General features: G+C 39.7%; 45 protein-coding genes and 1 pseudogene. 25 read left to right on the forward strand and 21 right to left on the reverse strand.

Translation table 11 applies throughout. The features are described 5' to 3' along the window. The 3 genes and pseudogenes from M23134_RS11590 to M23134_RS37935 form a co-directional block, all read left to right on the forward strand. Positions 1-481, forward strand: a pseudogene (locus tag M23134_RS11590) (DUF4097 family beta strand repeat-containing protein); the annotation flags it as partial. 97 nt (positions 482-578) lie between these two features. Continuing rightward, positions 579-1,361, forward strand: a complete 783-nt coding sequence (locus M23134_RS11595) for a DUF4097 family beta strand repeat-containing protein (RefSeq protein ID WP_002696201.1) — start codon at positions 579-581, stop codon at positions 1,359-1,361. Between the two features lie 55 nt (positions 1,362-1,416). Continuing rightward, positions 1,417-2,208 (forward strand): DUF4097 family beta strand repeat-containing protein, encoded by a 792-nt coding sequence (locus M23134_RS37935; protein WP_053337294.1) that lies wholly within the window; start codon positions 1,417-1,419, stop codon positions 2,206-2,208. 456 nt (positions 2,209-2,664) lie between these two features. Here the strand turns inward: M23134_RS37935 and M23134_RS11605 are convergent, their stop codons facing one another. Together M23134_RS11605 and M23134_RS11610 are read right to left on the reverse strand one after the other, a co-directional pair. Next, positions 2,665-3,309 carry a hypothetical protein gene (locus tag M23134_RS11605; protein WP_002696205.1) on the reverse strand — a complete coding sequence of 215 codons (645 nt, stop codon included), beginning with the start codon at positions 3,307-3,309 and terminating at the stop codon, positions 2,665-2,667. 272 nt (positions 3,310-3,581) lie between these two features. Continuing rightward, entirely contained in the window at positions 3,582-4,922 is a 1,341-nt protein-coding gene (locus tag M23134_RS11610; protein WP_002696207.1) for an alpha/beta hydrolase, read from the reverse strand. Positions 4,923-5,101: 179 nt separating this feature from the next. Between M23134_RS11610 and M23134_RS11615 the strand changes: the two genes are divergently transcribed. After that, positions 5,102-5,803 carry an outer membrane lipoprotein-sorting protein gene (locus M23134_RS11615; RefSeq protein WP_002696209.1) on the forward strand — a complete coding sequence of 234 codons (702 nt, stop codon included), beginning with the start codon at positions 5,102-5,104 and terminating at the stop codon, positions 5,801-5,803. A 46-nt stretch (positions 5,804-5,849) separates the two neighbouring features. Here the strand turns inward: M23134_RS11615 and M23134_RS11620 are convergent, their stop codons facing one another. The 5 genes from M23134_RS11620 to M23134_RS11640 all read right to left on the reverse strand — a co-directional run bounded on the left by M23134_RS11620 (position 5,850) and on the right by M23134_RS11640 (position 11,357). Then, positions 5,850-6,269 (reverse strand): hypothetical protein, encoded by a 420-nt coding sequence (locus M23134_RS11620; protein WP_002696211.1) that lies wholly within the window; start codon positions 6,267-6,269, stop codon positions 5,850-5,852. Positions 6,270-6,272: 3 nt separating this feature from the next. Then, the gene (locus M23134_RS11625; RefSeq protein WP_002696212.1) at positions 6,273-6,686 is read right to left on the reverse strand and encodes a hypothetical protein; all 414 of its coding nucleotides are present in this window, start codon (positions 6,684-6,686) and stop codon (positions 6,273-6,275) included. Between the two features lie 6 nt (positions 6,687-6,692). Then, on the reverse strand, positions 6,693-7,268 hold the full coding sequence (locus tag M23134_RS11630; protein WP_002696213.1) for an RNA polymerase sigma factor: 576 nt from the start codon (positions 7,266-7,268) through the stop codon (positions 6,693-6,695). Between the two features lie 328 nt (positions 7,269-7,596). After that, the gene (locus tag M23134_RS11635; RefSeq protein ID WP_082226552.1) at positions 7,597-8,379 is read right to left on the reverse strand and encodes an OmpA family protein; all 783 of its coding nucleotides are present in this window, start codon (positions 8,377-8,379) and stop codon (positions 7,597-7,599) included. Positions 8,380-8,636: 257 nt separating this feature from the next. Continuing rightward, positions 8,637-11,357: a CHAT domain-containing tetratricopeptide repeat protein gene (locus M23134_RS11640; RefSeq protein ID WP_002696216.1), complete on the reverse strand. Its 2,721-nt coding sequence runs from the start codon at positions 11,355-11,357 to the stop codon at positions 8,637-8,639. Between the two features lie 560 nt (positions 11,358-11,917). On the opposite strand from M23134_RS11640, the gene M23134_RS37940 reads away from it, so the two are divergent. Continuing rightward, complete coding sequence (locus M23134_RS37940; protein ID WP_002696218.1) at positions 11,918-14,809, forward strand: leucine-rich repeat domain-containing protein; 2,892 nt, start codon at positions 11,918-11,920, stop codon at positions 14,807-14,809. A gap of 58 nt (positions 14,810-14,867) precedes the next feature. Here the strand turns inward: M23134_RS37940 and M23134_RS11650 are convergent, their stop codons facing one another. Further along, the gene (locus M23134_RS11650; RefSeq protein ID WP_002696220.1) at positions 14,868-15,419 is read right to left on the reverse strand and encodes a hypothetical protein; all 552 of its coding nucleotides are present in this window, start codon (positions 15,417-15,419) and stop codon (positions 14,868-14,870) included. 655 nt (positions 15,420-16,074) lie between these two features. Between M23134_RS11650 and rpsT the strand changes: the two genes are divergently transcribed. From rpsT to M23134_RS11665, 3 genes are all read left to right on the forward strand, one after another. After that, positions 16,075-16,329, forward strand: coding sequence for a 30S ribosomal protein S20 (rpsT, locus tag M23134_RS11655; RefSeq protein ID WP_002696222.1), 255 nt, complete (start codon positions 16,075-16,077; stop codon positions 16,327-16,329). Positions 16,330-16,445: 116 nt separating this feature from the next. Continuing rightward, positions 16,446-17,219, forward strand: a complete 774-nt coding sequence (radC, locus tag M23134_RS11660) for a RadC family protein (RefSeq protein WP_082226553.1) — start codon at positions 16,446-16,448, stop codon at positions 17,217-17,219. Between the two features lie 20 nt (positions 17,220-17,239). After that, positions 17,240-17,851 (forward strand): DUF1684 domain-containing protein, encoded by a 612-nt coding sequence (locus M23134_RS11665; RefSeq protein WP_002696226.1) that lies wholly within the window; start codon positions 17,240-17,242, stop codon positions 17,849-17,851. A gap of 92 nt (positions 17,852-17,943) precedes the next feature. On the opposite strand, the gene M23134_RS11670 is transcribed toward M23134_RS11665, so the two are convergent. From M23134_RS11670 to M23134_RS11685, 4 genes are all read right to left on the reverse strand, one after another. Then, positions 17,944-18,228: an energy transducer TonB gene (locus M23134_RS11670; RefSeq protein ID WP_157558452.1), complete on the reverse strand. Its 285-nt coding sequence runs from the start codon at positions 18,226-18,228 to the stop codon at positions 17,944-17,946. A 247-nt stretch (positions 18,229-18,475) separates the two neighbouring features. After that, positions 18,476-19,435 carry a polymorphic toxin type 23 domain-containing protein gene (locus M23134_RS11675; protein WP_002696230.1) on the reverse strand — a complete coding sequence of 320 codons (960 nt, stop codon included), beginning with the start codon at positions 19,433-19,435 and terminating at the stop codon, positions 18,476-18,478. 369 nt (positions 19,436-19,804) lie between these two features. Further along, positions 19,805-20,488 carry a retron system putative HNH endonuclease gene (locus M23134_RS37945; RefSeq protein WP_002696232.1) on the reverse strand — a complete coding sequence of 228 codons (684 nt, stop codon included), beginning with the start codon at positions 20,486-20,488 and terminating at the stop codon, positions 19,805-19,807. 118 nt (positions 20,489-20,606) lie between these two features. Further along, positions 20,607-21,845: an AAA family ATPase gene (locus tag M23134_RS11685; protein WP_002696233.1), complete on the reverse strand. Its 1,239-nt coding sequence runs from the start codon at positions 21,843-21,845 to the stop codon at positions 20,607-20,609. A gap of 756 nt (positions 21,846-22,601) precedes the next feature. Here M23134_RS11685 and M23134_RS37950 point away from each other — a divergent pair. Then, on the forward strand, positions 22,602-23,360 hold the full coding sequence (locus M23134_RS37950; protein ID WP_002696238.1) for an MbnP family protein: 759 nt from the start codon (positions 22,602-22,604) through the stop codon (positions 23,358-23,360). 47 nt (positions 23,361-23,407) lie between these two features. Here M23134_RS37950 and M23134_RS11695 read toward each other — a convergent pair whose 3' ends face one another. Then, the gene (locus M23134_RS11695) at positions 23,408-25,909 is read right to left on the reverse strand and encodes a bifunctional UDP-N-acetylmuramoyl-tripeptide:D-alanyl-D-alanine ligase/alanine racemase (protein WP_002696240.1); all 2,502 of its coding nucleotides are present in this window, start codon (positions 25,907-25,909) and stop codon (positions 23,408-23,410) included. Between the two features lie 216 nt (positions 25,910-26,125). Further along, positions 26,126-27,403 (reverse strand): Kelch repeat-containing protein, encoded by a 1,278-nt coding sequence (locus tag M23134_RS37955; protein ID WP_082226555.1) that lies wholly within the window; start codon positions 27,401-27,403, stop codon positions 26,126-26,128. A gap of 1,028 nt (positions 27,404-28,431) precedes the next feature. Between M23134_RS37955 and M23134_RS11705 the strand changes: the two genes are divergently transcribed. Beyond that, positions 28,432-28,878, forward strand: coding sequence for a CYTH domain-containing protein (locus M23134_RS11705; protein WP_002696243.1), 447 nt, complete (start codon positions 28,432-28,434; stop codon positions 28,876-28,878). Between the two features lie 163 nt (positions 28,879-29,041). Here the strand turns inward: M23134_RS11705 and M23134_RS11710 are convergent, their stop codons facing one another. Both M23134_RS11710 and M23134_RS11715 read right to left on the reverse strand, forming a co-directional pair. Beyond that, a complete protein-coding gene (locus M23134_RS11710; protein WP_002696244.1) occupies positions 29,042-30,202 on the reverse strand; it encodes an iron-containing alcohol dehydrogenase in 1,161 nt (386 codons plus the stop codon). A 230-nt stretch (positions 30,203-30,432) separates the two neighbouring features. Next, entirely contained in the window at positions 30,433-31,737 is a 1,305-nt protein-coding gene (locus M23134_RS11715) for a hypothetical protein (RefSeq protein ID WP_002696245.1), read from the reverse strand. Positions 31,738-31,918: 181 nt separating this feature from the next. Between M23134_RS11715 and M23134_RS11720 the strand changes: the two genes are divergently transcribed. From M23134_RS11720 to M23134_RS11750, 7 genes are all read left to right on the forward strand, one after another. Next, a complete protein-coding gene (locus tag M23134_RS11720) occupies positions 31,919-32,290 on the forward strand; it encodes a helix-turn-helix domain-containing protein (protein ID WP_002696247.1) in 372 nt (123 codons plus the stop codon). 30 nt (positions 32,291-32,320) lie between these two features. Continuing rightward, positions 32,321-32,743, forward strand: a complete 423-nt coding sequence (locus tag M23134_RS37960) for a leucine-rich repeat domain-containing protein (protein ID WP_002696250.1) — start codon at positions 32,321-32,323, stop codon at positions 32,741-32,743. 159 nt (positions 32,744-32,902) lie between these two features. Further along, positions 32,903-33,199 carry a leucine-rich repeat domain-containing protein gene (locus tag M23134_RS11730; protein WP_045113435.1) on the forward strand — a complete coding sequence of 99 codons (297 nt, stop codon included), beginning with the start codon at positions 32,903-32,905 and terminating at the stop codon, positions 33,197-33,199. Between the two features lie 49 nt (positions 33,200-33,248). Further along, entirely contained in the window at positions 33,249-34,898 is a 1,650-nt protein-coding gene (locus M23134_RS11735) for an IS1634 family transposase (RefSeq protein WP_002695583.1), read from the forward strand. Positions 34,899-35,542: 644 nt separating this feature from the next. After that, the gene (locus M23134_RS11740; protein WP_002696253.1) at positions 35,543-39,133 is read left to right on the forward strand and encodes a SpoIIE family protein phosphatase; all 3,591 of its coding nucleotides are present in this window, start codon (positions 35,543-35,545) and stop codon (positions 39,131-39,133) included. Between the two features lie 149 nt (positions 39,134-39,282). Continuing rightward, the gene (locus M23134_RS11745; protein ID WP_002696255.1) at positions 39,283-41,826 is read left to right on the forward strand and encodes a SpoIIE family protein phosphatase; all 2,544 of its coding nucleotides are present in this window, start codon (positions 39,283-39,285) and stop codon (positions 41,824-41,826) included. A 317-nt stretch (positions 41,827-42,143) separates the two neighbouring features. Then, a complete protein-coding gene (locus M23134_RS11750) occupies positions 42,144-45,446 on the forward strand; it encodes a SpoIIE family protein phosphatase (protein ID WP_045113437.1) in 3,303 nt (1,100 codons plus the stop codon). Between the two features lie 128 nt (positions 45,447-45,574). Here the strand turns inward: M23134_RS11750 and M23134_RS11755 are convergent, their stop codons facing one another. From M23134_RS11755 to M23134_RS11765, 3 genes are all read right to left on the reverse strand, one after another. Continuing rightward, positions 45,575-47,317, reverse strand: coding sequence for an asparagine synthetase B family protein (locus M23134_RS11755; RefSeq protein WP_045113438.1), 1,743 nt, complete (start codon positions 47,315-47,317; stop codon positions 45,575-45,577). A gap of 79 nt (positions 47,318-47,396) precedes the next feature. Beyond that, complete coding sequence (locus M23134_RS11760) at positions 47,397-48,395, reverse strand: hypothetical protein (protein ID WP_002696263.1); 999 nt, start codon at positions 48,393-48,395, stop codon at positions 47,397-47,399. A gap of 7 nt (positions 48,396-48,402) precedes the next feature. Further along, positions 48,403-49,077 carry a cupin domain-containing protein gene (locus M23134_RS11765; RefSeq protein WP_002696264.1) on the reverse strand — a complete coding sequence of 225 codons (675 nt, stop codon included), beginning with the start codon at positions 49,075-49,077 and terminating at the stop codon, positions 48,403-48,405. A gap of 495 nt (positions 49,078-49,572) precedes the next feature. On the opposite strand from M23134_RS11765, the gene M23134_RS11775 reads away from it, so the two are divergent. From M23134_RS11775 to M23134_RS11805, 7 genes are all read left to right on the forward strand, one after another. Further along, complete coding sequence (locus M23134_RS11775) at positions 49,573-50,010, forward strand: lipocalin family protein (protein WP_002696266.1); 438 nt, start codon at positions 49,573-49,575, stop codon at positions 50,008-50,010. Between the two features lie 27 nt (positions 50,011-50,037). Then, the gene (locus tag M23134_RS11780; protein WP_157558453.1) at positions 50,038-50,496 is read left to right on the forward strand and encodes a lipocalin family protein; all 459 of its coding nucleotides are present in this window, start codon (positions 50,038-50,040) and stop codon (positions 50,494-50,496) included. A 341-nt stretch (positions 50,497-50,837) separates the two neighbouring features. Then, positions 50,838-51,887: a sensor histidine kinase gene (locus M23134_RS11785; RefSeq protein WP_082226557.1), complete on the forward strand. Its 1,050-nt coding sequence runs from the start codon at positions 50,838-50,840 to the stop codon at positions 51,885-51,887. After that, on the forward strand, positions 51,884-52,906 hold the full coding sequence (locus M23134_RS37965; RefSeq protein ID WP_053337296.1) for a histidine kinase: 1,023 nt from the start codon (positions 51,884-51,886) through the stop codon (positions 52,904-52,906). The genes M23134_RS11785 and M23134_RS37965 overlap by 4 nt, the downstream gene beginning before the upstream one ends. Positions 52,907-53,043: 137 nt before the next feature. After that, entirely contained in the window at positions 53,044-53,460 is a 417-nt protein-coding gene (locus tag M23134_RS11795; protein ID WP_002696270.1) for a hypothetical protein, read from the forward strand. 123 nt (positions 53,461-53,583) lie between these two features. Then, positions 53,584-54,111 carry a hypothetical protein gene (locus tag M23134_RS11800; protein WP_002696271.1) on the forward strand — a complete coding sequence of 176 codons (528 nt, stop codon included), beginning with the start codon at positions 53,584-53,586 and terminating at the stop codon, positions 54,109-54,111. A gap of 151 nt (positions 54,112-54,262) precedes the next feature. Next, positions 54,263-54,688, forward strand: coding sequence for a hypothetical protein (locus M23134_RS11805; RefSeq protein ID WP_157558454.1), 426 nt, complete (start codon positions 54,263-54,265; stop codon positions 54,686-54,688). Between the two features lie 7 nt (positions 54,689-54,695). On the opposite strand, the gene M23134_RS11810 is transcribed toward M23134_RS11805, so the two are convergent. Together M23134_RS11810 and M23134_RS11815 are read right to left on the reverse strand one after the other, a co-directional pair. Then, complete coding sequence (locus tag M23134_RS11810; protein WP_002696275.1) at positions 54,696-55,808, reverse strand: alkane 1-monooxygenase; 1,113 nt, start codon at positions 55,806-55,808, stop codon at positions 54,696-54,698. 124 nt (positions 55,809-55,932) lie between these two features. Further along, the gene (locus M23134_RS11815) at positions 55,933-56,565 is read right to left on the reverse strand and encodes a TetR/AcrR family transcriptional regulator (RefSeq protein ID WP_002696276.1); all 633 of its coding nucleotides are present in this window, start codon (positions 56,563-56,565) and stop codon (positions 55,933-55,935) included. Between the two features lie 376 nt (positions 56,566-56,941). Between M23134_RS11815 and trmB the strand changes: the two genes are divergently transcribed. Beyond that, a complete protein-coding gene (gene trmB, locus M23134_RS11820) occupies positions 56,942-57,616 on the forward strand; it encodes a tRNA (guanosine(46)-N7)-methyltransferase TrmB (protein ID WP_002696279.1) in 675 nt (224 codons plus the stop codon). Positions 57,617-57,671: the final 55 nt, after the last annotated feature.

Below are 57,671 nucleotides of genomic sequence, written 5' to 3' on the forward strand. Positions count from 1 at the left end.
ATTGACATTGAGAGGCATACGAAGAAAAAAAGTGAATTATTATATCAAGGTACCCAAGGGGGTGGCGTTGGCAGTAAAACTAAGAAGTGTACACGCAGGACGCCTGGAGGTGAAAGATTTTGACGGAGAAATAGAAGTAAATGTGACGTACGCAAAGGTGTTGCTCCACAATGTATCGGGACCCGTATTGGTGAATGCTACCTACAAAGGAGCAAAAGTGGTATTTAGCAAGGTAAACCAAAGCAAACCTTCTTCTATAGTGTCGCCTTATGGCGATGTAGATGTAACTCTGCCCGGTAATACCAAAGCCAACATAGTGGCAGAGTCGTCTTATGGCGACATATTTACCAACCTGGACATTAAGCTGGGCAGTGGTAAAGGGTTGCAACGAAAAGCCAAAGTAAAAGGTACACTCAATGGTGGCGGAGTAGACATAGAAGTTCGTTCACCTTACAAAAATGTGTATATCCGCAAGAAATAATTCAGACTACCATATATACTATAACCATACAGGGGCAGACATAAACGCTGCCCTTGTAATTTATTACACCATTAAAAAGATATAAAACCAAAATTCCATGAAAAATTTATTGAATCTACAGCAGTGGGCATTTGCGCTTGCTTTGGTATCATTGACTGTTTTTGCTCAAGCCCAAACATTTAAAATTCCGGTAAAATCGGGTACGCTACAGATTGGCGAAATGACGGGAAAACTCTTGTTGGAAGCCTACAATGGTTCAGAGATTTTGATAGAAGGTGGGCAAAGACATCGCCACTCTGACAATGAAAGAGCCAAAGGACTGAAGCCGATTACAGGAGGAAATGACAATACCCAAATAGGGCTCAATTATAAAACCGAAGGAGAGGTAACTACCATCAAGGCGGTGCGTAAGGTCAGCTCTAGGCAGTATACCATCAAAGTACCCCAGGCAATGAAGCTCAGGGTAGATATTTCAAATAACTGGTTTAATAAGTTGATAGTCAAAGGGTTTGGTACTGATGTAAACATTGATATACGCTATGGCAAAGTTTGGGTAGAGCAACTCAGCGGGAGTGTACAGATAGAGGCACGCTATGGGCTGGTAACGGCAGACTTTGCCAGTATGAGCAATAATGTGAGCATAGACGCCCGCTATGGAGGCATGGACATTAGCTTGCCGGCGAAAACAAAGGCCGACCTGAGAGCCAGTAGTCGCTATGGCGAAATATTTACCAACATGGACATTCAAACAGATAAGGCTCAAGAGAGTAGTTTGAAAAGCCTGACGGCTACCACCGAGGTGACTGCTAAACTCAATGGAGGGGGCAAAGCACTGGTATTAGAAGCCAGACATGCCAATATTTATCTACGCAAAAAATAAATTATATAAGGTATGTGCAGCGCCTGCACATACTCATCACCAACTACATATTTCCATGAAAACTAAAGTAAAGACCCTGGGTATCATATGTTTGACACTGTTGCTGAGCCTGCAGGCGTGGAGTCAAAAGACTCCAGTAACTACCTCAAAAACGGCTAAAAAAATAGACAAAACCTTTGACTTTGATCAAAGCAAAGAGTTGTTTCTAAACTTGAAATATGCCAACAATATCAAGGTGAAAACCTGGAACCAAAATAAAGTACAAGTAACGGTATGGGTAGATATTAATGGGGGCAAACACAATGATAAATTTGAACTGAATACAGACAAAAGTTCAAGCGATTTTGAAATTCGTTCGCGGATTAAAGACTTATCGAAAATTACCAAGACCCTCATTGTTACTGGCGACGAGCATAATAATTATCAATCGTATGGTAACTTGACAGTGTACAACGACGAAGATGGAAAACATCACGTCAATGGGCGTTTTTTATTGGCAAACATTCGCTATGAGGTAAATGTGCCTGCCAGTACTAAACAGCTTAAAATAAAAACCATTAGTGGCAACATAGAAATGCAACACCCAAAAAACTGCCAGCTCAATCTAAAAAGTATCAGTGGTTTTATAGATGTAAGCATTGCTTCGGGGCAAAAAGCCAACCTTGATATGCGCTCTTATTCGGGCGATGTTTTTTCAGACCTACCCATCAAAATAAAGCCCCCTATGGATAAGTCGTATCGCAAAATAGGTGGACGAGCTCGTCTGAAGGGCAAACTGAATGGTGGAGGTACCGAACTCCGACTCAAATCGTTTCAAGGCAATATATATTTGCGTAAAGCAAAGTAGGGGCATAGTTTGGGCCCTGACAAGGTTCTAGGGACTCTAGGTGCCCCGCAAGCGGGATGTCGGCATAGCCTCCACTAGCAACTAACAAGTTGATAAGTTATTTAATTTTAAGTGTTTATCAACTTGTTAGTTGGGAACCTTGGCTAACCTGCCAACTCCAGGCTAAAAAACTAATAACTGATGTTACGCAGTAATTTCCAAGTCTGCTTATTTACTCAAGTTACGCAGTTTTCTGAAGGTCACCTGTTTCTATTGTTGAATGGCTTTATTGCGCAATGCGTAGCCAAACCATTGAGCCATAAAGCCATATAACCATCAAAATAAGTAGGTCTGCGTAACTTCAGTTATTTATATTGTTTGATAGCTTTATTGTTTTATGGTTGCGCGATGCGTAGCCCAATCATTTAGCAATACAGCCATATAACCATTAAAATAAGTAGGTCTGCGTAACTTCAGCTAATAATATTCCACTTCTACCTCTTCTTCGGTAATGTCGTATACCACCAGTCCCATTTGCCCATACAAGCGTAAATCGTTGAGGAGGATAGACTTAGGAATTGCCAATTCAGTAAAAAAATTGGTATGCTCGCGCCCTTTCCAGCTATGGTTTTTAAGCACTTCTTTATGTTGCACCAAATAGTCATAGAGATAATCGGCTTGTTTTTGGGTGTTAAACTGAGTTTCAAACGGAAATACTGCCTCACATTGTCCCAATCCTAAGTCGTTGTACCATAGGTTGCTATACAAGTTAGGGTCTTTGTCGTGAATGGTAAGCGACGACACATACACAAAATCTTTTTGAGGCTCAAGCACCAAATACCAAACATTGGGTGTGCCAATGACTGCCGGGCGCAAAATGGCATCTTCTCCCCGCATCAGGCGTTGGTATACATCTCTAAACTGAAGTCCCATCATTTCTACGTGGCAACAGTTAAACTGGTGATAGCTTTGCTCATCGATATTAATGAGCAAGTAAGAACTTTTTAGGTTTACCTGAGATTTTTCGATCCATCCCCTTTTAAAAAGCTCTATGTAGTCTATCAAAGAAACAACGTGGTCTTTGGCATACCAAACACCAATCTGAAATCTTGCTTGTGGCATAAAATTCTACTTTCTGGTCTTAAACATCGTACAATAAAAATACAAGACTTATTGAGCAATAGTCCATAGTATTTAGTCGATAGTCCATAGCTGATTCGAATAAATGTTCACCTTGTTAAATGCTGTAAGCCAGTATTTTATATTAAGATTGCTTACTCATTTTATTTTTAAAAGCGTTTCGGTTTTACGCCTAAACACCCCATTAAATAGTTTTTAAATTCATCAATAACTGATCACCAGCAACCGATTTTGACTAAAATTACTGCTCAATATTAATTCTTTTTTTTCAGAGTAAGCAAAGCGTAAAATATAAAATCAGGATCGCCCCGTTGTAACAGGGTCTCTATCATCGTTTGCAAGTTGGGCAACAATGTCCGCTTTTCGCTATATCCATCCTTTGTAAGGTAGATTGGTCGTTTAAAATCAACCATAGCAGGCCGAAGGTATATAGTGATGTCCTGCCGCCATTTTTTTACTTCTATTAGGTTTTTTATCCGGTCTATGGTCACCTCTACTTGTTCATTTTCGAGTGGTTTATTGTCGGCTTTGAGCCAATAAAATAGTGCACCATTTTGCGAACGACTGGAGGCAACAGTGTTTCTGTGCCATACAAGGTGGTTGGGCAAAGGTTGGCGCGTATATTGGCTGAGCCACGCAATGGCGTTGGTAGTTGCCCTGCCCGGTTTTTTTCTTGAGGGGTTTTGCTGCCATTCATAAGGGTTGGCAATCACTACCGATTTTCTGTTTCTGGGGCAGTCGGCTACACTACTATGCCGTTTGCCCCAGTGTACAAACACCTGATGTTTGAATTGTGATGGATACTTTTGTTGCAAACGCTTTAGCTTTTGGGCAAAACCCACTGTAGCCTTATTGCGTTGATAGGCATTGTCCAGTTCGCCTACCTGAAGCAAAAAGGGAACTTGCCCCAGATTCAAAGGAGATATATTGTTATGGTGACCAGCCGACATATTGGCGGCAGCCCAACGATCGGGCATGCGTGGCACCACCTGATATACTCCATCGCCCCCTGCCGAATACCCCAACAAATACACCCGATTAGGATCTACACCTCCAAACAATACCATATTTTCAATCAGGCGGTCATACAAAGGGTAAGACTCTGCTACAAAGTGTAGGTTCCAGGTATTGGTTACCCCACGCGGCGCTACATAAATACCATTTTGTACACACCTTAAATAATAGCTTTGCATTGCCCGCCACTGACTGTCATTGAGGCGGGCGGGTGCACCACCCCCTCCGTGCAACGCAATATACAGTGGGTAGCCCTTGGCGGGTTTACGCCCTTTGGTAGTAGCAGTATAACGCATGGTTTTGTTACCAAAGCTAATGCTACGTTTGGTATATTCACGTTGACGTGCTGGGTTTTGGGTTTGTTCTTGTACATATTTTTGCCACAGTATGCTTTTTATTTTGTCGAGGTCAAGCCCCGATAGGTCATAGTTTTGAGACTTGACTAAAGCCTGGAGACTAGAGATTGACTGGTTTTTGATCAATTGAATGACTTCTTGGATATTTGACGGCTTTTGCATCTTTTGTGCCTGCAAATTGGTAAGTGTACTCAACCACAAGGCTGTAATTAGCAGTATTTTCATAAGTGGGCAATAACGTATTTACAAATAGTTTGCAGAAGTGACAATATACGCCAAACTATTGGATGGCAGGCATTTATTGTGTTAAGTATTCTTAGATGACTGTAATAAACTTTTTGTTGGAGCTACCAATCAGGTGAAGCCTTTTTGCAACTAAAAAAAACTTAGACCTAAAAAATACAATGACTAAACTAATATCGAGTGTATTACTTTGCCTTGGCTTTGTGATTGGGCAGGCGCAAAACGCAGATAAAATTGTGAGTACCCACATTGAAAAACTAGGAGGCATTGACCAGCTCAGGGCAATGAGGGCGCGTGTTCAAAAAATGACAGTGCGATCGCAAGGGCAAAACATCCCAATGATAGAGTATCACAAGCGCCCCAACAGGTTGAAAATAGTGGTACAAATACAGGGAATGGACTTTGTAACCAGTGCTTATGATGGCAGGCAAGGCTGGAAAATGAACCCGTTAGGTATGCCAGAGAGGATGAGTGGCTACAACACCCGCAAAATGGGTGGCCGGGAGTTTGACAGGTTATGGGTAGATTACAAAAAAAGAGGGCATAAAATAGCCTTCAAAGGCAAACAAAGGGTCAAGGGACAAGACTGTTATAAATTATTAGTTACCAAAAAAGACGGGCAACAAGTGGCCTTTTGTATAGCTACCCAAAGCTATATGATCTTAAAAGTAGAAAGTATCAGAGAAGAAACCGGAACTAAAGTAACTCGTTATTATACGGACTATAAAAAGGTAGGAGGGGTTATGTTTGCCCACAAAATTACGGGTGTCACAGAAGGAACCAAGTTTGATATTACCATCAAATCAATAAAAATTAATGAGCCGATCAACGACAAATTGTTTGCCTATCCGGGAGACAATTGATAATGCCAACACCCACAAATACAGGTTTGTGGGTGTAAGCACTTGCTTATTCAGGTTTGTGGTGTTCTTTGCGATGGTGTCGGCGGGGTTTGCCTCTACCTCGTCGTTCAAACCTCCGTTTCAAACGTTCCAGTCTTCTTCTCAAATACTCCATCTGATCATCTTCTAAATGAACCGAAACCTTTTTCTGAAAATCCTCCTCCATTTTTATCAAGTCATTAAAATGTTGTTTTCTTAATCCGTGCCGTTGCTTAAAGTGTGCTTCTATCATAGGCTCTATAATGACTTGTTGGTCTTCACTTACATTGAGGCGTTCTATCAAGTGATGTTTAAATCGGTCAGGCTCACGAAACCGCCTCGATATGTTTTTCACTTTTTTGCGCACAAAATACCCTGTACCCAATGAGCCAAGCACAATGCCTATGAGCAAAGTAGCGATTAATATAACAGTTGTTTTTATTTTCATAACTTAGAAATTCTCCATTAAAAAATAGTCAGCATCTTCGGCAGCCACTTCCGAAATACCCAATAAGGTGTCGAGCGAAAAACTTCCCTCCATAAAATAAGTGTTGATAATGAGCAACACAATCACTGCCATTCCTGACAAGGCCACCTTAGGAAACATTTTGGTGAGCCACTTGGCAAGGGCAGGTTCCTTGGGTTGTGTTTGTAGCGTGTCTATTTTATGCATGACCCTTCCGGCAAAAAATGGAGCAAATTCAGGCGATTGGGCAGCCGTCAACTTTCTCAGGTTTTGCAACGCTATCTTTTCCCGGCGTAAATCTTCTGATCTTTCCAGCCCTTGGTTCAAAGCGGTCTGCTCTTCGTCAGACAAATCGCGGTCAAACGATGCTACCAATAAATTATACAATGTTTGATCCATCTGGAGTTAGTTTAAATCTTTTAAAATTACTTTCAATTTTTCCTGGGCTCTTTTTAAGCGGGAAAGGACAGTGCCCAGTGGAATATTTAAAATTTCGGCGGTTTCTTTGGTAGAGTATCCGTCTATCATTCTTAGTACTACCACACTCCTAAAGGCAGGCTCCAGGGTTTGTACTGCCCGTTGTACTACCTCTTGGGTATCTTTATGGTGCTCTTTATTTTCGTCGGCAATTTCTCTTACATAGTCTTCCTGTTGTTTGTTAGACGAGAACAGAGAAAAAATACCCTTACGTTTACGTTTTTTCAGTTCGTTGAGCGATAAGTTAATAGCAATGCGGGTGAGATAAGTACCTACGTCAGCCTCTCCTCTGAATTTTGCCAGTGCTTTGTAGAACCTAATAAAAGTCTCCTGCCCCACGTCGTCAGCTTCGGGTGTATTGCCTAGCATACCTATTACAGTAGCGGCTACCTGAGCCTCATACTGTTTTATTAACGCCGTAAAAGCGGCCTGGTCGCCCGCTTGTGCCTGTTGCACCAATGCCCATGCTTCTTCACGCGAAACTCTCTGGTCGGTTTTATTCATTATGTATGTTGCATGTATTTGCAATGGTCAAACTGCTTTGTTCAATACTTAGGAACATGTTCAAAATAAGTGTCGAGATTGAGGTCATAAACTCAAGGCTGACTGAGGCACTTTTTGCGGGCGTAGCAGCGCTACGGACAATAAAAGTAACGAAAGTCAGGAAAGAGGATATGTTCTAAACCGGACAGTTATTGCGATCACGTTCCTTAATTTACAGTTTAGACAAACACAAGCAATACTTTATTCCCGAAAGGGGAGAAAAAATAAAAAAAGCCTTGTCGAAGTGTTAGACAAGGCTTTTTTTGTTACTATGACAGCTCTGCCCAAACTACTCTATCAAACGAACCTCAATTCTACGATTTTTGCTCCTTCCAACGGCGGTATCGTTGCTGGCTATAGGTGTCGTAGCCCCTTTGCCTATTACTTTTAGACGGTGTGCCGCAATGCCCTGGCGGACAAAATAGGCCTGAACAAAACTGGCCCTTTTGAGTGACAACGCCTTGTTTTTTTGTGTATTTCCTACGCTGTCAGTATGACCTTCTATCAAGAGGCGTGCTTTGGGGTATTTCTTTAGCAACTTTACAATGGCATTGAGCTGGGTATAAGTGCCAGAGTTGATTTGAGGGCTACCAGATGGAAACAATAAACCCTTGGTATACTTTGCCAGTGCTTGGCTGAGGCTGTTTTTCAGGACAGGAGGGGTACTATTTTCCGGGCAGCCTTTGTTGGCATAACTTCCTTTCTTTTTTGGGCATTTGTCCTCAAAATTGGGAACCCCATCCGCGTCATCGTCCAAAATAACAATACTTACAGTATCTCTCTTTATTTCTTTGCCCTCCTTTTCGGTAATAGCAATGGTGTATATATGGGTAGCGGTTTTACTCACTATCTTTGTGGTTTTCAACAAGTCTACTGTATTGATGGTATCACGGGCAAAAGTATAAATACGGTTTTTTTTCGTTTCTACAATAGTATGTCGGTGCGACTCCGTCACCACTACCACAGTGTCTTTAGTAATTTTAGCAGCTCCTTTCAAAAACTTGGCTTTTTTGGTACAACTTGCCCAAAGCAATGAGCATATACAACAAGTGATTAACACAGATTTTTTCATTGACTTATCAAGATTTATTGAGGATATATTACTTATCGTTTATTTTATATAAGTACCGAGGCAGAATTAAATATACCTAATGAGTAGGAGTAACAACCATATTATGAATGAGTTACCCTTACTTGTAGCTAACTACTTGCTGCTACTTCGTCACTGCTCAAATGTAGCAGATTATCATCATTACAGTCAAAGCCAAATAAAGCTTATCTGAGTAAAATAATAAAGCCTTTTTTAGTAATCTAGTAAATATCATCGTCTTATTTCCCAATTAATACAAAAGGAGCCCAGTAAAAAGGTGGAATAGGATTGCCTTGGTAGTCCTTCCCTTCACTAATTAGTCGTAGCTTTGCTTGACGCAATGCCTCGTGCTTAGTTTTGCCGGCCAGTAAATAATCATAAAAATTGATCATCAATTGTGAGGTAGACTCGTCAGCTACCGACCAAAGCGATACCAGTACACTCTTAGCTCCTGCATACAGCAATGCTCGACTCAACCCTATAATTCCTTCTCCTTTAGAAAGTTTACCCAGCCCGGTTTCGCAAGCTGATAGGGTTACCAGGTTTGCACTGAGTTCCAGGTTAAATATTTCGCCAAAATAGAGTGCACCATCGTCTTTATTCCCCTTAGACAACAACACCCTGGAGAGCTCCGGATATTGTTCGTTTACTACTCCGTGGGTAGCCAGGTGCACATAGCGGTAGTTTTTCAACTCAGATGATTTTATTTGTTCCTCTCGTGCCTCTGTTTTAAGGTATAATCGTGTTTTTCCATTTTTTTTGGCAAAAAGCGCTTGTATTTGATTTACTTCCCGCTCGGTAGCGGGTAAATTACTCTGTTTTTTGAAACTGACGGGTGCCATCAACAAAATGTCTTTAGAAGTAGCTGACGCACTTATGGGGTCTTTACTTTGCAAAAACAAGGTAGCAGAATAACTATAGCTAACCCCTACCTTTTTGATCAAATAAGGGTAGTTGCGCAATGAGGTTTCCGGAGTTACCTTCGAGGTAATCAGTGCCTCAAAGGGAAGCGTACTCATGAAACCATCAGGAATAAGAATAAGCTTTTTGATTTTGCGTGAAATCTTTTGGGGAAACAACTGCTTGTACAGCTTGAGCCCTGTTTTGTCAATCCTTCGTTTAAAGTACAATCTGTTACGCATTGAAATAATGTGCTTGTCAAACCTCTCCATGAGCGGTAAATCCAGTGCTTTAAACTTGCGCTTGCTTATGTAAAAGTAGTACAGGCGTTGGGTTTTTTGCCCTATAAAGTAAAGTATCATTGCCGATTCATTGTCTAGGGTTAGTTGTATTTGTGGCACCGACACGGTCAAAGTATTAAATTTTAGGTTGTAATAATCAGGGTAATTGGTTTCTAACTGTTTGGTAAAAACATCATATTGGCGATTGAATGCAAATAGTTTTTCTCTAAAAACCTTCTCTTTAGCAGTCTCCAGCCCTGCAGCAAGCTGCTGTTCATAATAAGATATGTCGGCTTTGAGTTGTTTCTCCTGAGCAAGTAGCTTGGGAGGAATGCCAGCAAACTGTTTGGCGTCAGTATCTGTAATAGCGTCAAGTAATACTGCCGACTTGCTTTTTTCGGCAAAATAAAACGCCTTTTGAAAGTAATGTTTTTTACGCAATGACACTTCACTCATTGCCATACTGATGCGAATGCCATCTTCATAAATTTCGCTGCCAATTTTCCCCAAGGCAATCTTATCACTTTGGTTGGTACGCAACCTCCTTACTTTCTCTAACAAGTCGTCGCACAGCTCCAGGGTTTGCAATGCCATTTTTAAATCTCTAAACCTCAGGCTTTTGCCAAAATGGAGTGCTTCAAAAGTTTGTGCTTTGAGCAACAGCGAGTTTATCAGTATATCTGCATTATAATATTGGTTAATCTCAGGGTTGGTCAGTACATCGGCACTGTTAAAATCTGGTACATTAGCCCTGAGTGCTTTTTGATAGGTATTGAGTGCAGTGCGGTAGTTGCTTTGCTTGGTGTGTATGGCACCCATCAGGTTGTAAACACTGGCGAGTTCGGGGTGCTTTTCGCCAAAGTTTTTTTTGTAAATGTCCAACGCTTTTTGCTGATATTCCAGTGCTTTAGGCAAGTTCTCCTGATCGGCGTATACCTGCCCTATATTGGTATACACAAAAGCCACATTAGGGTGTTGGTCATTGTACACCTTTTTGCGAATCGCGAGTACCTCATCGAAGAAATCAAGGGCTTCTAAAAAGTTTCTCTCCCGTTGCTTGATAATGGCCATATTGTTATAAGTATTGGCAACCTTTATAGGCTGTTTTTCTTTCTTGTAAATATCAAGGGCTTTTTCATAATATTGGTAGGCCTCTTTGGGTTTGTTTTGGCTGTAAATCAATCCTATATTATTGTAAGATGCCGCTACCTCGCTGTGTTGGGCACTATAAAGCGACTTGCGTAGTGTCAAGGCTTTTTGATGGTATTCAAGCGCAAGTGCCCGGTTGCCCGTGTTCCAATATACCAACCCCAGGTTATTATAGCAGTGTGCTTTACCTGCGTCAAACTGCTGGCGGGTATAAATATTCAAGGCTTTTTGAAAGCTTTCAAGTGCCTGGTCATTTTGCCCTTTGTTCAGGTATATTTCCCCGATCACATTGAGTACTCCACCTTGTTGTGTCAGTGCTTGAGCCGATTGATTTTTAAGGTATATTTGGGTGCTGCTACATACCTTCAGGGCTTCGTCAAGCTGCCCCTGGCGTACCAGATATTCACCTATTTTATTTTGGCAATCAATGTATAATTTCCAGTGTTTTGTTTTATTAAAATTTACACCCGCTTTTTTTAAGTAAATGATGGCCTGGTTATATTTTGCCTTATTCGCTAGTTGTCGGGCTTGCTTTACCAATAGCAATGCGCTGGCATTTTGTGCCCCAAGGCGTTCAACATTGCTAAACACAGCAATGATCAAGAGTAAAAGAATAGAAAGTTTTCTCATAAATAGTGTTTAAAAAGGGTAGTCAATATGCCTTTGTCAGATTACTTTGCACTGAGTTCTATACAAAAATATTAAAAAATAGCAGGCTGCCTATGCTGTGGCATAACAAAAAATAACTTTTCAATTATATTCTTTGTCAAACTTTTGATGCTATGTATATAGCACAAAACCATAATAGATGGGTAATGGTTGCCTGTGTGCTACGAAAAATCGTGCGTGGTACGGTATTTCGTTATTTTTCCACAGCGCTGAAAATTATTTGTTAATAATGTTAACTGATAATCTGCGTTTTATTGTGCTGATAATCAATGGGTTAATGTTTTTGTTTTATAAAAATTACGATCGTGGCATTTGTTTTGAATAAATGTGAGTACAAGTCAATGACAATTGGCTAAAAGATATTTAATAAGCTTTGTGGTTAGGAAAGAGAAAAAGAGGTTGTTTTGCAGCCTCTTTTTTTATGCCCTTTGCTCAACGACTTATTCGACCTTTTTTGGCAAAATGCCACTAGATATCTATACATTTTTTATATTTGATTGAACCCACACCCAAGTGTTTAAATGGAACAATCAAATCTGGTATACCAACAATTAACCGAGAAACAAGGTGCAGCAGTACATACCGCTTTGGCTTTTCTGAAAAACAAGCCTTGTGCAATCAATAAAGAAATAGGCACTGCTTTGTTTGGCTGGAGCTGTAGGGTTGAATATCCTGCTCTTTCTAAAGCTGCCTATTTGCTTTGGATAGATTTGGTAGAAGGTGCGGCTCAAGTGGCAGCATTAGACATTTATAAAAATCATCAGAAACAACCTAATAATTTTTATCGCTTATGTCAACATGTGGTAGACTTGCCCAACTATGATGTACCAACACTCCAGTTGTTTTTTGATTGGAGGTATGATTCTAAAATAAACTTGTCAGGCAAAACAGACCAACCCTTAAAGAAAATTCCCCCTTTGTTTAGTAAGGCTAATTTTTGTATCAACATCAAAGAAATAAGCATTGAATACCATTACATAACCAACATTCCTACTGATTTTTTTAACCTTACCCAACTCAAAAAACTAAGTTTTGCCAACGGTCAATTACTGAGTATGCCCAAAGCTATCCAACAGCTGAAACACTTAGCAGTGTTAGACTTGTCACACAATGATCTGTCTACCTTGCCTAAAGCCCTCAGTTCACTATCAACTCTGGTGCAGTTAAACATCGATGGTAACCCCCTCAAAAGATTGCCATTATTTTTAGAGAAATTTGGTGTTTTCACTCGTTTTTTTGATGCTTATCAGTGTGGAGTTCCCAAAGGACAAGAGGATATATTTGTAGAAACGTTTAAAGGCTTACCAGACCATTTAAGCCATCAACAAATGACCACATTATTTTGTGCCGGGGGTTTACACCCAGATAAAACAGTACGGAGCGAGGCAAAACAGCAGTGGTTACAACGTTTGCCTGACGGAGTAGCAGAAAACTTATCTTATTGGGTGTATAGAGTCAAGCTCGACTACATAAAATTTTTGCTGTACTTTAATGAGGTGCAAGCGTTGGTTCCCTTGTTTGACAATGACATAGTAACAGGTTGGTTGAAAAGTATTGGCTTTCGTACCCGTAAAAAGGCAGCATTGATAGACCTGAACCTGGAAGCCATCCCTGATTTCTACTTTAAACCCTGGTCTACCTCCAGAGTTGACCTATCGGGCAATTTGTTTACACAGGTTCCAATGCAGGCTTTGTTGGGTATTCATAAGTTAGTAATGCTTGATATGAGCCATAACCTCTTAGAGAGTTTGTCTGGGCAAGCTTTACAACAATTGAAAGAATTAAGAGAGTTGAACCTTGGGCATAATTTTTTTAGTGCAGTTCCGGTACACCTGACAGAGTTAAACAAACTTGAGAGTCTTGACTTGAGTCATAACTTATTGACAGAGTTATCAAGTGAGTTGCCAGTATTGCCCAAGCTCCAAAAACTCAATTTATCGTTCAATGAATTGGCAAAAATTCCCGCCGAAATTACCCAGTTTACCAATCTACAGGAGCTGGATTTGTCTTATAACTTTTTGGGTGCTATCCAAAATAGTGACTATACCTATAGCTACGCCTTGCCTTTAGAAATAAGTTACCTTGATGCGCTTACCCATTTATATTTGAGCCATAACCAACTTACCCAATTACCACCAGGCATTGGCTTGATAGAAATGCTCAAAGTGCTGGACTGTAGTCATAACCAATTTGTAGAAATTCCGTGCGAAGTATTTGAGGCAGAAACTTTAGAAGTACTTGATTTTTCTTACAATAAGCTTGAAGCAATCCCCGAAGATATTGCGCTCCTCCCTCAACTCAAAAAAGTAATACTTACCGGTAATCCACTTACTACAGGAGCAGTGAAAAAAGCCCGTCATTGGCGTAAAGATGTAGAATGGGTGTATAACCAAGAGCCGTTAGAGGTAAATGTTCCCGCATCGGTACGTCGCAAACCAGGCGAAGCCTTGTTATTGAGTCAAGGCAAAAGCTTTTATAAAGAAGAAAAATATGACGAAGCAACTATTTGCTATGTTCAGGCAGCTGCTTTAGGTGGCTACGAAGGGCTCAATGCACTGGGCGAAATTAATCTGTACAAAAAAAAAGACTACCAACAAGCGTTGCATTGGTGTAGCAAGGCAGCCAGGCTCCAAAGCCCGGAAGCAATGCTGTATTTGGGATGGATGTATTACAAGGGGCTGGGAGTAGCCGTCAATCTTACTAAAGCAACGCATTGGTTTGAGCAATCGGGAGCACTTGGGCTGATTTCTGGGCAGTACAATGCTGCGCTGATGTATCATCATGGACGTGGAGTAAAAGTAAACTTTAGCAAAGCCGTGTTTTGGTATCATCAAGCAGCAGAACAAGGACATGCCAGCGCAGCGGCTAACCTGGGGTGGATGTATGCTGATGGCAAAGGAGTGACAATAAACAAAAGTTTGGCTGCCGATTACTACCGCAAAGCGGCGCTTAAGGGGCAACAAGATGCACAACGAAACCTGGCCCATCTGTTAAGAGACGGTGATGGAGTGGACAAAAATGAAGCAGAAGCGTTTAATTGGTACGAGAAAGCAGCCAGTAAAGGTGATGCCTCGGCATTGGTTAACTTGGGGTGGATGTATCAAAAAGGCAAGGGGTGTAGGCAAGATTACATAAAAGCACTCAAGTATTATACAGAAGCCGCCAACAAGGGGCACTCAAGGGCTCAGTATAATACTGGGGTAATGTACCAGTTGGGGAAAGGAACGTTTAGGAATCTTTCCGAAGCTTTTGCCTGGTACAAACTGGCGGCCGAACAGGGGTATGCCAATGCTCAACAAAGAGTTGCCAAAATGTATGCTACTGGGTTGGGGGTAAAGCGAAACAAAAAGCTGGCAGAGAAATGGCGGGACGCCTACCTAAAAAGTGTCACCGATGCAAAGCAAAAAAAATAGGTGAAGGCTTCATTGCCTCCACCCATGATAATGAATGTCTGTGAGCTTTAATAATGGCTTAGTTCAAAGAGTAGATAGGTTTCCACATTTCTACCATTTTCTTTACAGCATCTTCAGGAATGAACTTCATTTCGCTGAAAGGCTTACCAAATTGCTCAGTCATATGATTGTACATAGACTCAAAGTTGTCATATACCTTGTTCATGTTCACTTTGTATAGTTCGATGAAGTCAGTATTAGCTACTTTGTCAGAAGAAGAACGCATATACTCATATACTTTCTGCGCAAATTTTTCTTGAGAATCAACCCACTCTTTCAAAAAGTCAGGAGCATCATCTAATTTCAATTGACCTTTAGCAGTGTCAACCATAGAATCTACAATTGATTTTTGCTTTTCAGACCAATCTTTGTACAATTCGTTCGCTTTTTGTGCAGCGTCAGTTCCTTCAACAGTTTTCTGAACTTTTTTAGCAGCTTCAACAAAGTTAGTCATTAACTGAGTCTGAGCGTTTACAAAAGTTTCGAAAACCTCACGGGTACGAGTTTGTGCAGCTTCTTGAGTAGCTTCAACTTTTGAAGACTTTTGAGATTTTGTTTTTGTATTATTCATAGCAAAATACCTTTTTTAACTTCTTTGTACAAATGTATAAAGCTTGATGTGTTTTGTGAAATTTTTAAGTATATTTTTTTGTTTATAGTCCTTTATTTGCACATAACTAAGAAAATAGGGGGTGTTGATTGTATTTTTCTAATAAATGCAATGTCGGAGTAATATGAGGAAGGTGTTTTGTACTTTGCAAATAAGCTTTTTGTTTTTAGATAGATTGATGGCTAAACTAAAAAACAAAATACTATAGCCTGGTAATATTATATGATAATTTGATAATATTAACATTTAAATAATACAACTAAGTGAGTATAATATGAAAATTCGAATTTTTTTTATGAAAATTGCTATTTGTTGTTCATATATTACATCAGGGACTGATAAGCCTTCACACGTTTTTTGGGAAATCTAATTGAAATCAATAGTAGGGCAAGAGATCAGTAAAAGATGAAAGTTGAAGGTGGGAGTGTTTTGGGGCAGATACATTAAACCTTAAATACATACTACTCCTGTGAATAGTGATAAATGAGTGCTGGTCTAAAAAATTACTATTAAAATTGTAGCACAACCTTGAATAACTCAATATTTACTTATAAATTTGCGTCTCTTTTTTTGAAAAGCAGAACCATAGATATAAACGAAAAGAATTTAGTGAAGTATGGCAAATCATAAATCAGCTCTTAAGAGAATTAGAGCAAACGAAAAAAAACGATTAAGAAATCGTTACCAAGTAAAGCAATTACGTGCTACTTTAAAGCAGTTGAACGCTACTAAAGAGAAATCTGAAGCTGAAACTCTTTTAAAAACAGCTAGTTCTCAATTAGACAAACTAGCCCGTAAAAACGTAATTCACAAAAATAAAGCTGCTAACCAAAAATCTAAACTTACCAAACAAGTAAGTGCTTTGGGTTAATATGAATTAGTAGCAAATTACTTCCCAAAAGATGAGGTGGAGCCGTATATTTTGTAATGTATGGCTTTTTTTATGCCTAATTCTGTAACTTGCCTCAAACAAAGGCTTTACATACTATGCAAGATATTGTTTCGTCTCAGGCAAACAACAATGATGATCAAACGGTTGATAAAACAGCCAATAGCGAAGAGTCGTTTTTGGAGCCAGGTCGTTTACAGATCACCCGTTGGGCAGAAGAAGACCGTCCACGAGAAAAGTTATTGCTTAAAGGTAAACACTCACTTTCCGACGCTGAACTTATCGCAATATTGATTGGTTCAGGTACGGTGTCGGTAAGTGCAGTAGACCTTGCCAAACAAATACTCAACAGTGTAGGCAATAACCTGAACGACCTTGCCAAACTTAGTATCAAAGACCTGAAGAAGTTTAAGGGAATAGGAGAGGCCAAAGCTATTTCTATTATAAGTGCGTTGGAACTAGGACGCAGACGCAAAGAAAGTGAGCCGAGCCGCAAACCACGCATTACTTCATCAAAAAACGTGTACGACCTCATAGCTCCTCATTTGATGGACTTGGGACACGAAGAGTTTTGGGCAGTGATGCTTAATAAATCCAATGTAGTAATAAAAAAAGAACAGATAAGCTCTGGTGGAGTGTCGGGTACCATTGCTGACCCTAAGGTTATTTTTAAAAAAGCAATAGAGGCATTGGCTTCGTCTATCATTGTGGTACACAACCATCCTTCGGGTAACCTGCAGCCTAGTCAGGCAGACATAGGGCTTACCCGTAAGCTGGCCGAAGCAGGTAAAATGCTTGATATACCTGTATTAGATCATATGATTTTTACCGATTACAATTATTACAGTTTTGCCGATGAGGGCATGATGTAAATTTGAAATAAGAAAAAACAATGAGAAAAATATATTGGATTGTAAGTGTTGTTGTGGTGATTAGCCTGGTGTATTCTTTTTCAAGTACTGACAAAAAGAAAGTGTCTAAAGATTATGTAACCAGAATCATGGAGGCACGACAGGCAAAAGATGAGTATTTTGAAAGTGGTAAAGATTCACCAATCAAAGATAAAAAGGCTTTTCATGGCTTACATTATTATATACCTGATGCAGGGTATCGGGTACGTGCTACTTTAGAAGTAAGCCCTAAACCTGAAATGTTGGAAATGCCTACCAGCAATGGTAAAAACGAAAGTTATATAAAGTATGGCTATGTTGAGTTTAATTTATTAGGCAAAAAACATCGCTTGTTGGTGATGAAAAAAGAGCCCAAAGATAAAATACTATTTATAGCATTTACCGACCAAACCACCGGTGAAGAAACTTATGGGGCGGGCAGGTACTTGGATGTACCCTTGGTAAACGGCAACGAGGCCAACGTGATTTTGGACTTTAACCAGGCATATAATCCTTATTGTGCTTATAATGAATCTTATGTATGCCCCATGCCGCCTCAGGAAAATCACATGGAAGTAGCGGTGAGAGCAGGCGAAAAGGCCGAAAAGCATTAGAGAGCAGGCTTAAGAAAGCTATAGTAAAAAAGCCTGAAGTTGTTTTCTAACAGCTTCAGGCTTTTTTTGGCTAATGATGTATGGTCTCTAAACTAGATTTTTACTGCAAGTATTTTTTTCACTCTCACTGGCTTACCATTTTGTTTGCCTGGGTACCAGCGAGGGGCTTCTTGCAATACTTTGATGACAGCATTGTTACAGGCTGCACCTCCTAATCCTTTTAATACTTTGATATTACTTAACTTTCCGTCTTTTTCGACTACAAACTGTACAAACACATTTCCTGTAACTCCTTTTTTATGCCTTTGCACATTTTTGCTCACATAGTCATGAAAGGCCTCTAGCCCAGTGCGGGGTTTGGGAGCTTTTTGAGCCATTTTATATATTTTGTCTTGGCCTATACCTTGGTATGAGATGAAGGTAAACATTAGAAGGGGTAATACGAAAAGATACTTTTTAAAGTTCATATAGGGTTGTTTAGAGTAATTAATACAAAATAACATCATTTATTTGCACAAAAATAAACATTTTGGTAACTAAATACGTAGTCATCTGGGGATTTTTTTGATTTTCAACCTTTAAAATTACAATTTTATCTGATTTATAGCTTATTTCGAGAAGATATCAATAGAATAGGTAAGGATTAAGGGTAAGGTGCAATACGCCCTGGCTTGGTTTAATGCGTTGGTTGGGTTGGTAGGTATAGGGCAACCCGTCAGCATCTATCATGGGTACATGAGGATTTTTAGAAGGGTTCCACTTACTGGGCACAAAATATAAGTCATGTATCAGTTTATTCTGAAGAAAATGTCTGATTATTTCTGCATCCAGCCCAACTTCAGCCCCTATTATTTGTCTATAAGGTAAAGCCTGCAACACTTGCATGGTTAAAATACCATGCGAAAACCTGCCATACATAGCATTTGACATATCCCGGTAGCCATATTGTGCAGGGTAGTTGGCATTTTCAATGACTGGGGTTCGCCCTGAATTACCTGTCCAAAACCGGGTATTGAGTGCTATCATTGTATTTTGAACCTGGTAAGCGATCCAAACCCCTCCCGTTCTAAACTTATCTACTGCCATATCACCCAAAGCATCATTCTCTGTCACGAGCCAAAACCGATTTGCTTGAAAAGCAATGGTTCCGGTGGTTTGCGAAGTTTTAATTTTGTCGTGATATACATTAAATACATACCCCAAAGCATTCAGACGTTTCATTTGGTTGCCAAAAGGCAGTAAAAAAGCGTACGCTTGTACTTCTGTTTGTTTGCCCCAGCCAAACATTAGCCCATAGTTGGTTTGTACCTCGATGCCAGGCAGCAAACGGGGAGGGCCATAAGTAGTTACGTTGTATTGCCATCGGGTTTGGAAGTTGAACTGTACCTGTTCAAAAAAGTAATAGGCTTTGAACACCACACCCAGTGAGTTTTGGTGCGAGCCCAGCGAAAGCGAAATACCTATAGTGCCACCAACACCTTCGTTGAGGTTAGGTTGGGCTTGAGTAGATTTGGATAAGACGAGGTTGAAGAGTAAGCAAAATACAATGAAATAATGCCAGTAGAACAGTTTTTTTTGCTTCATTTTTCTAAATAATTGTCAAGTGATATTTATCTGTCCAATACCTGTTTGATTTGTGGAATCTTTGGTTTGGTCATAAAGTCCTTGTCTAACCAGGGTTTTCTTATAAAAGGCTCTTTAGGAGAATATACCCCAAAAAAAACGTATTCCCGCCTCGGGCAGTGTCTCCACGCCCGATCGAAACCTCGTACTTTGCAAGCTTCAGAGAGGCTTCTCAAGAATAGTTTTGAGAGGGTATAGCTTCAGTATAATATTAAGCGTGTATACACTCAAATTCGGAAAAAGAGTATATCAGAAAGGAAATAACAAGGGGTTAGTAGGTACTTGCTGGCAGTTTATCACCCCATCAATGTCTAAAAACAACAAGTGTATTTATAAACTACTCAAGTAAGACAAAACTACCCCGGCAAAGCGTGGGTAACGCCCGTTTTTGTCGCGTTTTTGGTACACTGTCATCGCGTGTTTGATTTTTTCTTTGTCTTTTACCTTACGCAGTACCTTGGCAAGTTCAGTAATAATGGCTTTGCGTTGTTCTTTAAGTTTACTGGCGTTTAGGTTGAGTACTTCTATAGTATTGAGCACAGTTTTTTCGCTGGGTGACAACTTGTTCATATTGAGCTGAATTTGTTTGATGGTGCGTAGCCCGTAAGCGTTTATTGGCACTACTTCGCCCAAAGTGTTATACTTAAAATAAGCATTGCAACGAGTGTCGTCCATAAATTTAGGAATGATGGCTTCATCTTTATGCGCAGCACAATGTTGGTATTGAGGAGGCATGCCTTCAGATGTACTGCATGATAAAAACAAGTTTTCGTAATTGAGTTCCTCTTTTTTAAAGTATTGTTGAGAGTGAAAATGCACCAGTCGTGAGGTTTGTTGGTTGATTTCTACCTGACAATAGCAACAAAGCCCACCCTGATAGTATAACAAAGAGTTGATGATGTCTTTGATGACCTCGTCTGGCAATACATCATAAGAAGGTTTCCAGTTTTTGTGCTTTAAACCTTTGAAGTTTGTAAGTGACTCAGGTTCAGGTCCTTTTTGAATGTATCTCATACAGTTTGATACAGAAAAATTGTAAGTCCTACACCTGCTAATTGGCTCAACCAATCACCTGGGAGGTGGACGTAAAATAGTTAAATATAATTAGGCTGCAAGTTCAAATATACGAATATTATTCGTCTTCATAAAATGCCAGCAATACGTCGGCTCTTGCCAACTCCGGGTCATCGTTTCCAATGGCTTCTTCGAGTTGTTTACGCAGGTTCATCGCATTTTCGCTCAAGCCTTCGCCCACTTCAATCAGCTCAAAATATAAGTCTAGCTTGTCTTGTACATCTTCTATGCGTTCGGGGGTAGCCATTACATTACGCAACACATCATTGGCAGTGCGCCCATAAGTATTTACACTATAGTAAGCTTTGCCATCTACCATTGTTACAATACGGTCTTGTACCGTACTCAAAATCAAGGGAGAGTGGGTAGTGACAATGAATTGAATTTTAGGGAACGAGGTTTTCAGGTTATTCACAATTTCTTTTTGCCAGGAGGGGTGCAGGTGTAAGTCCAGTTCGTCAATCAATACCAACCCTTCGGTCAATTGAGCCGCATCTTCGCCCAGGTGAGGGTTTAGCATTGCACAACGAAAAGCAATATCAGCCACTGTAGCAAGTGTGTTACGTACCCCATCACTCAAATATTTAAATGGCAATTTTCGCCCATCGTTGTACTCCATAATCAACTCGCGGCGGTTAAAATCGAAGTATACATTTTCGCAGCCATCCACACAATTACTTACTGTTTTGCGTACTACCTGAAGCCCTACCGATTCTTTGCGTTGTTGCAAAACCACCATTTCCTCTTTTTCAAACCACTTGGTAAAAAACTTGTTGTTTGAGGTCGCTTTCAAGCCATTGTAGTAGCCATCTTTGAGGCGCGAACCACTGATTTTGGTCGTATCAGAGCGTTCTTTCCAAAGGCGTTCGGTAGAGTAGTAAGCAACCATTGGCAAGTTTACGTTTTCGCCTGCCCGTACCCGGCTCTGAATCTCTTTGGCAAGTTCTTTTATTTTAAGGGCTTTTACGTAAGTTGTCTTGTTTTTGGGGCCAGTCAACTCTCTGAGCCAACTGATTTCCTGCCCATTAATCACTCCCCAGGTTTCTACTTCTACCGGAAACTGTTCGTTAATGTCAAACTCGGTGCTTAATACTCTGATATCTTCGGGACGAATGTGGCGGTTTTCGGCGTAATCGATGCCCAAAAAAAACGACCCTGCAGCTACTGTCAATGCTTCCAGTACAGCGGTTTTTCCGGTACCATTGATACCAATGACAATGTTGAAGTTAGGGTGAAACTCGATTTCGGTTTCCTCATAACATCTAAAGTTTTTGAGGCGAATTTTATCAATTCTCATATATTCAAGGGGTACACTTGCTAATTTCTAACTAAATTTTGTTCCCTAATGGATAGATATTAGGTGGTATAATACTGACTATCAGACATTTTAATGTAAAATAGGTTTAAAAAATATTTTACCGAATGAATGGTAAGAAAGTACAAACGCATCTTCACAAATATATGTGAAATGCCTAAAGCTTTGCAAATAAAGCTACCCAAAAGTTATTGATAATTAAATAATTACCGAAGCTTTTGGGTGTTTTTTAGAGCAGTTTTTTTAGTAAACCCCTCTCTGTAACAAAAAAATAAGCCAAGTCAGGGTAGTTAGAAACTATAAATAGGTAATTGTGTGATTTTTTCATAATGTTCTATTATTTTTATCAACCAAGACAGATTATTTTGTAAGTTTATTTATATAAATATAAACGTTTTGAATGATATTTTGATCTTGTTTGGTTAGTTTAGATTTATTGTTTTTTTTGTTTTTATTCTATGTAATGCTCATATTTTTAACACCTGGATAATATACGGTTAAGTTGTTTTTAGTCAGTAATTTATGGACTAGTTGAACGACTCTGGAATAGTAAGTTAAACAACTTGATATTTTAGTATTATTTCCATAAAAAAGTGTTTCTAAAATAGTGTTTAATTATAAATAACTCATCCTGGGTGCATTTTAAACTTTCCTACAACGTATAATGTTATAGGGGCAAAGATCAAGCGCAGAGTCTGATATATACCCTGGTTTTTTGAATATAATTATTTAATTAATATGCGTCACCACATTCAATTATTTACGCTGATTTGTTTCAGTTTGATTACAACAAGTTGTATTAAACAAGACACGTCAGCACCTAAAACAACACTTAACTTGAGGTTTACCAATGAGTTTGCCGGGCAGCCTTTACAATTAAACAAAACCTATACTACACTATTAAACGATGAGGTGGAGTTTACTACTTTCAATTATTATATAAGTAATATTCAGCTTAAAAAAGCCGATGGTTCTGTTTGGGTACAACCAGAGAGTTATCATTTATTGAAAGTAACAGATGCCAACGCTGGAGTAGTGCCCATTAGTCTTACAGATGTTCCTCAGGGGCAGTATGCTGAACTGATTTTTTCGGTAGGAGTAGACGCTGTACGCAATAGTAGTGGGGCGCAAGAGGGGGCTTTAGACCCTATCAATGGAATGTTTTGGACTTGGAAAACTGGTTATATGTTTTTGAGAAGCGAGGGATTTTATATACAAAACGAGCAAAAACAAGGGGCTTTTGTCTACCACACCGGAGACAACACTGCTTATCAAACGGTTACTTTGGCGCTTAACAATGTAACCCTAAACACTACCAATAGTGAGTGGAAACTAAAGGCTGATGCTCAACAGCTTTTTGGTGGATTTACCGGGGCAGCCATTGACCTTGCAATGCCCGCAGGAGGCAATTCGGTCACTATTAAAGGAGGAGCAAAAGGTGCTTTGATTGCTAACAATTATAAGCAAATGTTTAGCCTTGGAGATTTTCAAAAATAATAATAGGGGAGGGTAGTCTACACTTGTATAGGTTACCCTTTTCAACCTTATTCAAGGTAAAAGACCCGCTTTACCCGTTGACTAATGTTGGTCAGTATTTCATAGGGAATAGTGTCAATGCTTTGGGCTAAATCAAGGATAGAAAGCTCTTCATTAAAAATAATTACCTCATCACCTTCAGTGGCTTCTACTCCTGTAACATCTATCATACACATATCCATACACACATTACCAATGACTGGTACTTTTGCCCCGTTGACCATTACTTTGCCTACCCCATTGCTAAATGCCCTACTAAAACCATCGGCATAACCAATGGCAACAGTGGCAGTTTTGGTAGTATGGCTTGCCACCCCTTTGCGGCTATAGCCTACCGTTTCGCCGGGTTGTAAATATTTAATCTGTGAAATAGTTGTAGTCAACCGGCTGATAGACTGAAGTTGACTTTGCGCAATTTGGTTGGCTTCTATTCCGTATAGTCCAATACCCAGCCGTACCATGTCAAAACTTGCTTCCGGAAAACGCACAATACCGGGTGAGTTAAGAATATGTTTGATGACCTCATAACCCAAGGCTGTTTCTATTTGCTTGGTAGCTGCCTCAAAGAGCGTAATTTGCTGTTGAGAGTAAGCGTTGTGAGTAGCCTCATCAGAGCCTGCCAAATGGCTAAATACCGATGCAATGCTGAGGTAATCCAAGGGGGCTTTTTGTTGTGTGTCGGGTTGTTGTAATACCTGAAGCAAACGGGGTACTTCTTCGACAACAAAGCCCAATCGGTGCATTCCAGTGTCTATTTTTAGGTGTACTTTGGCAGTGGTTTGTTGCTCTTTCAAGAAGTGAATAAATTCGTCTAAAACCTTAAAACTATACATCTCAGGCTCCAGATCATACTGTAGCAGCTTGTCAAAAGTATCTTCGCTGGGGTTCATGACCATAATGGGCAAATCGATGCCACTTTCACGTAAAAATACCCCTTCATCGGCGTAAGCCACCCCCAGGTAATCTACCCGGTGAAACTGTAGCAAATGAGCAATTTCGGCGCTACCGCTTCCATAGGCAAACGCCTTTACCATGACCATCATTTTGGTGTGAGAGGGCAACTGTTCGCGGTAAAAGTTTAAATTGTGTACCAAGGCTCCTAAGTTAATTTCAAGCACAGTGCCGTGTACTTTTTGCTGAAGCTGATGTACGAGGTGTTCAAACCTAAAGCGACGGGCTCCCTTCACCAATATGACAGCATTGGCAAGCCTTGCAAGTTCTACCTGGCTCTCTAACAAGTCTTTAGTTTGGTCAAAAAATACCACATCCAATACATTGAAACTCGCCTGGTGTTTCTTTATCTCTTCGCCTACCGCTATTACTCGGTCTATAGCTTTGCTTTGCAGCAATTGGGCAATGGCTTGGTATAGTTTTTCGGGGGGCAAACCCGACTGCAACATATCTGACAACACCACTATTTTTTGCAGGTTTACATCTTGTGTGCTCATAAAGTCGAGCGCGATTTTTAGCCCTGCCAAGTCGTTGTTATAACTGTCATCTATCAGGTAAGTATTGCGCATGCCGCGTTTGAGTTCCAGGCGCATAGACACAGGACGCAACCGGGCAATACGACGTTGTATTTTGTCGAACGACAAACCCAACAAACACATAGTGGCAACACAGTGCAAGATGTTCTCTACAGAGGCTTCGTCTATAAAAGGAGCTTGAATGAAATGGTTTTCACCTTGGTATTGTACTTTTAGTTGGGTTTGTTGCTGAGTCAGGTGTGTTTGCTTGTCCAGCAACCGTAGTTGGGCTTGTTCGTTTTTGCCCCACGTAAAGGGTTGTCCACTAAAAGAGGTCTTTGTGACAATATCGTGGTATGTTTGTAAATGTTCTGCACAGCAAACTACAGCTTTGCAATGTTCAAAAAGCTTCCACTTTTCAGCAAATTTTTGGGTGCGATTGTCAAAACCCTCATCATGAGCAGTACCCAGGTTAGTAAATATGCCTATGCTGGGTTGAATGACCTTTTGTAGGGCTGTCATTTCGTTTTTGGCAGAAATGCCCGCCTCAAAAATACCCATTGTATGGCGTTTGTTCATTTGCCACACCGACAAAGGAACACCTGTTTGTGAGTTGTAGCTTTTGGGGCTTTTTACTACCTTAAAATCTTCTGCCAGTAGTTTGGCAAGCCATTCTTTCACCATTGTTTTACCATTGCTCCCGGTTACCCCAATGACTGGTATTTGATATTGGTTACGGTGAGCTGCGGCTACTTGCTGTAGGGCATTTACTGCACTTGTTACCTTTAGTATGTTAGCGTTGGGTAATTTAACATGGGCAGGCAAATTTTCTTCTATTACAAAGTTACGCACGCCCCTGGCGTATAGCTCTGCCACAAACTCATGCCCATTGTGGTGTTCGCCATTGATGGCAAAATACAAAGCTTGCGAGGGGTTGTAAAGCTTGCGACTGTCGAGCAATAAATGATATACAGCTTGATCTGACTGGGTTTGCTGAACAAGTGTTGCCTGAATGATGGGGACTATTTGCTTAATAACTAACATGCGTTAAGGGTTTATTTGCTGACTTTTGTGTGGGCAAAGTTAGTAAGGTTTTGCTTTTATGAAAGCGCTGTGTTGAGTACAGGGTGGGGGAGTAAGTGCAACAGAATAAACGGAACAGTAAGTGTTGTTGCTAAAAAAACCTTCCAAAACCGTCAGTTGTTTTGGAAGGTGCATGGTATCAAGCCCAGGAAGGGGAACTTGATTGATAAGGAGAACTTAATTTATGATCACTTGCTTTACTGTGTTGCCCCTATCAGTAGTGATTTTGACAAAATACAAACCCTTAGGCTGGAGGCTTAGGTCTACTAAAAAAGTTTGGGTTTTTTCGTGGTTATTTTCCAACGTCTCTACCACTTCACCTTTTACGTTAAATATTGCCACACTTAGGTACTTTGTCGGAGCAGGAAGTACCACATTTATTTTGTCGTGGCTAGGGTTAGGGTATAGCTGTACATTTGGAGCTGTTGCCAACGCTTTTTTACTTTGTATATAGGCAGAGGTTCTCCCACCTTTGTTCTTGCAGGGAATGTATGCCCAAAAATTATTTCTAAAATAATTGATGGCAATACCAAGTCCTACATAGGCAGTGGTACCAATTACAAAACTTCGCGGGCTTATTCTGGCAGTACCAGCATAATCGGCCACTTGTGTCCAGGTATCTTTAGAGGGCGAATATTCCCACATTTTTCGCGATCCAGTATTATTTTCAGGATTTACCCCTCCACAAACATATCCTTTGTCATTTACGGCAAAAGCAGCGGCTTTTTTTGCTGGATTTTCCCCGAATTTATTCTTTTGCTCCCAACTATTATCCTTAGGGTCATACGCCCATACATCTTTTAAAGCTGTACCACTAGTATCAGCTTCTCCCAAAGCTATAAAGCCTTTACCATTAAGGGCAAACGACACCGCTTCTGAGCGTGCTTTGCCAGGTAGATCCGCTACTTTTGTCCAAGTGTCTTCGTCCTGATCATACCTCCATAAGTCATTGAAAGTGTTGGTTTTATCAAACGTGTCTCCTGTACCTATATAAGCTGTGTTGCCTATAGTAAAGCTTCGGGCGTTGTTTCTGCCTTGCCCCGGAAAGTTATTCTTTCTTGTCCAGGCGTCTGTGGCTGGGTCATACTCCCAAATATCTTGTAAATAAGTATAAAACCGACTGCCCAAACCAATGTATCCTTTGCCATTTACAGAGAAAGCCACACCTTGAGAGCGGGCATACCCCGGAAATCCGGTTTTTTGTGCCCAGGTATTTGTCTCAGGGGTGTATTCAAGTAAATAAGGAAGCCCCACCAATATTTGGCATACATACGCCTTATTGCCAATGCTAAAGGTAAGCGACTGGTTGTCTCGTGAGTTGCGCGACATATTGGCAATGCCTGTCCATGAGTCGCATTGCTGGGTTTGCGCGTAACTGCTTGTACTAGCAAGGTTTATTGCAAGAGCTACTAGTATATAAAGGATGAAGTATTTTGTGAAAGCTGATTTTTTCATCACGAATAATTTAGATTATTGAATTTAAGTAAATCACACTTTAGCCCTCTATTTCTAAAATGTGTAAGTGTTGTTTGTCTGGTGTTTTTGCCAAAGCAGTCTGTACCAGAAGATAAAATGAATTATTAACTAATTTGATATAATAAAAAGCCTCCCAAAATTTATACTTGAGAGGCTTTGAGCTGCAAATATATGGTGGTTTGCTTAATTTATTACTATTCTTGTGGCAATACTATTTTTTTAGTGCGCCTTTTAACTGAAGCACAAAAAAAATCGGTCAAAACTAAAAGTCTTGACCGATTCAACCTTGTAAACCAACCTTTTAATCTACACAACCAATGTGTAATCTTAAAACTATCTTATCTATGAGTGAAAAATTATCGTTTTAATACTTATTTTTTAGACAGCTTATCTCTGCGTAACTTGTTCATATAAAAATCCCTCAATATTTTTTATGATATGCAGAAAATTATGCTCATTGTTTAAGTGGAAAAAATACCAATATTGATTGGTGTTTTTTTCTATAATATTCAGTTTTTCAATTTGATCCTTTGTTGTTCTTATTTCCTTTATTGTTATTACAAAGGTAGGCTAAAAGCTAGGTAATCACAACCTTACGTGTAGGTGTTTATGTAAGGTTCACCCCCTGAAAAACGATATTTTTGAACATGTGTATAGAATGTGTGTTCTTGAAATATTACAATAAAGGATTGCTGGGTATTTTTTTTGATCATATTTTAAAGGTTATATACTGCTTGTATGCACTTTAAATAAGGTTTTATCCATTGGTTGGTAATAAAAGTGGTCAATTTTTATCCTCAATTATTGAGAATATCTCACATAAAAAGAAAAAGTAAATTTTGAAAGCATACTACCAAAAAATGGTGCACGAATGGGTCACTCATAACATCTGATAGTTTTGAAGAGCGATCGGGCATGCTACAATCCCGTGGTTTAGGGCTGTACTTGCAGCTTGGGTTTGTTTTGAGTAATTTCAAGGTGTTGTTAAACACCCTTAAAACAAAAAGATGGAAATAGAAAGAAAATTTTTAGTGAATGAACTTCCGCAGAACCTTGACAGTTACCCCAAAACCCGCATTAAACAATGGTACATTACCATCAAACCAGCTGTCAGGCTTCGTGAGCGTGATGGAGTGTATACCTTTACGGTAAAATCAAAAGGACACTTGGTGCGGCAAGAGTTTGAAATGGAGCTTACCCAAGAAGAGTTTGCCAACTTATTTACTAAGGTGTCTACCCATGCTATAGACAAAATCCGCTATGAAATAAGCCTGGACAATGGGTTAACTGCCGAGTTAGATGTGTTTTTGGGCAAACACAAGGAGTTAAATTTAGTAGAAGTAGAGTTTGAAACAGAAGAAGCTGCTCATGCGTTTACTCCACCTGCGTGGTTTGGCGAAGATGTGACTCAAGAGGCTAAGTATAAAAATAATAACCTGGCATTGCCCCTATAACAGGCATGGGCAACTTGTTTTTAACGAGTAAGAGTTCTTTAATCAAAATCAGGGGCAGCCTGTTGTCCGAAAGCAAAGTTCAGAGAAGTAGGCTACCCCTGATTTACAGGGCAGACAAGAAAGCAAACAAAAATATGGATAGTTGCCTTACGTTTTATTTAACTTAGTAAGCCATTTCCACAATTTCGGCAGCTACTTCAGGCGTAATGTCGCGGTGTTCGCCTAGTTTTACCATGCCGTGGGCTTTCAAATTCTCGGCTACTGTATCACCAAAACCTTGATAATTGTCAGTGTAGTCGCTTAGTTTGGTTTTAATGCCCAGAGAGTGGAAAAACTCCTCGGTTTTTTGAATGGCTACTTTAGCTTTTTCTTCCACAGTTCCGGTTTGTATATTAAAAACCCGTTCGGCATACTGGGCAAGCTTTTCTTTCTTTTGATCAAACTTTTTGGTGTAAGCACTGGGTAAAATAATCGCCAGCGTACGGGCGTGGTCAATGCCATAGTGAGCAGTAAGTTCGTGAGCGATCATGTGCACGCTCCAGTCAGTAGGCACTCCTTTCTGAATGTAACTATTGAGCGCCATTGTACAAGACCACATAAAGTTAGATGCTGCCACGTAGTCGTTAGGATCGGTCAAAACCTTGGGTGCTACTTCAATCAGGGTTTGCAAAATACCCTCAGAAATACGGTCTTGCAAAAACGCGTTTGCCGGGTAAGTCATATATTGCTCCATTACGTGGGTATAGGCATCTGCCACTCCATTGGCAAGTTGGCGTTGAGGCAAAGATCGAATAACGGTAGGGTCACAAATAGAGAATTGTGGAAACAAGCCAGGTCCACCCATTGTCAGCTTTTCTTGGGTTTCTTTGCGGCTCACTACTGCGCCACTGTTCATTTCGCTGCCTGTGGCAGGCAAGGTAAGTACTGTACCAAAGGGCAAACCCTCGTAAGTACGAATACGGTTGGCGAGTATGTCCCAGGGAGTATCGCCTTCATATAATACTGCTGATGATAAAAACTTGGTGCCATCTATGACCGATCCACCGCCTACAGCAAGCAAGAAGCCTATATTTTCGTTTTTAATAATTTCCAATGCTTTGAGCAAAGTTTGGTATTGTGGGTTAGCCTCAATGCCGCTAAACTCTACTACCTTGTGACTGCTCAGTGCCTCGGTTACTTGGTCATAAACACCATTTTTTTTAATGCTTCCGCCACCATACAGCATTAGTACCTTCTTGCCTTTGGGTACAAGGTCGGTTAGTTTCTTTATCTCGCCTTCGCCAAAAACCAGCTTTGTGGGTACATATAATTCAAAATTGTTCATATTGTTATTTTATCAAACGTTTTGTTTGGGGTTGATTACTGCTTCTGTTTAGGTAACAAAGTTAAACAGACGATTGTTGATAAAAATTGATCTATGGTAAGAAAACGTAATGAACAGTACACCTATCTTAAGCGAAGTTTTGCTTGTTGCCAGATTTATAAAATAAAGTTCATAAAAAAACCATCCTCTGTACAGTGTCAAAGGATGGTTTGTGGAGACGATAAGCTTCCTTATTTAGTCTCTACCACCTTTGCAATAATAGTTTTGAGGGTTTTGAGAATACGGTAAATGTCAAAAATTTCCTGTTTGGTGGCATCATACGCTAGGCTTACACAATAGGTGTTTTTGTGCAACACCACAAAAAACCATTGTCGCCCCACAACATACGCCCCATATATTGGAAAATCATCATGGTTGAGTTGTTGGGCGGTATACATAGCTGCCACCACTTGCCCCAGTGGGTCGTTGTCGCAACCCTTTTCCTTCTTATATTCGTGAAAGCAAAAATAAGGGCGTTCGGGCTCTTCTATGCCTTGTGCCACCATTACGTCTACCTTGCCTGATAGCTCTACATTGCCTACCCGTAAAGATAAACTTCTATTGGCAAACTCTTGAAAATGAGGGGTGTCAAAGTTAACCAAGCCTACCAAAGGGGCAATAAACTTTTTAATCAATTCTTGTTCGTTCCAGTTGTCTACTCGTTTGGTCAATTTTTTTTGCAAGCGCAACAATACCTGTTCTTCATCACTGTTTGTTGGCAGCGATTGGTTTAGCCACTCTTTGAGTAGTTGGTTGCTTTGAGTTCTTTTTAGTTGAAAGTTACGGCGTAGTTGAGCCGTGGTGCAATCGCGAAAGTTAAGCATTTTTACAGGAGTTGGGTTAGAGTGAAAGATAGAAGCATTGGCTTGTTGCAAATCAAGTAATATTTGCTTAAGCTCTTTAATGATCATATAAATTTGAGTAAGACTGTTTTTGTTGGCAAGGTATACTTGGCTCAATGCGTATTGATTGCCTTGTAACACCCCAAAATACCACCAGTGATTGTCCACCACCAATGCGCCATATATGGGCAACACATTTTTGTTCATGTGGTGGGCAGCCAACAAACTCGCCAAAAATTGCCCTTCAGGGGTAAACTCGTGGTGGTCGTTGCGTTCGTACACTCCCAAACAAAAATAAGGGTTTCCCAGTTGTTGGGTGCCTCCTCCTATTACCAAGTCGGTGGTATCATAAAAAACATGATGATCGGCAACATTCGCAAAGAGGTTTTCTTGGTGAAAGAGCCTAAAATGAGGAGTGTGCATGTCTGCCAGATGAAATAAAGGAGCAATAAAGCTAAACAGGGCATCTGACTTGGTCCAATTTTCGCCAAATGTATTGAGCCTTTTTTGCAATACTTGAAGCGTCTCGTTTTCAAGGGGAGACAGTTCGCTGTAGGTATCCAGCCAATCGTCGAGCAATACAGTAGGGCGGTACTCTAGCTGAAATACCTCCTGTAGTTTTGCCTCTGACCATTCATTAAAAAAACTATACATAAATAATTGGTTAATATGGTTTGAAAATATTATATTAGTTGTGAATTTTTACAAAATGTGTTCAACGAAAGGATTTCACTCCTTCTTAGAGATGTTTTAGTAAGTATTACCTTCTCTTTTTGTTAGTTAACACAAATTATGTAAATAATATTTACAAACACAAACTATCTCAACATTTTATATGAAAGATAACTATGGTATTGGCGACCGAATATTCGCCATTAGACGAAAATTAAAGTTAAGTCAACAAGATGTGGCAGATAAAGTAGGAGTTTCCCGTCCGTCGCTTTCGCAAATGGAAACAGGTACAATTGCTGTATCTTTGCATGCCATCATGAAGTTTGTAAGCTTGTTTAATACTACTTATGAGTGGTTATTGACGGGTAAAGGTGATATGTTTGCTTCAGAAGAGGAGCGCCTGGAGTACCTGGATCCTAAGATTTTGCAAGAGAAGATAAGCTATCTTGAAGAGCTACTTAAGACTAAAGAAGCACTAATTTTTGCCAAAGATGCACAGATTAAGTTATTGGAAGAAAAGCTGGAGAGAAAGTAAATATTTTTAACATTTGTGAAGTGCAAAGCCATGACAGATCAGGCGAAGCAAAAACTTCAAGTGGCTTTTGAGCAAGAGTTGCCATCACTTGACTTAAGTAATTGTGCTCTAACCAGTATGCCTGTAATGCTTAGTGAGATGCCTTGGCTTACTAAATTAAACCTAAGCAAAAACCCTTTTACCAACCTTGATTTAACTCCATTCAGTTGCTTACCTAATATGGAGGTTTTATACCTCGAAAGCCTACAGTTGAATAGTTTCCCTGAGACTTTACAATTATTAACTAAACTTAAAAACCTCCATCTTGCCAATAACAACATTGTCAAGCTTGACGAAATGATTGATAAGTTGCCTAACCTGACCAAACTTAGGAATGGTGTAAAAATAAATTTCTATAGTTTAATAAAATATTTTGTTGCTAGACGCGGCACGGCAATATCCAGTGGATATTGAGCGAGCTTGAGGGATGGTCGGCTAATAGCAGCGCTATTCGGCTATTTTTTAACAAAGTATAGCCTCAAAAGATGAGGTTAAGAATGTAAATTTATTTTGGTACCATTCCTTAGTCTAAGAAACAACCAAATAGATATCATATCTAGTAATATAGCTTACTTGCACAAGCTCCAATACCTTGATCTGGGGGGAATCAAAGGCAATGCGCTTACTCAAATGCCTGATGCCCTCTTCGAACTGACCGCGTTGGTTACTTTAGATTTAAGTGCCAATTATATTCATCAAGTGCCCCAACAAATACAACAGCTGCAGCAATTGCAAAGGTTGGTTTTACGTCGTAATAGGCTAACCCAATTGCCCAATGCTATCACAACATTACAAAAAATTCAGGTACTTGATGTATCCGACTTTCCGCACGTATGTTCGGGAAAACAAATAATTGATGTAATCACTTGATTGCAAAAGCATTATTTTTTTATGTCGACCAAAAGTTTTACTTTTTGGTATGCAATCATTTCCCATAAGTAAAAACCTTGACCACTTAGGGTTGGTAAGTGGCATGTGTGATCGTTTAAACTTGAGCTCTAAAATAGATGAGCTTTTACCTAACACCAATGGGCTTCATCAAGTAAGCACAGGTACTTGCGTCAAAGCCTTGATTTTAAATGGTTTAGGTTTTGCCGAGCGTCGCTTATACCTGAGTCCTCATTTTTTTTCTGATAAGCCTGTTGCTCACTTATTAGGAGAAAATCTAAGCGCAGAAATGTTCAATGATGATCGTCTTGGTCGTTGCTTGGATGATTTGTATGCCTTTGGTGTAAGTGAGTTATTCAGCCATTTGGCTGCACAGAGTTATGAAATACTGGGTTTGTCAGAAGAAGTAGACTCAGAGTTTCGCCACTTGGATGCGACCAGTTTTGGGTTGGAAGGGCAATATAATAGTGAACTTAACGAAGCAGAGGTTTCTTGCCTTCACATCACCCAAGGTTACAGCCGGGATCACCGCCCTGACCTAAATCAGGTAATGCTTAACTTGGTAGTAGAAAACTCCTCAGGCATACCTTTGCTTATGGAAGGTTTGCATGGCAATACAAGTGACCAAACAAGCTTTGGTCAAACCATTGATGATTATGTAGAACGTTTGCAGAATAATGGTCAGCCTATATGTTGGGTGGCAGATAGTGCCTTATACACTGAGGAAACCATCGGTAAAATCTCAGGTCGGCATTATTGGATCACCCGTGTTCCTTCCAAGCTTACTGCTGTTCAAGAATTACTCCTACAGGTACAGCCAGAGCATATGCAATTCTTCACAGAAGAAAAATTGAAAAACTACCGCTACCAGAAAGTATGCAACAGCTATGGAGGTGTAAGACAAGAATGGATGGTTGTCTTTTCTGAGGCAGGTTATAAGCGAGATGTTCATAGTTTGAAAAAACGTTACCTAAAAAAAAGCAGTGAAGAGCACCAAGACTTTATCAAGCTTTGCAAAAAGGTTTTTAGCTGTAAACAGGATGCAGAAAAAGCCTGGGAACAATTTTCAAAAAAGTGCCAGTACTTGTCAATAGAAGACCTGAATTTTCAACAAGTCAAGGGGTTTAAAAAACCAGGTAAACCTCCCAAAGGAGCTCAAAAACAGACCATAGGGTATCGTATTACAGGGTGTCCACTAACCAAACTCACACACTATGAACAACTAAGACAAAAACAGGGCAAGTTTGTGATTGCTTCCAATGATACAGCACAAAGGTGGGGGAATGGACATAAACTACTGGCTTACAAAGGACAATCTAATGTCGAGAAAGGTTTTAGGTTTTTGAAAGATAAAGCTTTCCTTGCTGATAGCTTCTTTGTAAAAAAGCCAGAGAGACTTGAAGCTATACTCATGATTATGGCATTGTCGCTGATGGTGTATGCAGCTTTGGAGAGAGAATTAAGAAAAAACCTGCAGCAGGAAAAGGAGTTTGTCCTGGATCAAACTAAAAAAGAAACTCAAAAACCCACAATGAAATGGATTTTCGAGTTTTTTAGAGGCATTCACTGCTTGTGGGTTAATCAAGAACAACCTATGCTCATTCTTAATATGAATGAGATGCATACAAAGGTCATTAGGTTACTGGGGCAAGAAGTTAGGAAATACTATCTCCTTGAATAAACGCCTCATAAACAGTGGTTTAATAAATTACTCGGTTTTAGCTACACAGGTGCGGAAAGTCGGATGTATCATGCACCCCACCCTGAAGAGACTACCTGATGCCATTAGGGAGATGCGAGCTTTGCATACATTGTATGTAGACAACAGGTTGCTTCAAAACCCCTTTAATCCTTCTCAATAGCTTTACAGTTTTGGGCACTGATTTTTTTAGCTATTTTGGTGTCCACTGTTTTTTTTCTAATTTCGGAAAAGGTTTATGCAATACTATCACGAAAAATAGCAAAACTAACTTACTGGAAGGCTGGTTTTTATGCTGTACATCACACTTACCAGTTGCCCAACTTACACCTGGGTTTTGTTCACAAATACTTGCTTATTTTTAGGTATTGGTTAAGTTGGTATTATTTTTTCATAATTTGGAGCTACCAGCCAAAGTAAACTGATCATTATTAGGTAAAAGGTAAATTAAAATAAGGCTTCACTACTCAAGAGAACGAAGTTGTTGGTTTTGTTGCTTGCTTATAAGTTGTGACCGATTACACACTACACAAGCACCACATACAGGCATAGAGCAGGCAAGGCAGCAATTGGTGCCTGCTTGACAAGCTCTGAGAGTACTGAATGTATAGAAGGGGGATTATTGCATGAGAAGCTATCTTATATATATATTTATTTGTTTATGTGGCACCCACCTGTCTGTGGTAGGGCAAAACAATGCCATAAGGAATACATCCGAGTTTTTGATCAAAAACAAAGGCATTCCTTTCATTAAAAATTTTACTCCAAAAGATTATAAGGCATCTAACCAAAACTGGGCAATCACTCAAGATAATAGAGGGGTGATGTATTTTGGTAACAACAATGGAATACTAGAGTTTGATGGGAGCAATTGGCGTTTGATAGAGCTACCCAATAAATCGGTAGTAAGGGCACTGACCAAAGACGATCAAGGGCGAATTTATGTAGGTGCCTTAAGCGAAATTGGTTATCTGGCGCCCGACTCACTGGGCAAAATGGAGTATAAGTCATTGTTACCTTTACTGCCCAAAAATGAAAGAAATTTTAACGATATGTGGAATATATATTTGGGTTCTGACGCCATTTATATGATTAGTTTCACAGGAGTTTATATTTTTCCAAAAGACCTGAAAAACGCCAAAGGCAAAGTAAAAGTCATTCGCCCTAGTAAAGGCAAACAATTCCATCGGGCATACCTGGTCAATGATCAGTTTTATGCCAGAGAGTGGGATAAGGGTTTATTGAAGCTCAAGGGGGATAAACTGGAACTGGTACCGGACGGCGAAAAATTTACCAAAGAACGCATCTACAGCCTACTGCCTTTTGCCGATAATAAAATACTGGTGGCTACCCGAACTGAAGGCTTTTATATATACGATGGGCAAACTTTTACCCCTTGGCGAACCGACCTTACTCCCTTTTTTAACAAAGCCGAGATATACAATGCTTCTTTTTTGCACAACAAATATTATGTTTTTACTACCCTTAACTCTGGAGTAGTAGTGTTGGATACTGCTGGCAATCCTGTACAACTGGTAGACCAACCCAAGGGACTTATCAGCAATTCGGTGTATTATGCTTACCTTGACTACAACCAAAACTTATGGCTAGGTTGCGAAAATGCCATCTCTATGTTACAAATTGGCTTGCCAATCTCTGTGTTTGACCAAAGAATGGGAGTAGAAGGAGGAACTAATGACATACACTTTTATAATGATCGTTTGTATGTGGCCACCAATCAGGGGTTATATTTCAAAAACTGGGATGGAAAAAGTGATATTTTACAACCTGCCTCTAACCGCTTTCAATTGATGACAAACTCTTCGGGGCAAACCTGGAGCTTTTTTGAGCTGGATGGTAAGCTTCGGGCAGGTCATTTTGATGGGGTATTGGGTATACACAACCAACGCATACGAAAGGTATACCAAGGTCAAAATCACGCAATGAGTTTTGTACGTATGCCTGATGAAAAAATGTTGGTAGCAGGGGCTGAGGGCCTGGAAATGTACAACATAAAAAACCGTGAACAGTGGACAAAAATCAAGACCTACCCCCAGTATCCCAATACATTTGATCAATACCACTACCTACAGCAAGACCAAAGCGGTACGTTTTGGTCTTCGCACGAAAACGCAGGCATTTTCAGTTTCCGGTTGGGCAAAAATGATAGCCTGAATAAGCTGACTAAGTACAATGCCAAAAAGTACGGATTGCCCTCTAACCTCAACAACCGTATTTTTAAAATAGCTGGTAGAGTAGTGTTTGCCACTGAAAAGGGGATTTATTCGTTTAATAAAGCAAAAAATAAATTTGTAAAAGATACTTTAGACCGCTATGTGCCCAATGGTGAAAGGGTGTTTTTTCTTGCCGAAGACCATCAAGGCAATGTGTGGTGCCAGATAGGTGATAAAATAGCTGTTCTGAAAAAGTCAGGTGAAAAGTATGTACCTAATTACAACCATTTTGCCCCATTAAAAGGTGCCAATGTGTACTGTATTTCGACGCTCAAAAGTGGGGAGGTATTGATGGGAACTTCAGAGGGGATTATCCACTATAGTGGCGATCTTGACCGAAACTATAATGTTAGTTTTTCTACTTTTTTACAAAAGGTAGAGCTGGAAAATTCGGAAGGGCGTGACTCTTTGATTTTTGCAGGTATATTTAGCTCCAAGCAAGGGCAAACATTTGACAAACAACCCAAAAATTTGGTCAAGGTTTTTCCCTTCAAATTTAACAATTTCCGGTTTGCATTCAGTACACCTTACTATACCCAATCAGAAACTATTCAATACAGCTATTACCTGGAGAATTTTGACCAAAAGTGGTCGACTTGGGTAAACCACAAAGAAAAAGAATACACCAATTTGCCCGAAGGAACGTACACTTTTCATTTAAAAGCCCGCAATGTATATGGCATAGAGAGTCCCGCAATGTCTTATAGTTTTATAATTACACCCCCTTGGTATCGCACAGTATGGGCTTATATAGGCTTTTGCCTGATGGCACTGTTGTTATTGTGGGGAGTGATTTGGCTCAATACGCGTCGTTTGCGGCAACAAAAAGATTTTTTAGAGCTTAAGGTAGAAGAAAGAACAACCGAAATAAGCAACAAAAATAAAATTCTGGAGGAGCAAAAAGAAGAGATTATTTCTAAAAACGAAGCCCTGGAATATCAAAAAGAAGAAATTACGGCAAAAAATGTAGAGCTCGAAACCCAAAAAGAAGAAATGATGGCTCAAGCAGAAGTGCTTAAGTCGGTTAATCGTGAACTTACCCAACAAAAAGATGAGATTGAACGTCAAAGAGATGAGATTGAATTGCAACGTGATAGCATACAACATCAAAAAAATGAAATTGAGTTGCAAAAAAACGAAATTGAGGAGAAAAAAGACGAAATAGAAAAGCAGCACAGCGTACTCGAAAAAACCAATCAGATTATTCATCGAAAAAACCAGGACATTACTGCCAGTATTAGGTATGCTCAAACAATTCAACAGGCAATACTGCCTTTTGAGGAGCGAATTAAACAATTGTTGGGAAATCATTTTGTGATTTATCGCCCTAAGGATATTGTATCAGGTGATTTTTATTGGCTCGACAACTTAGATGATAAAGTATTGGTAGCTGCGGTAGACTGTACCGGACACGGAGTGCCAGGGGCATTTATGAGTATGATTGGCTATACCTTGCTCAACGAAATAGTAAGCGATCGACGCATAGTACAACCTGCGCAGGTGCTGGAAGAACTACACGCGCTTACCCGCTTGGCTTTGCGACAAGAATCACAGGCAAACTCTGATGGAATGGATTTATGCTTGTGTATGCTAGAGCCATTGGATGAGCAACAGGTTCAGGTAACTTTTGCTGGTGCCAAACGTCCATTATACTATACCCCAAAAAATAGCCACCAGATAATAGAAATAAAAGGAAACAGGCACTCTATTGGTGGAGGTAAATACTCTGATGCCCCCAAGTTTACTCAGCAAGCATTTGCTGTAGAAAAAGGCTCAGTACTTTATTTAACTACCGATGGGCTCATAGATCAAAACAATCAAGAAAGAAAGAAATTTGGTACAGCTCGTTTCCAACAACTTCTGAAAGAGTGTGCCTCGCTTCCGTTAAATGTTCAGGAAGAAAAACTTATCAATGCCCTTGACCAACACCAGACAGGTACAGAACAACGAGATGATATTACAGTACTTGCAATAGAGGTGTAACTATTTGACAGTGAATTGCCAATATATTTTTTTGAAATTTGGCAAAAATAGCCTTCGTCCAAATTATTTATATAAATTGTCATTGTTTTTGTAGTGAAAAAAAACAAACTTGTAAGAGTGTTTTCAACTAGACAAAACTATTAGTACTTATGCTAAAGTTGGCTAAAAGCTTTCATAACCTATCTATAAGATACAAACTATTTATTCCGCTGCTTGCCGTAATGCTCATCATTATTGCAAGTCAGTTTGTAATGCGTGGCTTTAACAGTGAATCAGTTGAGGAAACCAATAATTGGATCAACATTGCGGGGCGCAACCGGAGCCTGTCTATCAAAATATTGAGCCTAAGCCAACAAATTGCACATGGCGACCAAAGCGCCAAAAAAGAACTGGGTACTACTATCGCCGAATTAGAAACAGCACTACGGGTGCTACAACTAGGTGGCGAGGTCGTTTTTAATAATAAAGTAGTACATTTAAAGCCAGTCGAGTCAAGTGTCCTCCCCTTGTTCAATACCCTTCAGAAAGACTGGCAAGCCTACCAGGATCAAATACTCAAAATCAATACGGAATCTTTTGGAAAGTACACCCCTGCCCAGCAAAGAGTCATTATTCAAAAAGCGGTGGCTGCCAATAATAAATTTACTGCTACTAGTAACTTTATTATTGAAAAAGTAAATCTTACTAATAGAGCAAGTCAGCAAAAAGTAGCAGAGATGCGGCGCCTGGTCATACTAAGCAATGTATTTATTTTACTATTGGTGATTTATATTTTTTGGAAGTATGCTTTTCGCCCATTGCATAAGCTGAGCGAAGTGGCAAATAATATGGTTTTGGGCAACCTGGAAGAGGTGCTGGATATTGATCAAAAAGACGAAATAGGGCGCATAGCCAATGCTACAGCAGAGCTTGCTTATAATTTAAAAGAGGTGAAAACTTTTGTGAAGCACTTGGGGCAAGGCAACTATGATGTTCAGCTGGAGATGGAAACCAAAAACAGGGTAATTGCTGAGGGCAGCCTTTTTATGACACTGGTAGTAGCACGCGATCGTTTGCGTCAGTTGATGGAAGAAAACCAAAAGCAAACCTGGACAAGCCACGGACTGGCTGAGTTTGGTGATACTTTAAGTGCAGGCAATACCGACTTGAAAGACTTGACCAGTTCAGTGATAAGTCAGTTGGTTAAATATATGAATGGCAATCAAGGGGGATTGTTTTTGCTCAACGAAATTAAAGAAACTGCCGATAAACCTGCTCAAAAACAGCTAGAGCTGGTGAGCTGTTATGGCTACAGCGAAAAACGACGGAAAGACCGTAAAATACTGTTAGACGATAACTTTGGCGGAGGGTTGTTGGGGCAAGCGCTCATAGAGAAAGGTACTATACACCAAATAAAAGTGCCAGCTGATTACTTTGAGGTGTCGTTGGGTATGGATGAAATTGCCAACGGTAATATACTTATTGTGCCTTTGATCTCAAACCAAGTGGAGATAGGTGTGCTGGAGATAGGTTCATTCATTGAGTTTGAAAATCATCAAATAGAGTTTGTCGAGAATCTTGCCGATAGAATTGCTTCTACTATTTTGAACATTCAGGCGGGGGTCAAAACAACGTACTTGTTGATGGAGGCTGAAGAGCAAAAAGATATTTTACAGGCGCAAGAAGAGGAAATGCGCCAAAATGTAGAAGAGCTGAGGTCGATTCATGAGGTGATGGAGAAAAAACAAAAAGAGTTAGAACTTCAGAATCAACGGATCAAGTCGAGCGAGCTGGTATTGAAAAAGGCGTTAAAGCAGCTTGGAGAGCAAAAAATTGAATTAGAAGAAACCAATGAAATTTTACACGCGCAAGAAGAAGAGATGCGCCAAAATGTAGAAGAGTTGATCAGTACCCAAGAGGCACTAGCCCTGAAAAGTAAAAACCTTGAACATCAAAACAAATTTATTACTACCAGTATTTATTATGCACAAAATATCCAGCAAGCCATTTTGCCCAGCCGAGAAGACCTGTTGAGCTTATTGAAAGGTGGCTTTGTGATTTATCGCCCCAAAGATATTGTATCAGGTGATTTTTACTGGTTGAGTAGAGTAGAGGGAAAAGTGATTGTAGCAGCGGTTGATTGTACCGGACATGGAGTGCCAGGGGCTTTTATGAGTATGATAGGCAACACATTGCTTAACCAGATCATTAATGAGAAAAAAGCAACTGATCCGGCAGATATTTTAAGGTTGCTCGATAAGAGTATTTATGAAGACCTGAACCAACAAAAAACAAGTAATCGTGAAGGAATGGATGTTTGTTTGTGTGTGATTGAGTATGAACAGGATAAGGCAAAAGTAATGTATGGAGGGGCTAAGCGAGGTTTGTACTATTACCATAAAGACAACCTGGAAGAGTTAAAGGGAGACCGTTTTTCTATAGGTGGTTGGCAGTCTTACACAGAAAAATACTTTACGTCTAAAGAATTAATTTTAGATGTGGGCGATCGTGTTTATCTCTCATCCGACGGTTTTGTAGATACCCCCAACCCTAAACGCAAAAGCATGGGTACCAAACGGCTGAGGCAAATTCTACAAACCAGTGCCAGTTTGTCAATGAATGAGCAACAAACTGCAGTAGAAAACGCATTGAATAACTTTCAACAAGACGCAGAACAAAGAGATGATATATTGTTGATCGGGGTTGAACTCTAAGCCTGTTTTTTACTTATCAGTGTTTTTGTTGATTTATCTATTGATTGTTTATAAGATTACGTGCATTGTTTGTTTTTTATACTTTACTTTTTAGCAATTACTTACTTAAAAGTCTTTAACTTTGGGGTCAATCAAATGCCCAACCAATTAACCAAAAATATATACAAGTTATCACGGCACAAGATTGGTTGATGATATAATGAATGAGCATGGTTCAGAGGTTTATATTTTGGGGAGTTTTATTGTACTTGAGTTTATTTAAGCTATACGCACAAGTAAGTCATACACTTAAGATCAGGAATAAGGGGATACCCCTGATGAAAAACTATGCGCTGGAAGACTACCCTAAGCTTTTCCATAATTGGCAAATTTTGCAAGGCTCACAAGGCTTGTTGTTTATAGCCAACGATCATGGAGTGGTAGAGTTTGACGGAGTAGATCAAAGGCTTATCTCACTCAAGGAACAAGCTCCAGCAAAAGCCCTTGCACAAGGAAAACAGGGTAAAATATATGTAGCAGGAAACGGACATCTGGGCTTTTTGCAACCAAGTGCTTCTGGTAAACTACAATATCACTCGTTTTATCAAAAAACACTTCAGTTCAACGCTCCCTTACCTACATTTACCAAAATTATTACTACCCCCCATCAAGTTATTTTTTTTAGCCCAGTCGCACTTTATATCTATTCTCTAACTACCCGGAAATTTATTCGAGTTCCGGCTAAAAAACGTTTTCATCGTATTTTTAAGGTACATCAAAAGGTATACATTGACGATACAAATACAGGATTACAGCAATTACAGGGCTCGAAACTTAACTTAATACCTGAGGGACAATTGTTTGCCAATAAAAAAGTACATACGATGCTGCCCCTTGACAAAGAGAGAATTTTGATTGGGACTTTCAGGCAAGGTGTATACTTATATGAGGGAAATACAATTGCCCCCTGGAGCTCATCAGCTAACCAGTTAACCAAGCCAGCTCAGTTGTATACCGGGCTAAAACTCTCACCCAACTATTTTGCCTTTGGTACGCTCAATGCCGGAGTTTTAATTTTTGATAAAAAGGGGCGTTTAATCAAGAAAATTAACAAATCGCAAGGCTTAAAGTCTAACACCGTACTTTCGCTTTATCTTGATCGACAAGATCGTTTGTGGGCGGGGTTAGAGCGTGGAGTTGCTCATATTGACATATTTTCACCTTTTGCGGTGCTTAATGAAAAAACGGGATTGGAAGGGGTGATATATACTGCATTAAGGCATAATCAAAGCCTTTATATAGGCACTTCACAAGGCATTTTTCACCAAAAAATTTACGGCAAAGAATCAAATAACTATTTCAGCAAAATAGACAATACTGAGGGACAAAGCTGGTTTTTGACCCAATCGCATAACCAACAAATAATAGGGGGGCATTCATTGGGCATAGCTTCGCTCGATAATAATCAGAAGGTATCTTTTACTTCGCACAATACCCATGTGCTGTCTATGATGTCTTTTATACAACAACCTGAATTGATGCTGGTTTGTGCTCAAGATGGTTTGTATAGGTTACGTTTAAATAAGAAAAATAGTGTACTTGAAAAGCTCAAGGGATTTGATGGAAGTTTTAATGAGGCAAGTTACCTGTTTGAGACCAAAAATGGCCATGTTTGGACAACTAATGCCAAGGGGTTACTCAAAATGAGTTTGAACAAAACCAAAGACAGTGTGGTCAGCTATACCCGCTATGGCAAAGCGCAAGGTTTACCCGCTGATGCTGGAAACCGGATATTCTTGATCAATCATAAGCTATTGGCCACCACCAAAAAAGGTGTATATGAATATAACCAGAGCCAAGACAAGTTTCAGCCACATGCATTATCAGCAGTCATAGGCAAAAACAAACCTGTGATGTGGTTACACCAAGATTCAAAGGGAAGAATTTGGGTATTGACAAAAGACCAAACCTGCATTGTAGAAAAAAGTACCAATGGTAAGTCTTACAAAAAAACTGACCTGAACTATGACATGTTTAGAGTCAGACAAACTCCTTTTATTTACTTTATCGATAAACAAAACGTTATTTTGAGCATTAGCCAGGGAGTAGTTTGGTACAACCTTGGTCACAAGTCTACGAGGGATTCTTCTTTTAGTGCCTTGATCCGCAGGGTAGACTGGGAAAGAAATGAAGGGGCAGACTCCTTATTATTTGCCGGACATATAAGAGAAGATACTCCTCCCTCTGTTTTCACTACTACTATCAATGATTTTAGGTTTACAGTAGCATCCAATCATTTCTCATTGCATAAATCTTGTCGTTTTCAGTATTGGCTGGTGGGCTACGATCAAAATTGGTCGGAGTGGATGGGTTCACGCAAAAAAGAGTATACCAACCTTAGCCCAGGTACCTACACTTTTAAGGTAAGAGCAAGGGATACTAAGGGAGCGATTAGCAAAGCAGCTACTTATACTTTTATAATAGCTACGCCTTGGTATAAATCTACGTGGGTATACCTGTCAATATCTCTGTTGGTACTAGGTTTAGTTGTCATATTTATTTGGTGGAACTCGCGTCGGCTTAGCCTAAAAAATGAACGTCTGGAAGCCTTGATTGCAGAGCGTACCGAAGAGGTCACTCGACAAAGAGATAAGCTTCAGGAGCACTTCAAGCAGTTAGAGGAACAAAGAGGAGATTTAATTTATAAAAATGTAAAACTGGAGCGTCAGCAGGAGGAGATAATGGCACAATCAGAAAGCCTACACGAAACTCTGCAGGAGCTGCAATCGGAAAAAAAAGAAAAAGAAGAGGTATTGCGACTGGTAGAAGCCAGAAATCATTACTACACCTCAGGCATCAGGTATGCCCAAACTATCCAACAAGCCATATTGCCTGATGAAACCGCTATGCGCCAGGTTTTGACCGATCATTTTGTTTTGTATAGTCCTAAAGACATTGTTTCAGGAGACTTTTATTGGTTTTCTCATATCTCAGAAAATGTGTATGAACAAATTACTGGAGAGAAAAATAAAAGCATTACCCTTATTGCTGTCATCGACTGTACTGGTCATGGAGTTCCTGGTGCGTTTATGTCTATGATTGGCAACACGCTACTCAACGAAATAGTAAATCAACGTCACTTTTTTTCGCCAGTACGTATTCTCGAAATGCTCAATACTAAAATAAGGCTATCACTCCGACAAGAAGAAAAGTACAACGCAGACGGAATGGATGTTTGTTTTTGTTTGCTTGAGCCTACGCCAGACAAACAGGAAACATTGGTGTCTTTTACAGGTGCTCGTCGCCCGTTATACTATAAAGTAAATAAAAAAACATCTTTGAAAGAGTTAAAAGGAGATCGTAAAATAATAGGAGGTTGGCATCGTAAAAAACGTGCTTTTACTAATCAATCGTTGTTATTACCCAAAGGATCGGCCATTTACTTAACTACTGATGGTTTGGTGGGCTTGGCGGGTCCCGAAGGTATCAAGTTTAGTTCGCTCAGAATAAAATCTTTTTTTGACGAACATGCACATTTACCCATGTTAGAGCAAAAAAAATTACTACAGCAAGTAATCGCAGAGCACCAGCAAGGCATTGAGCAAAGAGATGATATTACAATCATGGGGGTAAGGTTATAAACCTAAGCAATGGTGAAAAATGCCTGTATGTGCTGGTTTTAGCTTGCAGAGGCAACAGCTGCCTGGCAGGTGTGAGTAATACTTGTTACACCAACTATACATCGGCTTACTTTAAGCCCATATAAAAACTACAAATCTTCCCCTTCAATAAACAGACGTTGCCATATTTCTAAGGTGAGCATCATCCATATCAGTAGCCCGTGGCGATGAATCCCCGTGTCTTTATTATACTTCAGGATAGTTTTTACAGTGGTGGGGTTGAACAATTCACTACGTTTGATGCTTTTGGGTGAGAGTATTTTTTTTGCGTATTTTTTCATCTCCCCCTGAAACCAATAATGCAGTGGCACCCGCATGCCGCTTTTAGGGCGTCGAATAATCTCTGGGGGTAATTCATTGGCATAAGCCTGTTTTAAAATATACTTTTCGATGCCTTGCTGTAGCTTGAGCTGCGAGGGCATTTCTATGCTGCTTTGCGCAATTTCTGAAGTAAACAAAGGGGATATAGGAGTAACTCCTACAGCACCCAACATGCGTTCTACTTTGGGCAAAATAAGGTGTGCCCCCTTAAGCCGCATGTTAATGGTCATAAGTTTATCAAGAAAATTCTGATGCTTGCGCTCAAAAAATGGGGTCAGGATAGGCACCAAGTGTTGGTTTTCATCAAACCCTTCTAACAAACGAGGTGCGAGTATTTGCCTTAGGTAAGCATACCCCCGACGGTAAGAAGCCAGGTAAGCTTTTTCACGAAAATAGGGGGGGTGTTCGATGCCTCCATACCAATGATTGAGCAACATAGGAATGTTTTTGGGACCACCAAAACAAGGATCACCCCCTTCACCATTAAACACTACCCGCGTAGTTTGTGAGGCAAACAGGGCAAGTTCAAAGTTAGGAATGGTGATGGGGTCACCCACAGGGTCATCGAGGTGCCAAATAGCTTGACGCAACTGGGGAACAAAGTTTTTAGGCTTAATTTCTACCTCGTGGTGTTGGGTTTGGTAGCGTTGGGCTACTTTTTGGGCATAGTGCAATTCATTGCGGTATTTTTTGCCAAAATGAATAGAGTAAGTATGAATTTTTTTGGAGGATAGCTGTGCTACTCTTGCCGCTAAAATGCTAGAGTCGAGCCCTCCTGACAGAAATACTCCAATTTCTTTTTCACCCGCCATTTTTGCCTCTATCTCTCGGTCTACCTCTTTCCTAATGCGGTCTATCCAATACTCAGTGCTTTGTTCTTGGGCTTTGGCGAAAGCCTCTAGCTCAAAAAAACGATGGGTTTGTGCCCCTTGCCTAGGGTGATAGTGCAAATACATACCTGCGGGTAGTTCATATACGTCTTGCATCATGGTAGTTTGCAAGGGCAAAAAGCTAAATGTAAAATATACCGGAATAGCGGCAAGGTTGAGTTGTTTGTTAAAATGAGGCAAGGCATAAATCCCCTTGGCTTCGTTGCAAAACGCCAAACGGTTTTGTTGGGTGGTATAAAATATGGTTCGTTGCCCAGTGCCATCACGGGCAATGTATATGTCCTCGCTATCAGTGATGACCAACGTATAAGCCCCCCGAATACCTTTTAAAAAATCAATGCCTTGGTGGGTGTAAAGTTCCAGCAAGTGGGTAGGTGACAAAGGTTCAAAACCCTGATTGGTAATATTGCCCGAAACTGCCAATAATATGCCTTGGTTTTGGGCAATGCCCGAACTGTAGCGGTGAATATGTTCATGCGCAGGAATGCTAAAACCTACTGAGAGCTGACTTTTTGGGGCAGTTGCCGACTGGTATTCGTGACTGCCTCGGTGTTTTACCTGAGCAAACATGCGGGACAATTCATTTGCTTGAGTGTGGGTACATCCAAATATTACAGACATGATGAGTTAAACGATTGGGTGTATTTTAATAACAAACAAGTGTTAGCTGTTGATTGAGAGCAAAGCAAGCAAAAAAGACCTATCCAAAATCATCAGCAATCAAGTCAATCATTAATATTCGATCCGACAACTCATCAGCTTCTATTACCGAGAGTTCTTCTTCGCTTAGTAATGCTTGTTGTTCGGCACGTTCTACAATGTATTTGTTAAAAATAGACGTAAAATGTTGGTGTTGCAAATAATCAAGTGGAGCGTGAGTATCATCAATGCCCTGAAGTAACCTTTTGAGAGGCTTGAGCTGATTAAAATGGGCAGGAGTAAGCCCTAAGTCTATGCAAGGGTGTCCTTCAGTAGCAAGCTCAGCCCGGTTTCTAAACTGTGTCATTGTTTGCAAACCTTCTAGTGTAGCATCATGAATAAAAAACAGAGGCAAGTCAGGTTTTTCTTGCAATAGTTGCTTTAGGCGAGGGGTCAAATATGTAGGGTAGAGATGCTTAGATATAATCAATGCCTTGTATTGGGTGTGGTAATTATTTTTTACAAACAAATCTACGTACACATCCTGATCGGTTACAATGACTGCTTCTACTCCATAATTATAAATGTCTTTTTCACGCACGTTTTTGGGGAGTTTTAGCTCAGGTTGCAGCACCAAGTGTTTCACTTCTTTGACCAATTCGCTGCGGGTATACCAATGATTAAAAGTAGCCAAAAAGTTTTGCTCTGATAACCACGACTTTTTAAAAACTTCATATAAAATGGCTATAGTAAACCCTACACCTACTACTACGGCTCCTTCGGGGCTACCACCTGCAAGGAATAGACTGATTACTATTGCACCAAAAACTAACATAGTCAATGCATAACTTTTTTTAAACTTACCCCTATACAAGGCATACAGTTGGCGTGGCGTAAAATATACTTGTCCCGATTGACTCACCTGTTCAATCCGCAATTTCATCTTGTAATCATTCAGGTGCCCTTTTTCTTTGGGGTCAATGATAAACTTGTACTTACAGCTGAGGCAGGTCATGCCTTCTTTGTATTTTTGTTCGTGTTCGCACTTAGGGCATTTCATAGTTTTTCTAAAGTATAGTTCGGTTAATCATTGGGTGGTTTTGGTGGGTAGGTCCAAAATCAGAGTCAGGATGATAAGCCACTACCCGCAAGTCGTTTTGGTTGGTCTTAAAACTGTGTATACTATCTTTAGGAATATAAAACACCTGCCCTGGACTCAATTCAAAATTACCTTCTGGTGTAATACATTCGCCCATACCACTCACGACCATGCCAACCCTAAACGAGGGATGTGTATGCTGCGACTGAAAGGTGTTGGTTGGAATGTGTAATAAGTTAAAGCAAGGGTCGCCCAATGTGGCAGGAGCAATCAATAATGTGTCGGTACAACCATCTATATACTGCAAACGCCCTTTTTGCTCTACTGGACCTCCCAGCATAAACATTCCCCGGTAGCCTGGCTGGGCAATCACAAAACCTTGTCCATTGCCTTGTAGCCTGGCTTGGTCTGATACCATAAAATACATTCCCTCTTGCAGTACAAACTCGCCTTGTGAGGTAGTGAGCCAGGCAGAACCTTGCCATACAAACCCTGTATAAGTAGTGTTAGGCTTTTTGTGAAGGGCAAGCGTTTCATTGTTCCAACCTGTTAACGCTCCCGAAAAGTTACTTTCATTGATGACTACCTTGAGTCGGGAAGTTGCCTGGTATAAATTGATTGATGTCACTTTGTCTATTTCCATAAAATAGGTTTTCTGTGATTTTTATAGGTGCTAATAGGTTGATTTTGAGCAGTGTCTGTGTTTTTTTAAAAAAAACACTCCACTGAATACCACTTCTAATGTAATAAATATCAGAAACTTTTACTAACAACATTTACTTTGAAAAACCACCGCCTGACGATTTACTTATCTCTCCTTTCTTGTAGGTGGTGGTTTTCTTAAAAATATTACAATAGTTTTTAATGGGTTTTAGATTGAAACACAAAAAAGCTACTTCGTCTGAGGTAGCTTTTTTTATACCAGTGTGCACTGATATTATATTACCATGCAAACAATTTTTGCTCCCAATAGGTATATATAACCTGGCAATAGTTGAATGATCAAGGTTTTTTGGTGCGGCTCGCCAAGTAATAAACACACTTAGGACAAGCGGGTATACTGCCTGTAGCCTTCCCAAAAACATCCTAGTACTTTTACCTCATTGCCTGAAACACTTTTTAAAATTAAAAACTAAACATGATGAAGTTAAAACAATATTTATTGGCACTGGCATTGGTATTGGGTGGGTTGAGTATGGTTCAGGCACAGTCTACAAAGAAAATGTTGACCAAAGGCTGGAGGTTTTCTTTTGAGGGGATGATGGAAAATATGCCAGAGATAGAAAAACAACAGATGAGTAAAATGTCTGAAGAGCAACGGACGAAAATGAAAGCAATGATAGAACAATCCTACATCGTATTTAAGTCAGGTGGAACAGCGAAGGCCTCAATGAACGGCAAAGAAGAAGAAATGACCTGGAAGCTATCAGACAATGACAAACTCTTGACTACCACTGAGAAAAATGGCAAGGTAAGCCGATTGAAAATAATAAAAATTACCAAAGACAGCCTGGTGTTGCAGGAAGAAAGTGATACTAAAGGAGTGATGTTGGTGTTTAAGCCAAAGGTAGATTAATCCCTTTTTAGACAAAAATTCATGAAAATGATAAAACTAAAAAAATGTATATTAATGGTCGCTCTTGTGTTGTTAGGAGCTGGTATGGTACAAGCTCAGTCAGCTAAAGAAATGTTGACGCAACGTTGGGTTTTTTCTTTTGACGATATGGTAGAGCAAATGAAGAAGACCATGTCAGATGCTGAAAAGCAAAAATTTGCTAGTATGACTGATGAGCAAAAGGCTATGATGAAGTCTGTGATGGGTGATTTAAGTATTACTTTTAAAAGTGATGGAACTTGTGATGCTGTGAACAAGGGTAAAACCGAAAGTATGACTTGGAAATTATCTGATGATGGCAAAACCCTGACCACTACTGCCAAAGGTGATAAGGTAACCACCCTCAATATTATATCGTTGAGTAGTGAAAAATTGATATTGAAAGATGAGGGGTCTTCCCAGTCTATGGCGATGATATTTGTATCTAAACCCAAAGGAGATGACTAAAGTTTTGTTTTGGTACTAGGTTAAACGCACTATGAAGAAACCTTCATATTTACTAGGTGTAAGAACCATATAAATCTACTCTTGAATGGTAAATATTGCTCAAGATTGCCCGATTTTTTCGGAGTTTCTAGGAGTAATGGCATTCAAAAAGTTTTTTTTAAGGTTTTGCCTGTTGTGAGACATATCATTTGTATGGAAAACGGTTTCCAAATGATAATAGTGCGTTTAACCTGTTTTGGTACTAAAAAAGTAGCAGAGGTTCAGCTTTTAGCTTATCTTGTAAACCATTAAAAACGTGGTGTTTTAATCACATTTTTAATGGTTTTTTTGTACATGAAAATATGCAAGTCAAAGAGAAACACATAAGGTACACGGGGATCGTTGTACTGAGCTTGATGATATTTCTAGCCTCTTCGGTCGATATAGGCATTATTGGGCTTACCCACAACCTGGTGATGAGCTTTATCAACTGGCAGGGGGCAGTGTTGGTTATGTGGCATTACCAGAATAAATACCCCAAGCATTCGCAGGCATTCGTGCGCATATTATTAGAGTTTGTGGTGATGTGCCTCTTTATACTTGGTTTGGTTACCTTTAACCATTGGCTGGCAAGTGTATTATACAATGTACCTTGTCGTTGGTCATCTATCCCCAAAAGCATGGTTTTTAACCTGGTCATTACCTTATTTATTGGCGCATTTTACGAGAGTCGTTACCTGTTTGAACGCTGGCAGGAGTCGGTCATCGAAACCCAAAAACTAAGGCGACAAACTACCCAATCGCAGCTCGAAGTACTGAAAAATCAGGTAAACCCTCATTTTTTGTTCAACAGCCTCAATACATTGCTTACTCTTATTCCAGAAGATAAAAAAACAGCCCAAAAGTTTACCCGTAAACTAGAGGTGGTGTACCGTTATATTTTACAGCACCAAAACCAAGAACTTACCACTGTAGCACGCGAGTTTGAGTTTATCAAAGCCTATTTGTTTTTGCAGCAAATTAGGTTTGGTGATAATCTAAAAGTGCAAATGTTGGTAGAAAAAGACTATTTGCAGCATCAAATAGTGCCCTTGAGCTTACAAATGCTGGTAGAAAACGCCATCAAGCACAATGTTATTTCCAGTGCCCGTCCGCTGTATCTAAACATTATAACCAAAAGTAATCACTTGATTGTGCGCAATAACCTACAGCTCAAAAAGGTTACTTCAGGCATGCGCGAAAACTCAACCCATATTGGATTAAAAAATATCAAAGATCGTTACGCGTTTTTTACCCAACAACCCGTAACTATACAACCCAAGGTAGCCACTTTTGAAGTAAGGTTGCCATTGCTTGAGCAGCCAATATCAAACAAGTCGGTAGCCGAATCCTTAGCCCCTTTGTTGTCATGAGTTACTTTCGTATTAGAATTTTTAAATGGCACTGGCGTTATGTCGGAATGTTGGCAATGAGTCTCCTTATACCACTTGCTATAGAACTGGCACCTCAAAATGTGACCCACTACCCACAGAATGTACTTTTTTCATTTTTGTTTTCAATTGTTATTTGGGAAGGCGACCAGGCAATTGTACAAATGTTCAGGCAACGTTATGCCAAAATACAACAAACCCAAATAAGAACCATAGCCACTATAGGGAGCACTGTATTATATACTTGTACAGTTATTTTCATCGGTTTGCGGGTAATTACCTGGAGCTATGGTATTGCTTTTAGCCTGGTACCAGTGGGAACAATCATGGCAGTGGCTGCTTTGTTGACCTTAGTGCTGGGGGCTATTTATGAAAGCCGCTATTTTTTTGGTATGTGGAAAGCCACCCTGCTGGAGGCAGAGCACCTTAAGGGCGAAAAGGTGGTGTCAGAGTTTGAACTGCTCAAACAACAAGTAAACCCTGAGTTTTTGTTTGATAGTTTACATTTGCTGGAAGCATTGATAGAAGAAAGCGAAGACGAAGCTTTAGATTTTACCGAAAAACTTTCGCAAACCTATCGATATATTTTACAGCACAAAGACGAAGAACTGGTAGATTTACACACCGAAGTCGCTTTTGTAAAACAATACCTTTTTTTGTTGCAACACCAATTGACCCGCCCTGTGGAAATTGACTGGCAGATAGCCCCTGCAATGGAGCATCGGCAAATTATTCCTTTTGCGATTCAATACATACTATTACCTATATTGACTGCTGCCCGGCAAAATTCTTTGCCCCAAATACAGGTGACTACCACCCCTCATGCTCGTTTGTTGCTGACAATACAGGGCAAACACCTCACCTTTGATGCCATAGAAGTGTTATTGTTGCCACTTCAACAAAAGTATGCTTACCTGAGTAATTTGTCATTGAAAACCGAAAAAGCCAATGATTATATGAAGGTCTATTTGCCTTTGCTTGAAGCAGTCAGTATAGGGTAAGTGATCTTATAGCATCATTGGTTGGTTTTTCCCTAAGCAACTTTCTGTTGCTTAGGGAAAAAAAGTAAATGAACCGTGCATTGTTTTGGTACATTTTGTAACTTAAGAGCAGATCGGTTTTTAACTCAGGTACCGCTATGTCTATGGAAAAATGTTACGAAAATGATCAGGCGCTTATCGAATACGATGCGATCCATTATGCCTTGATACTTACCTGGAAGCACTTTGTACAAGGCGAAAAGTATCGGGAAACCCTCCTTGCTTTCTATGATTTATCAGAGCAAAAAAACATAAAAAAATGGTGTTTCGACGGCCGTGAACATGGTACCATTGCCAGAAATGATCAACAATGGGTAGCCAACGAAACTATCAAACGGGCTTTCCATATCAACCCTATCAAAACAGCCCTGATATTGTCACGCAATGTGTTTTTGCAACACTCTATAGACAACGTTATAGAAACCATTAATACCCGCACCAATTATGAAGCAAGTAATGACATTTACCGTATTTTTAAAACGAGAGAAGAGGGGTTGGAGTGGTTGTATGAGTAGTTAGATGAGATGTAAGTCTAAATTTAAATATTTTCAGAGGCTTTTTATATGAGTTTTTCGTACAAAGCATCGTTATAACCCCATACTATTAGTAAATTTGTAATTGAATCAATAACAAGAAAAATGCAAGTCACACAAACAATATCAAATTTTAGCAATGAGTTGAGTCTTGCTTATTTAACTGATTTATTAGGATCAATATTAAATGAAAAAAGAACAAGCTTTGAACTAAAATATATTGTTTATCAAGAAAAACGTAAGGTAAAGAAGGTTTATAAAACTTTTAAGGAAGTGAAATCTTTGATTTTTGATGGAGAAAGCATCAGTATTACTCCTCATAACTATTTAGAGGCAAGAGTTTTTTTTGATAATTCACAAGACCTCCTTAATAATAGTAAAACTATGCAGTCGCACTGTGAGCAAATTAGGAGTTTAGAAGAGTTTGATGATTTTCCAAGAGTATTTAAGTCTTATGTGAATCTCACTTACGATTTTGTGAGTGATGTAGGTAATTGTGTGAAAGAAATAGAAAAGGGCTTAAACTTATTCAATAGTGGTGTAAAACCATCTGAATTACCAGAAGGCGTAAGAGCATTAACAGAAGGTGATTTGTGGAAAGAACGCAATAAGTCGTATCAGTTTGTAATATAAATAATCAGTTACTGCATTATAAATGTTTGATTCTTTCTATAAAATCAACTACTTAGGTCCTAATACGTCGAGGGCTTCTGATAAAAAGCATTTTAAAAGAGAGCACTTGTTTAATTTCAGAGATTCAAACAAAGTATTATATACCATATCTTTGGAAGAGTTTGAATATAACACTTTTGAGTTGAGTTTTTGTCTTCACAAAGATATCAATAGAAAAGATCGCTTTAACACTCTTTCTGGACTTTACAGGGGTAGTACAAAAGCTACTAAAGTGATCAGAACGTGTGTAGAAGCGATGCTTTTTTTCTATAAAAAAGATAAAAACTGTTCATTTATGTTTATAGGTGCTTCGTTAGCAGGTGAACGTGAAGAAAACACCAAGCGATTCCGAATATATAGTTTATTAATGAAAAACCTCTTTCCTCCTTATGCTTTTGCACACTATGAACGTAAAGATTTGAGTTTCTATCTTTTGCTAAATAAAAACCAAGAGCAATCTATTCCTTTTTTTCCAAAAAAAGTTTGGCAGATGATTAATGAAATCTACGTGCTACCCTCTGTTAAAAGAATGATGTAAAGCTCTTCTACACTGTTGCTTGCACCACCTGCTTGATATGTTCAGCATCATACGCCTTACTTTTCCAGCGTTCCAGCCTTTTATTCATTACCCCAAACCAAAGCGGAGGTACCAACGACATTAATATCATTACAGGGTAGCCTGAAGGCAATTGAGGGCTTTCGTCGAAGTGACGAAGCACTTGATAGGGACGTGCTGCATGGGCGTGGTGGTCAGAGTGACGCTGTAGCTGAAACAAAAAGAAATTGCTCACTCGGTGGTTTGAGTTCCACGAGTGTAGTGGGTTTACCCTTTCGTATTTGCCAGGAGCTATTTCCCGGCGCACAATGCCATAATGTTCTACATAATTGACTGCCTCAAGTGATGAAAACGCCAGAATGCTTTGTGCCACCCAAAAAGCAGGTATTGCCCATATTACAGCGCCACTACCCCAGCTTAATATAGTAGTAAGCAAGGTGCAAAAAATTAACGGCAACGCTATGTACCACAGCATAGCATTATGACGGCTCCAGGTTTTGAGTCCGTGACGTTGCAAACGGCGGCTTTCTATATCCCAGGCACTTTGCCAACCTCCAAATACTGATTGTACCCAAAAAGCATAAAAGGTTTGGTTTTTTTTGCTGGTGGCCGGGTCTTTAGGAGTGGCTACATGTACATGGTGCCCTTTGTTATGCTCTATAAAAAAATGCATATAACCCACCAACATCAGCGTAAGTTGGCTATGAAACTGTGCTACTTTGCTGCGCTTGTGCCCTAGTTCGTGGGCAATGTTGATACCACTGCTCATAAACAACATCACACTTAGTAACAAACCTGTCCATTCGAGGGCGGTCATAGTTTGTAACGATACTACATAGCCTGCAAACAACACAATACCTACATGTACATACACTTGCGCGTATACCACGGCATAAAAGTAACGGTTGCTGATGACCTGATCAAACGAGTCTTCGGTGATGTTTTCGGGGTCTTTGCCAATAATAGTATCCAACAGTGGAATAATTCCATAGCCAAATACAAAACCGCTAAATGTCCAGCCTCCACCCATATAATATCCCCATACAATGAGGGCTGGAATAGTGAATATGCTCAAGAAACCTAGTTTTTTTAGTAAACTCATAGTAGAATGTTTTTGGTTTATTTTGGTGATTAAATTGTATGTTTTAATGAAAAATGACTGAAAGTCATTTTTATGGCAAAAAAATATACAGGAATAACTTTATAGCAATTCCTGTAGTCATAGCTTAACTGCCCTTGAGCACATATTCAATCAGCTTAAAGTGCTGTACAATTAACTGATCAGCTTCTAATTGGTGATAATGAGTAACAATGGCCATTTTCTTTTGTACTAGCTGTAGTACCCCCATCGTTTGCCCCCAAAATACATACGCGGCTTCTATTGCTTTCAAATCATTTCTGATACTACCATCTTGTTGCCCTTTTTCTATGAGTTGTGCCCCAAGTTCAATAATAGCCACTCCTTCGGCAAGGTAAATTTGTTGCTCCGATGCCATGGCGTCCAAGTTGAACAAGTCATTTTGAAAATGTAAAATAGCATTGAAATAATGGGGGTGATTATAAAAAAATTCGAGGTATACCCTCAGTATGGTTTTCATATTTTCAAACCCAGTATTTTCTTCATCGAGAGCCTCTTCAAACTGTTTTTTTAAGGTAGCAAAAGCCCGGTATAAAATAGCCCGATACAATGCATTTTTACTCTCAAAATATAAATACAAGGTGCCTTTACCCAGTCCAGCTTGTTTGGCTATCTGGTCCATTGAAGCATTGTCAATTCCTTTAGAAAAAAACACCTTTTCGGCTGCATCTACAATCGCCTCATACCTTTGTTTTTTTCTGATGTCCTTTGGTGTTCCCATATCTTTCAAATATTATGACTGTGAGTCATTTTTTCAAATCTAAAAAAAAGCCGCATAAACTCAAAACAAGTCAAAGTAAAAATATTAAATACTTTATTTGTAAAGTACTATTTAGTGTTTGCTTACTATTCCTGGGTTTTTTGTAAAACTTTGATTTTCAATGTTATAAGATGGTTGGGTGGCAAAAGTAATATTTGCATAGCGCTACCCCAGAGGTAATGGTTGCCCAGTTTGAAAAACAGCTTGCCTCCTTCAGGCATTTTGCTGCATAGTTGCTAAAAGCCCCAACAATAACTAATTTTGCCGAATATTTTAGGTAACAGACAATAGAGCAGAAGCCTTTTGTCTGTTTTTTGCCTAATCAAATAAAAAAACAATGGGGAGAAGAAACAAACTAGAGCGTTTTAAGCAAAACGAAGAGAATCCGAATGTGGTACAGCCAGGCAAACCTCTGTATGATACGATTAAGGGAAAATGGAGAGAGGAGTTTTTTAAAAACGACCGTGATATAGTATTAGAGTTAGCTTGTGGCAGAGGAGAGTATACAGTAGGGTTGGCGCAAGCATACCCCGACCGCAACTTTGTAGGGGTAGACATCAAAGGTGATCGTATCTGGAAAGGTAGCCAGTTTGCTACTCAAAACGGATTGCAAAATGTAGGGTTTTTACGCACTTTTATCCAAAATATTGAGCAGTATTTTGCCCCTGGCGAAGTAAACGAAATATGGGTGGTACACCCCGATCCACGCCCCAAAGACAGTGACGAACGCCGCCGCCTGACCAATGCCCGTTTTTTGACCATGTACAAAAACCTGTTGACGACCGATGGTTGGTTACACTTCAAAACCGACAATGCAGGCTTGTTTGAATACACCCTGGAAGTGCTCAAAGATTGGAAAATTAAAGATTTTGAATTTACCCGTGACCTCTACAAAGAGGAGAAACTGCTTGCCCAACACCACGATATCAAAACCCGCTACGAACTCAAGTTTGTGGCCGAAGGGCACAAAATCCATTACTTGAAATTTAGGTTCGATAGGGGAGAGGGCTAAAAAATTATGCTATGGTGGAGGTAGATAAGTACCAAGGCAGCATTAAATATACCTA

Origin of the sequence: Microscilla marina ATCC 23134 (assembly GCF_000169175.1) — a bacterium.
Taxonomy (GTDB): Bacteria; Bacteroidota; Bacteroidia; order Cytophagales; family Microscillaceae; genus Microscilla; species Microscilla marina.

Bases quoted from the DNA above. Each gene is read 5' to 3' on its own strand.
- M23134_RS11595 (WP_002696201.1), top strand. From the start codon at position 579: ATGAAAAATTTATTGAATCTACAGCAGTGGGCATTTGCGCTTGCTTTG.
- M23134_RS37935 (WP_053337294.1), top strand. From the start codon at position 1,417: ATGAAAACTAAAGTAAAGACCCTGGGTATCATATGTTTGACACTGTTG.
- M23134_RS11605 (WP_002696205.1), bottom strand. From the start codon at position 3,309: ATGCCACAAGCAAGATTTCAGATTGGTGTTTGGTATGCCAAAGACCAC.
- M23134_RS11610 (WP_002696207.1), bottom strand. From the start codon at position 4,922: ATGAAAATACTGCTAATTACAGCCTTGTGGTTGAGTACACTTACCAAT.
- M23134_RS11615 (WP_002696209.1), top strand. From the start codon at position 5,102: ATGACTAAACTAATATCGAGTGTATTACTTTGCCTTGGCTTTGTGATT.
- M23134_RS11620 (WP_002696211.1), bottom strand. From the start codon at position 6,269: ATGAAAATAAAAACAACTGTTATATTAATCGCTACTTTGCTCATAGGC.
- M23134_RS11625 (WP_002696212.1), bottom strand. From the start codon at position 6,686: ATGGATCAAACATTGTATAATTTATTGGTAGCATCGTTTGACCGCGAT.
- M23134_RS11630 (WP_002696213.1), bottom strand. From the start codon at position 7,268: ATGAATAAAACCGACCAGAGAGTTTCGCGTGAAGAAGCATGGGCATTG.
- M23134_RS11635 (WP_082226552.1), bottom strand. From the start codon at position 8,379: ATGAAAAAATCTGTGTTAATCACTTGTTGTATATGCTCATTGCTTTGG.
- M23134_RS11640 (WP_002696216.1), bottom strand. From the start codon at position 11,357: ATGAGAAAACTTTCTATTCTTTTACTCTTGATCATTGCTGTGTTTAGC.
- M23134_RS37940 (WP_002696218.1), top strand. From the start codon at position 11,918: ATGGAACAATCAAATCTGGTATACCAACAATTAACCGAGAAACAAGGT.
- M23134_RS11650 (WP_002696220.1), bottom strand. From the start codon at position 15,419: ATGAATAATACAAAAACAAAATCTCAAAAGTCTTCAAAAGTTGAAGCT.
- rpsT (WP_002696222.1), top strand. From the start codon at position 16,075: ATGGCAAATCATAAATCAGCTCTTAAGAGAATTAGAGCAAACGAAAAA.
- radC (WP_082226553.1), top strand. From the start codon at position 16,446: ATGCAAGATATTGTTTCGTCTCAGGCAAACAACAATGATGATCAAACG.
- M23134_RS11665 (WP_002696226.1), top strand. From the start codon at position 17,240: ATGAGAAAAATATATTGGATTGTAAGTGTTGTTGTGGTGATTAGCCTG.
- M23134_RS11670 (WP_157558452.1), bottom strand. From the start codon at position 18,228: ATGGCTCAAAAAGCTCCCAAACCCCGCACTGGGCTAGAGGCCTTTCAT.
- M23134_RS11675 (WP_002696230.1), bottom strand. From the start codon at position 19,435: ATGAAGCAAAAAAAACTGTTCTACTGGCATTATTTCATTGTATTTTGC.
- M23134_RS37945 (WP_002696232.1), bottom strand. From the start codon at position 20,488: ATGAGATACATTCAAAAAGGACCTGAACCTGAGTCACTTACAAACTTC.
- M23134_RS11685 (WP_002696233.1), bottom strand. From the start codon at position 21,845: ATGAGAATTGATAAAATTCGCCTCAAAAACTTTAGATGTTATGAGGAA.
- M23134_RS37950 (WP_002696238.1), top strand. From the start codon at position 22,602: ATGCGTCACCACATTCAATTATTTACGCTGATTTGTTTCAGTTTGATT.
- M23134_RS11695 (WP_002696240.1), bottom strand. From the start codon at position 25,909: ATGTTAGTTATTAAGCAAATAGTCCCCATCATTCAGGCAACACTTGTT.
- M23134_RS37955 (WP_082226555.1), bottom strand. From the start codon at position 27,403: ATGAAAAAATCAGCTTTCACAAAATACTTCATCCTTTATATACTAGTA.
- M23134_RS11705 (WP_002696243.1), top strand. From the start codon at position 28,432: ATGGAAATAGAAAGAAAATTTTTAGTGAATGAACTTCCGCAGAACCTT.
- M23134_RS11710 (WP_002696244.1), bottom strand. From the start codon at position 30,202: ATGAACAATTTTGAATTATATGTACCCACAAAGCTGGTTTTTGGCGAA.
- M23134_RS11715 (WP_002696245.1), bottom strand. From the start codon at position 31,737: ATGTATAGTTTTTTTAATGAATGGTCAGAGGCAAAACTACAGGAGGTA.
- M23134_RS11720 (WP_002696247.1), top strand. From the start codon at position 31,919: ATGAAAGATAACTATGGTATTGGCGACCGAATATTCGCCATTAGACGA.
- M23134_RS37960 (WP_002696250.1), top strand. From the start codon at position 32,321: ATGACAGATCAGGCGAAGCAAAAACTTCAAGTGGCTTTTGAGCAAGAG.
- M23134_RS11735 (WP_002695583.1), top strand. From the start codon at position 33,249: ATGCAATCATTTCCCATAAGTAAAAACCTTGACCACTTAGGGTTGGTA.
- M23134_RS11740 (WP_002696253.1), top strand. From the start codon at position 35,543: ATGAGAAGCTATCTTATATATATATTTATTTGTTTATGTGGCACCCAC.
- M23134_RS11745 (WP_002696255.1), top strand. From the start codon at position 39,283: ATGCTAAAGTTGGCTAAAAGCTTTCATAACCTATCTATAAGATACAAA.
- M23134_RS11750 (WP_045113437.1), top strand. From the start codon at position 42,144: ATGAAAAACTATGCGCTGGAAGACTACCCTAAGCTTTTCCATAATTGG.
- M23134_RS11755 (WP_045113438.1), bottom strand. From the start codon at position 47,317: ATGTCTGTAATATTTGGATGTACCCACACTCAAGCAAATGAATTGTCC.
- M23134_RS11760 (WP_002696263.1), bottom strand. From the start codon at position 48,395: ATGAAATGCCCTAAGTGCGAACACGAACAAAAATACAAAGAAGGCATG.
- M23134_RS11765 (WP_002696264.1), bottom strand. From the start codon at position 49,077: ATGGAAATAGACAAAGTGACATCAATCAATTTATACCAGGCAACTTCC.
- M23134_RS11775 (WP_002696266.1), top strand. From the start codon at position 49,573: ATGATGAAGTTAAAACAATATTTATTGGCACTGGCATTGGTATTGGGT.
- M23134_RS11780 (WP_157558453.1), top strand. From the start codon at position 50,038: ATGATAAAACTAAAAAAATGTATATTAATGGTCGCTCTTGTGTTGTTA.
- M23134_RS11785 (WP_082226557.1), top strand. From the start codon at position 50,838: ATGCAAGTCAAAGAGAAACACATAAGGTACACGGGGATCGTTGTACTG.
- M23134_RS37965 (WP_053337296.1), top strand. From the start codon at position 51,884: ATGAGTTACTTTCGTATTAGAATTTTTAAATGGCACTGGCGTTATGTC.
- M23134_RS11795 (WP_002696270.1), top strand. From the start codon at position 53,044: ATGTCTATGGAAAAATGTTACGAAAATGATCAGGCGCTTATCGAATAC.
- M23134_RS11800 (WP_002696271.1), top strand. From the start codon at position 53,584: ATGCAAGTCACACAAACAATATCAAATTTTAGCAATGAGTTGAGTCTT.
- M23134_RS11810 (WP_002696275.1), bottom strand. From the start codon at position 55,808: ATGAGTTTACTAAAAAAACTAGGTTTCTTGAGCATATTCACTATTCCA.
- M23134_RS11815 (WP_002696276.1), bottom strand. From the start codon at position 56,565: ATGGGAACACCAAAGGACATCAGAAAAAAACAAAGGTATGAGGCGATT.
- trmB (WP_002696279.1), top strand. From the start codon at position 56,942: ATGGGGAGAAGAAACAAACTAGAGCGTTTTAAGCAAAACGAAGAGAAT.